This is a genomic window from Aeromonas sp. D3 (genome assembly GCF_027705025.1).
GTDB classification, from domain to species: Bacteria; Pseudomonadota; Gammaproteobacteria; order Enterobacterales; family Aeromonadaceae; genus Aeromonas; species Aeromonas salmonicida.
In genome coordinates this window covers 1-57,671 of sequence record NZ_JAPDBE010000028.1, presented here as the reverse complement: position 1 = coordinate 57,671, position 57,671 = coordinate 1, and the positions used below count along the sequence as shown (strand labels likewise).

Genomic DNA, 57,671 nt, shown 5'->3' with positions numbered 1-57,671 from the left:
TCTCTTTCATGTGCCGCCAGCTGGCATAAGTTTCCCGCGTTCAGAACCCAAGGATAAGGAGTGTCATGATGATGCATATCACGTTGATTTACGCAGGCCTGCTGGGGCTGCTGTTTCTGTTGCTCTCCTTCTGGGTGGTCAAGCGCCGTGCCCAGTTCAAGGTGATGATAGGGGAAGGGGAGGCGCCCGAGATGCGCTCCGCGATCCGGGCTCATGGCAACTTCGCCGAGTATGTGCCGCTGACCCTGCTGCTGATGGCCCTGTGTGAACTGGCGGGGGTGGGGGCGTTCTGGCTCCACGTCGGCGGTCTTTGCCTGCTGGTGGGGCGTATCCTGCACGCCATCGGTATCCAGATCCCCAAGGCCCCCAACATGCCGCGGCTGTTTGGTACCCTGTTGTTCTGGCTGGCACTGGGGATGTTTTCTGTGCTGGCACTGGTACAGGGGCTCTCGTTCGGCTGATCGCCTCGTCTCGGCCGACCCGAAAAACCACCTCCCTGCGAGGTGGTTTTTAAGATGAATCCTGGTAAACGTTTTCCTCTGCAGCCCTTGTCTATACTGACCCCATATTTTAATCAGGCGACTTTTCGGCACGGCGGATTGTGTTAAAATCCCGCCCCTCTTTCCCCCAGAGCACAGAAGATTGCCATGAAATTTCCCGGTCAGCGCAAGTCCAAACACTACTTCCCGGTCGACAGACGCGATCCTCTGATCCCGCAAAATCCCCTGCTTACCGAACTGGGCAAAGCCTATGTAGTGGGTATCGATCAGACACTGGTGGACATCGAAGCCCATGTGGATGAAGACTTCCTGAACCGTTATGGCCTGAGCAAAGGCCACTCAGTGGTGATCAGCGACGACGTGGCCGAGCGTGTTTACGAAGAGCTCAAGGCCAACAACATGGTGGTAAGCGAGTTTGCCGGTGGCACCATTGGCAACACAATGCACAACTACTCGGTGCTGGCCGACTCCCATTCCATCCTGCTCGGGGTCATGAGCCAGGACATCCGCATCGGCAGCTACGCCTACCGCTATCTGTGCAATACCTCTTCTCGCGTCAACCTCGACTACCTGCAGCCGGTCAACGGCCCGGTCGGTCGCTGCTTCACCTTCATTACCGAGGGGGGAGAGCGCAGTTTCGGCATCAATGCCGGCAAGATGGATCACCTCGATGTGGCGCACATTCCCGAAGCCATCATCAAGGAGTCCTCCGCTCTGGTAATCACCGCCTATCTGGTGCGCGGTGAAGATGGCACGCCCATGAAGGAGGCCGCCATGGCCGCCGTACGCTACGCCCGCGAGGCTGGTGTGCCCGTGGTGCTGACTCTGGGCACCCGCTTCGTGATTGAAGGCAATCCCCAGTGGTGGCGCGACTTCATCGCCGAGAACGTGACAGTGCTTGCGATGAATGAAGATGAGGCAGAGGCCCTGACCGGCATCGCCGATCCCCTCGGCGCCGCCGACAAGGCGCTGGACTGGGCCGACATGGTGCTCTGCACCGCAGGCCCCATCGGCCTCTACATGGCGAGTTACACCGAGGAAGACTACAAGCGCGAGACCACCCATACCCTGTTGCCCGGCGTCATCCCCGAGTTCAACATGTATGAGTTCAGCCGCCCCATGGCCCGTGACAAGTGCCGCAATCCGGCGCGCATCTACTCCCACATCTCCCCTTACATGGGGGGCCCGGAGAAGATCAAGAACACCAACGGGGCAGGGGATGGTGCCCTGTCTGCCGTGTTGCATGACATGGTAGCCAACGATTACCACCGGATGAATGTGCCGAACTCCGCCAAGCACCTGTCCGAGTTTCTGACCTACTCCTCCCTAGCCCAGGTGTGCAAGTACGCCAACCGGGTGAGCTATGAGGTGCTGGCCCAGAGCAGCCCCCGTCTTTCCCGTGGTCTGCCCGAGAAGGAAGACAGTCTGGAAGAGGTTTACTGGGAGCGTTGATCCCCCCGTTTTCCCGTATCGAGAAAGGCGCCCAACAGGGCGCCTTTCTGTTTTGGGGCTGGATCATGTTTCTGACGCTCATTTGGCTATGGTCATGGACATTTATCAAGCTGGCGACATACCTTGTTAACAAACTGTACCAAGGTCGGGTTCACGCTATGTTGAGGCAATGGAGTATTGGCCACCGGTTATTGCTGGTGGCGTTGATGGTGCTGGTCATAGTGGCTGCGCTCCTCGTTACCTGCTTGCGGGTTTATCATCAGGGATTGATGGCGGAGAAGAGCAATCAGACCCGCGCCCAGGTGGAGACCGCCTACAGTCTGGTCGCCGGTTTCGAGGCGAGGGCAAGACAGGGTGAGCTGGACGACGCTAGTGCCAGGACCCAGGCCCTGGCGGCCCTGCGGGGATTGCGGTATGGCCAGGACGACTATTTCTGGGTCAATGACAGTCACCCCACCATGGTGATGCATCCCATGAAACCCGAACTCGATGGCAAGGATCTCTCCGGGGTGGAAGACAAGCAGGGGCTCAAGCTGTTTGTTGCGTTTGTCGAGCGGGTCAGGCAGCAGGCTGCCGGCGGTGAGGTGGCTTACTACTGGCCCAAACCCGGCGTTGACGAGCCGGTTCGCAAGATCTCCTACGTCAAGCACTTTGCCCCCTGGGACTGGATCATCGGTACCGGTGTCTATGTGGATGATGTCGATGCCCAGTATCAGGAAGTGCTGCACCCCCTGCTGGGGATCGGTGCCGTCTTGGCCTTGCTGTTGCTGGGCGCCGTGACCCTGATTGGGCGCAGCATAGTGACACCGCTGGCTCAGTCCGTCTCGGCCCTGGGCAATATTGCAAAGGGTGAGGGGGATCTGCGTTTTCGTCTGCCAGAGAGCGGACGAGACGAGGTGAGTCTGCTGTCGGCCAATTTCAACCTCTTTGCCAACCAGATGGCCCAGTTGGTGGCTCGCACCCAGCAGATCGCCTATCAGAACCGGGAGGCGGCTCATCAACTGGAGCAGGTTGTGGTGCGAACCAGCGCCATCGTCACGGATCAGGAACAGGATACCCAGCGGGTCGCCGATGCCATGGCCCAGATGACCATCAGCAGTCGCGCCGTCGGCGTGAATGCCGAGCAGGCCGCAACGGCAGCCGACACGGCGCAGCACCTGGCTCAGCATGGCCGCCAGGTCGTAGCGCAGACCATTGCCACCATAGGGCAACTGGCCGATGAGATGGAGGAGACAGTGCAGGCGGTGGCGCGTCTTGAGCAGGACACCAAGCAGATAGGCTCAGTGCTTGACGTGATCAGGGGGATCGCCGAGCAGACCAACCTGCTGGCGCTCAATGCGGCCATTGAAGCGGCGCGGGCCGGTGAACAGGGGCGTGGATTTGCGGTGGTGGCCGATGAGGTGCGTACACTGGCGACCCGCACCCATAACTCGACCGACGAGATCCGGCAGATGATCCAGCGGTTGCAAGAGGGGGCTGGCAAGGTGGCGACCGGGATTGGGCAGTTGCAACAACTCTCGCGTTCGACGGCAGAGAAGGCCGGGGATGCCGAGGGCGCCATCGGTGACATTGATGAGGCGGTCGGCACCATCATGGCCATGAACAATCAGATAGCTGAGGCCGCCAGTGAGCAGAGTCGATCGACGGACGAGATCACGCAACGCCTCTCCGCCATCACCCAGCTAGCCAACAAGGCACTTGCTGAAAATCAGCGCACAGGGCAGGCGGCAGGTACCTTGGCTCACTCCAGCGATGAGCTGAGTGCCCTGGTGGGGCGATATCGCACTTAATGAGGGGGCTCCCGCCTTTTTAGGGATTTGACTTGAGTCTGGGGGGCTTTTGGGACACCATCTGCCCCATTCTTGGCCAGCACTGGCCGACAGCCTGTAAGAGAGAGACCCCATGAGCAAACTAACTGACAATCTTGACGCCAATTTCAAACTGTTCATCGAAGAAGTCCGCGAGTCGGGTCAGGTCTGGGGCTTGCGTTACGGTGAAGACTGGGTTGTCTGCCGCTCTGCCGAATTCGAAGATGCCGATGTGATGCCGCTCTGGTCCGCCGAAGTAGATGCCCGTCTGCACTGCGTAGACGAGTGGGCTGACTACGAGCCGGAAGTGATCGAGCTGGAAGAGTTCCTCGACATCTGGATCAACGACCTGAACGAGGATGATGTGCTGATCGGCCCGAACTGGAACGCCGATCTGGAAGGCCAGGAGCTCGAGCCCATCGAGCTGGCCAAGGCGCTGGTTGAACTGGACGCCTGAACAGTTCTGCATTGATTGATGGCCCCTAACAAGGTCACCGGCAGCAACAAAGAACCGATATCCGCAAGGATGTCGGTTTTTTTGTGGCCCAGCGCCATCATGATGGATTAAAAGGCGATTTGGCTTTGCACCTGTCAGGGGGATGGTCCATCATCACTCTTTTGCCGATCGGGAGGAGCCATGTTTGTATTTGACATAACCGGCGTTGAAGGGGAGCGTGCCGAGATCCGGGTCCAGGCGCTGGACTGGGGGCAGACAGGCCCTGTCACCTTCAGCTGTGATGACGATAAACTGGCGGTGCTGCTGCTCACCGACTGTCGCTGTGATGCGGTCGGCTTCTTCAATCTGCTGGCCGGCAGCAAGCCCCTCTATGTGGAACAGTGGCTCTCTTATTTGCAGGAGACTGGCCGTATCGCCAGGCAGAGCAGCCAGCTGGAGAGCCCGGCCCAGACCGATTACCTCGCCAGAGCCGGCTTTGAACATGAAGAGCTCAATGCGCTGCTTGGTCAAATCTATCAGGTGGCGGGTTTCAATCGCCTGCAGATCAACCGTTACCTCAAGAATCGCCACAATCCCACCACCCTGGCGACCCGCTACGATCAGAAAGAGCTGGAGCGCTATCGCCAGCTCAACGACATCATTCTGACTCTGCTGAAGTTGAAACGTCCTCAGTAAACAGCCCCAGCTGGCTGATGTCCGGTCGCAGCGGTTGCGGCCTGGCGATGAGATAGCCCTGCAATCCGTCCACATACATGCCTTGCAGCAATTGCTTCTGCCCCAGTTGCTCCACCCCTTCTGCTATCACCTGGCAACCCATACGGTGTGACACATCGACGATCATCCGCACGAACTGCTGGTTGGTCAGATCCTGCTCCAGCCCTGTGATGAGGGCGGGATCCAGCTTGATGTAATCGGGTTTGAGCTCACGAAACAGGTTGAATGACCCTATTCCCTTGCCGAAGTTGCAGATGGCGGAGCGACTGCCGTTGCGCCTGAGCAGCTCGAACACCCGTTTGGCCCCCGTCATGTTGCGCTCCAGATGCTCCTCATCCAGTTCGAACACCAGGTTGGCGCTGGTGTTGGGATCCTTGAGCAACTGCCTGTCCAGCCAGATCAGAAAGGTGCTGTTCTGCAACAGGTTGCTGGAGAGGTTGATGCCCCAGCGGCTCTGGTTGGCGCCAAATGCCCGGTACTGGCGCATGATGTGAACCACCAGCATCTGTTCCAGCTTCATCACCATGTCGAGGCGCTGGGCCATGGCAAACAGGGTGTCCGTTGGCAGCACAGTGCCGTCAGCACTGCTGAAGCGGGTATAAATCTCGTTGTAGGCCAGCATGCTGCGGTGCATGGATTGAATGGGTTGATAGGTGAAGCTTATCCGTTCCTGATCCAGCAGCTCGTTGAGCACCAGTTTCCAGTGGTGCTGACCCTGCAAGTCGACTACCTCATCATCGTCCTGCTGGATGGCCCAGCCGTTGACTGTCTCCGTCTGGGCGCGAGCGAGTGCCAAATCGGCTCGCGCCAGTATGGCTTCTATCTTCTGCCCGCTGCTCAGGCGTGTCAGCCCCGAGTAGGCGGCGCTCTCCAGCTCGTGCTGCTGTTGATAGTGGTCAAAGGCAATCTTCAGATCTCGCCCGAGCAGGGGGGGCGGTATGTTGGCCACCGGCTGCACCAGCGCGGCGAAGTCGGCCCCCGAGATACGGTAAATCTGATGGCCGGGAAAGCGGCTCACCACCCGGGTGATCAGATTGGCGATGTCCTTGATATAGGCATCCCCCGACTGAAAGCCGCGCTGGGCATTGAGTTTGCCAAGCTCGGTGGCACGGATCAGCACCAGGGTGGCGGTCTGGGTATCCTGATCCCGTTGCAGCAGGGCCGTCATGTCACGGCGAAATGCGTGGCGGTTTTGCAGCTGGGTCAGCTCATCCTGAGTCGCCAGATTGTGCAACTCGTCTATCTGGCGATGGGCATCAAGATCGGCTTCATTGAAGTGAGAAAGCAACTGCTGCAGTGCAGCCTGGGCCTCTGCCGTCTCCAGAACCGCAGGGTCACGCAGTTGCAGGGCTTTGATCCAGACGCGGTCCTGCTGGGCCCGTTCGGCATTGCGGGCGCGATAGGCCAGCATGAACAGCAGTCCGAAACCGAGCAGGGAGGTGCCAAGAATGAGTGTCAGGGTGATAGGGGTTGCCTGTGCGGCGAGCCAGATGCCTTGCAACAGCAGCAGAGGAGCACAGGTGACGGCTGCGATCAGTAACAGGTTACTCCCGAGCTTGTTCAACATCTTGTCATCCTTGATGATGTTTGTGATGCTGAAATTCTAACCAAGCTCACGACGCAAAGCATGGGATACCGCTCAACTCCTGGAAAAGGGCCAATTGAAATCGGCTAAATGTGAGTGAAACCACTTTCATAAGCCCTTAAAAAGGCGAAGATGGGTTGAAAATAGATCAAACAAGGCAGAGGTAATTATGTTGTTAGAACCCGTAAATACTGCCAAAGCACGGCAACTATTGAATCAGAGTATGGCCTTGGTGCTCGCGGGGGGACGCGGCAGTCGCTTGAAGCAGTTGACTGACAACCGCGCCAAGCCTGCCGTCCATTTCGGCGGCAAGTTCCGGATCATCGATTTCGTGCTCTCCAACTGCATCAACTCCGGCATTCGCCGGGTGGGTGTGGTGACCCAGTACAAGTCCCACAGCCTGCTGCGCCACCTGCAATCGGGCTGGTCCTTCCTGCGCTACCAGATGAACGAATTCATCGACCTGTTGCCCGCCCAGCAGCGGGTGGACGAGGTGCACTGGTATCGCGGCACCGCCGATGCCATCTATCAGAATGTCGACATCATTCGCGACTACGGTCCCAAATACATAGTGGTGCTGGCGGGGGATCACATCTACAAGATGGATTACGCCGCCATGCTGCTCGATCATGTGCGCCTCGGTGCCAAGGTGACGGTGGCCTGTATCGAGGTGCCGCGCGCCGAGGCGTCTGCCTTCGGTGTCATGGACATAGACGAGCAGCGCAAGATCCGCGCCTTCGTGGAGAAACCGGCCAATCCACCGACCATGCCCGGCTGCGAAGATCGCTCCCTGGCCTCCATGGGCATCTATATCTTCGAGGCGGAGTACCTCTATCAACTGCTTGAAGAGGACATCAACAATCTGGAGTCCAAGCATGACTTCGGCATGGACCTGATCCCGCGCATCGTGGGCGAGGGCAAGGCGTTTGCCCACCCCTTCACCATGTCCTGTGTCGGTGCCAAGGAGGGGCAGGAACCCTACTGGCGTGACGTGGGGACCCTGGATTCGTTCTGGGAGGCGAACATGGATCTCGCCTCCGTGGTGCCAGAGCTCGACATCTATGACGAGAGCTGGCCCATCTGGACCAGCCAGAACATGTCTCCCCCCGCCAAATTCGTGCAGGACAGAAACGGCCAGCACGGCATGACCATCAACTCCATGTTCGCGGGGGGATCGATTGTCAGCGGCTCTTTCGTACTCAACTCTGTGCTGTTTACCAATGTGCGGGTGCACTCCTTCTGTACCCTGGATCAGGCGGTGATTTTCCCCGGTGTCGAGATAGGTGCCGGTTGTCGTCTACGCCGGGTGGTGGTGGATAAAGGCTGCGTGTTGCCAGATGGACTGGTGGTGGGTGAGAACGCCGATGAGGATGTGCGTCGCTTCTACCGTTCAGAGCAGGGAATCGTGCTGGTGACCAAGGAGATGCTGGCCAAGCTGGCGTGAGAGAGAAGCTTGAAACTGTGTCAGACGTTGTAATGCAAAGGGAGCCGAATCGGCTCCCTTTCTTTATGGTGTGATCGCTGGATTTACTCGCGGACTTATTTTTCGCTGACAATGGCCTTGGCGGCCATCACCATGGCGGTGCCGTGCTTGCCACCGGCGGCGGTGACTTGCGGTACACCGTCTTCGTCGGTGTCGCCACCGGCCCCTTCGATGACGTTTTCACCGGAGTCGCCGATCCACTCGGCCATCTGCATGCCGCCGTTGACTGTGCCACGGAACCAGCCCACATAGCGCTGGGTCAGCTGTGCCAGCTCCAGCTCGGGGGCCTTCTCCGTGCCTTCGTTGCGCAGATTCAGCATGGCAGCACGCAGGGCACCAGAGATGGCGGCCTGGGTCCAGGGAGTGTATTCACCCTGCTTGCCCGCAAGCCAGGTGCCTGCCTTGGCATTGAAGTACGCCTTGTCGGTCGCGATGAACAGCTCGCGTGCTGCATTGCGGTACTTGGCATCCGAGGTGGCCAGGAAGGCCGCGGTCAGCCCGCGCACGGCGGCAAATTGCGCATCTACGGATTGACCCGCATCCGGCTTGCCACCCAGGGTCAGGCCGTCATACACCAGGCCGTTCTTGCCCATCAACTGGCCGAGAATGAAATCAGCCTGTTGGCGAATGAGCACCAGCGCCTGCTGGCCTTGCGCGGTTTTCAGATCCAGCTCGCCGTTGTCACCAGCGGCATAACCGACCGGCAGAGCATCCTGTGCCCGCTGGAAAATCTGCAAGGCGACCAGGGCGTAAGCGGCGTCGAAAGTGGTGACGTGCTTGCCCTGTTTGCCGGCCTGCCAGCTGTCGACCAGGGTACCGGCCTTGGGCTCGAAGTGCAGGGCGTTGAGGTTCTTGAACACCATGCCGGAGAGATTCAGCGCCAGGGAGAAGGCATCTTCCCCTGCCACCAGCTTGGCGGCATCGCTGCCCTTGTTGGCGGCAGGCGCAGCGGCGAACGGGGCACCGTCAAACACGGCGTGGAAGGCCGGGTTCTGGTTGGTGTTGGCCGAGCGTTGATCGCTGAAGGCGTAGAACTCGGAGAGCGGCCACAGCATCATCCAGGCATCGCGCAGCTGGGCTGAACCATCCACCACCTCGAGCTTGCCGATGGCGCCCACGTCATTCTTGCTGGTTTCGGTCACTTTCACCTGATGGGGGAAGTAGACGATACCCTTGGACGGATCGTATTGCGGTGTGATGTTGGCACCCAGCTGCTTGCCATCGAAGCCGAGCTGGCCCTGCATGATGGCCAGCTTGTCGATGGACTGCTCGGTCAGCATCATGCCGTTGAAGCCGTCGGCGGCAGAGACGCCGAGCTTGTGCTTGCCGTCCTGATCCATGGTGGCGGACGCGGCTTCCACCTCTTCATCGCTCTCGGCCACGTGCATGCCGCCAAGGAAATCCTGGGACCACATCACTTCCTTGAGCAGTATGCCGCCCACGGCCGCCGGGTTCAGCAGGTTGTCGGCACCGCTCCAGCGCAGGGTGGCGTAGTCACGAAAATAGGCGGGCACCTGGGTCTTGACGGTTTTCTCGGTGCCCTTGGCGGTCTTGATGGTGACCTGATCGCCATTGACCGGCGTGGTGTTTACCGCCTGGGCAAACTCCGGATTGGCGGAAGCATAGGGCAGGGAGAGGGGATACATGCCCTGTGGCACTTCATCGGCCGGGAAGCCGACAGCCTCGGCCATGGCCAGCACCCGCTTGCCGAGGTCGGCCAGGGTGCCGCCGCGGGCCAGGTTTTGCGGACCGTTCACCAGATGGGGGCCCATGCCGGACTGATAGTTCAGCGCGTACATGGCCTCTTCGGAATATTCATAGGATTCGATGCCGGCGGCGAAGTCGAACGGGGTCGGCTCATCGGCGCGGTTGGCATCCAGCACATCCAGATCCAGTCCCAGCGCTTCGGCCAGCGGCTCGCCGGAGAGCTCGAATTCGGTATAGGCCAGCATGTTGGCGGCTGTGTTGAACGTCTTGTCTTCCACCTTGACGGCAGCCTGTGCGGCGCCACTGAGCAGTGCGCAGGCGATCGCCTGTACCAGTACGGTTTTTCTCATGTCCCTTCTCACCATATGTTTGATTTTATTATGACGCTTCTCATGAATCTAAATGAGAATGGTGTGCATTATGAGATAAAGGGGGGAGCTTGAGAAGAAAAAACCGCGCCCCGGGGGTTGAAGAGAAAAAGGGCGCGGCCAGAGGGTCACAGCAGCTTGAAGGGGATGACCAATCGACCCGGCTCCACCTTGAGTGCCTCTATCTTGTCTTTGATCCTGGCTTCGTTTTTACGACTGCCATCCAGACGGTAGACGGGGGTCTGGGAGAAGAACAGGGAGAGGGACTGGTTGAAGGTGGAGAGCAGGGGAGTGAAGGCGGCGCCCACGTCGGCTGGCTCCGTCTTGACCGAGACGAGCTCCAGATCGCGCAGATAGATGGCACCCTGTTCGGCCACATAGTCGGGGCGTGCGCTGAGGGAGAAGCGGATCTTCATCTGCTGGCTGCCAAGGGGGCTGCTGACCTGCAGATCACCGGCAGCATCCAGCTCGATCCGATCGGCGCGGCTGCGGCCGATGCGGCTCTGCATCTCGTCGAGACGAACCTTGCTCGACATGATGCCGGGGATCCCCAGCTGTTTCTCGAAGGCGACCCTCTCTTTGAGGTATTGGTTGATTTCGCTTTCGCTGACGTTGTACTGGGTGAGCGAACAGGCTGCCAGCAGCAGGCTGAGGGGAAGCAGAAGCAGGTGCTTTAACATCGACAGTTCCGTGAGTTGAGATACATGACCAAAAAGATGGCGCCATCTTAGGGGGAAACGCCCCCGGCTGCCAGCATGAGCACCTAGCCCCCGTTTTTGTCGCAGCCTCATATGGGGTGTGAGCTGCGTGTTCATACGAGTAACTTCGGGTGTAATGACAAGGCAGCCCGCGGCTGGCGCGGCCCACCCAATATCCACAGATAAGTTCCCATTTTAACGATATAAAAATCCCATTGACCGGGTGATTTCAAAGCGAGTATTTTACCGCCGCACAAATACAAATTGATAATCATTATCATTTTGAATCATGTTTGAGGGTGTAACGTGGATACTCTTGTGATGGAAAATAGCGCGCCTGCCCAGGCTGCGTCCCCGCCCGATTTCTTGTTTACCTCAGGGCAGGGCACTATCAGTGCCTACGACCTGGGCCAGCCTATCACCACGCCCGCCTGTGAATGGCCCTTGCTGGAGCGACAGATAGCCCGGGCGCTGGCGGCGGCCGAGGCCGCAGGGCAAGCCAATCCGCTGCTGATCGGTGCCTTCGCCTTCGATCCGGCCGAAGCCTCCTGCCTCTATGTGCCTGGCCGCTATGAGCGGGGCGTGCGCATGGCCTCCGAGCCGATGACGTTTGCAGCCAAAGCCGCCCTGGCCAGCGCACCTGCGAGCAACCAGGTCATTTCGGTACAGAGCACACCGGCGGCGGCCGAGTTCAAAGCCTCGGTCAGCTCGGCGCTGGATGCGTTTGCACAAGGTCGCCTCTCCAAGGTGGTGCTGTCGCGCAAGCTGGTCCTTACGCTGCACAAGCCAGCCGATCCCGAGCAGGTGCTGGCCCGCCTGATGAGCCAGAACCCCCATGCCTTCCACTTCTCCCTGCCGCTCGGGCAAGATCGCCGTCTGCTTGGGGCCAGCCCAGAGCTGCTGCTGCGGGTCAGCGGGGGAGAGGTGTTCACCCACCCGCTGGCGGGCTCTGCCAAGCGCGGTAACGAGCCAGAACAGGACAAACGGGTGGCCCGGGATCTGCTGGCCTCCCACAAGGATCAGCATGAACACCGCCTGGTGATCGACGAGATCCGCCGGGTGCTGACCCCCCACTGTCGCGAGCTGGCCATTCCCGCCAATCCTACCCTGATGAGCACGGATACCCTCTGGCATCTGGGCACGCCCATCGCCGGTCAGCTGCATGCGGGGCAGGCTTCTGTGCTCTCCCTGGCTTGCCAGCTGCATCCGACCCCGGCCCTGTGCGGTTATCCCACCGAGCTGGCGCGTCAGTTCATCCGCGAGCAGGAGCCCTTCCGGCGCGCCCTGTTCAGCGGCATCGTCGGCTGGTGCGACAGTCAGGGCAATGGCGAGTGGGCCGTGGTGATCCGCTGCGGCGTGCTCGATGGCCATCAGGTGGAGTTGTTTGCCGGCGCTGGCATAGTGGCAGGCTCGGATCCCGCCATGGAGTGGGCCGAGACCGGCACCAAGCTGGGTACCATGCTCAAGGCTCTTGGTCTGGATCTGGAGGTGGCGCAATGACTCAGGCCAACCGCTTCCTGCCCTATACCCGCTGGCCCGCAGAGCTGGCCGAGCAGTACCGCGCCAAGGGCTATTGGCGCGGCGAGCCGCTGACCACCATGCTGGATCGCCAGTGCGAAGTGGCGCCGGATGCCACCGCCATCCTCTGCGGCGAACGCAGTTTCAGTTATCACGAGCTGGACGCCGCCTCGAGCCGATTGGCCGGGCGATTGGCCCGCCACGGTCTGGGGGTGGGGGATACAGCCCTGGTGCAGCTGCCCAATGTGGCCGAATTCTATCTGGTCTTCTTCGCCCTGCTCAAAGCGGGTATAGCGCCGGTCAACGCCCTTTTTAGCCACAACCGGCTGGAGCTGGCCTCTTACGCCGAGCAGATCAGGCCCAGGCTCTTTATCGGCTCGCTTGCCCATCCGCTGTTTGCAAGCGGGGAGCGCCACAGTGACCTGCTGCGAGGCATAGGCGCCGAGCTGGTGTTGCTCGATGGTGAGAGCGGGGAACTGGGACTGACCCATTGGCTGAGTGACCTGGCCAAGAGAGAGGGATTGGCCGTCCCCGCCTATGGCCCGAGTCCGGCGGACGAGGTGGCCTTCTTCCAGCTCTCCGGCGGCAGTACCGGCACCCCCAAGCTCATCCCGCGCACCCATGACGACTACTACTACAGCGTGCGCCGCAGCAATGAGATCTGTGGACTTGGCCCCCATACCCGTTATCTCTGTGCCTTGCCGGCTCCCCACAACTTCCCCTTGAGCTCCCCAGGTGCCCTCGGTGTGTTCGAGGCGGGCGGCGCCGTGGTGCTGGCGCCGGATCCAGGCCCCATGAGCTGTTTTCCGCTGGTGGCCCGCCACCAGGTCAACCTCACTTCCCTGGTGCCACCGGCCGTCTCTCTCTGGTTGCAGGCGGCCGAATCTGACCCGTCCGTCCGCAGTCAGCTCCCCAGCCTCGACTTGCTGCAGGTGGGGGGCGCCAAGCTGGCCGAGGCGGTGGCCAGAAAGATCACCCCGCTGCTCGGCTGCCGGCTGCAACAGGTGTTCGGCATGGCGGAGGGGCTGGTCAACTATACCCGGCTCTCTGACCTCGACGAGAAGATCATTCACACCCAGGGCCGCCCCATGAGCCCGGATGACGAGGTGCGCATTCTGGACGAGGCGGGCAACCCGGTCACCCCGGGCCAGCCCGGCGCCCTGCACACCCGTGGTCCCTACACCTTCCGCGGTTACTACCAGAGCCAGGCCCACAACGCCCGTGTGTTCGATGCCGATGGCTTCTACTGCTCCGGCGATCTGGTGGTGCAGGATGCCGATGGCTACCTCACTGTGGTGGGGCGGCAGAAGGATCAGATCAACCGGGGCGGCGAGAAAATCGCGGCGGAAGAGGTGGAAAACCAGCTGCTGCACCACCCGGCCATCACCCAGGCGGCCCTGGTCTCCATGCCCGACAGCGCCATGGGGGAGAAGAGCTGCGCCTTTATCGTCAGCACGGATCCCGGGTTGAAGCCGCTGGCCTTGCGCAAGTTTCTGCGTGAGCGCGGCGTGGCGGATTTCAAGCTGCCCGACCGTTTCGAAACCCTGGATGCCCTGCCCATGACGGCGGTGGGCAAGATTGACAAGCAGGGGCTGCGAGCACAAATCGCCGAGGTCATCGCCGCCGGCCAACCCCTGACAACAGCTTAAAACTAAAAAGGAATCATGACGTTATGGCTATCCCAACCCTGAACAACTACGCCATGCCCAGCCAGTGGAAGGCCAACAAGGTCAACTGGACCCTGAACCCCAAGCGCGCCGCCCTGCTGATCCACGACATGCAGGAGTACTTCACCGCGTTTTATGGTGAGGACAGCCCGCTGATCGCCGCGCTCATTGAACAGCTGGTGGCCGTGCGCAAACAGTGCAAGGCCCTCGGTATCCCTGTCTTCTACACGGCCCAGCCCAAGGATCAATCCCCCGAAGATCGCGCCCTGCTCAACGACATGTGGGGGCCGGGTCTGAACAAGAGCCCTGAGCTGCAACAGGTGGTGGCAGGGCTGCGCCCGGAGCGTGACGACACAGTGCTGGTCAAGTGGCGCTACAGCGCCTTCCAGCGCTCCGAACTCGAACAGATGCTCAAAGACTTGGGGCGCGATCAGCTCATCATAGGCGGCATCTACGGCCATATCGGCTGCATGATGACCGCCTGTGACGCCTTCATGCGCGACATTCAGCCCTTCTTCCTGGCAGACGGGATAGCGGACTTCTCCCTGGCCGATCACCAGATGGCGCTCGACTATGTTGCGACCCGCTGCGGCAAGGTGATCCCCTGCGAGGAGGTGCTGGCACTTGCCCCGGCTTCCACTTTCGCCGTCCAGACTAATCCGTTGCTGACGTATGAGGGGCTCAAGGCGCGGCTGCTGAGCCATATCGATGAAGACGAAGGAGAGTTTGACCCGGACGAGAACCTCATCGACTACGGCCTGGATTCGGTGCGCATCATGTCTCTGCTCACAGAGTGGCGTGCCGCCGGGGTAGAGCTGGGCTTCGTGGACTTGGCCAAGCTGCCGACCCTCAATGGCTGGTGGCGTTTGATCGAGGCCAAGCTGGCAGCACAGGCGCTGGAGGTGACCCCATGAGCCGCTTCCCTCTGACCATACCCCAACAGGGGCTCTGGTCCGGTCATCTACTCAATGATGACAAGGCCATGTTCAACACCGCCGAGTGTATCGCCTTCGATGGCAAGGTCGACGTGGCCGTGCTGGTGGCTGCCCTCACCCGGGCTGTGGGTGAGTGCGAGGCGCTCAAGGGCCACTTCGAAGACGATGGGGAGGCGGTCTGCTTCGTCTCGGACGAGGCGCCACTCGCCTATGACGAGGTGAACCTTGAAAGCGATGATGAGGTCGTCGCCCGCGCCTGGGCATGGGCCGATCTGCGCCGCCCGTTCAAACTGACCGAAGAGGCTCCCTGCCGCTTCGCCCTGCTGCGTGGCCCCGGTCGGGATTACCTCTACAGCTGCGTGCACCACATTGCCCTAGACGGCTTTGGCACCACCTTGCTGTTCCAGCGTATCGCCGAACTCTATGGCGAAGGGCTGGCAGGGGCTGTGCCGTCGCCATCGCCGTTTGGCCTGCTGGATGAGGTACTGGCCGAAGAGCTGGTCCGCGAGGAGAGCGGCAAGAACGCTGCCGCCCGCAGCTTCTGGCAGGAGCAACTGCAAGGCTGGCCCGAGGTGAAATCCTTTGGCGAGACCCGCGCGTCCATCGCCGCCGAATTTATTCGCGAGAGCCGCCCCCTGCCGGCGGCGCTCTGGCAATCCCTGACCGGCTTTGCCGACGAGCACAAGCTGGGTTGGCCCGATCTGCTGCTGGCCGGCCTCTCGGCCCAGCTCTCCCTTGCCAGTGGCCAGCAACAAACGTTGCTTGGCCTGATGATGATGAACCGCATCGGGTCTGCCTCCCTGACAGTGCCCTGCATGCAGATGAACATCACCCCGTTGGCGCTGGCGCTCGGTGAAGAACTGGATCTGGCGGGGGCGGCCGGCGCCGTGGCCAAGACCAAGCGCGGCGTGCGCAAGCACCAGCACTATCGCTACGAGCTGCTGCGCCGCGACCTTGGCCTGGTGGGGGGCGACAAGCGATTGTTCGGCCCCCTGGTCAATATCATGCCGTTCGATCACGCCCGCCGCTTCGGGCCGCTCAGTGCCCATATCCTCAACATCAGCGCCGGGCCGGTGGAGGATCTCACCATAGAGGTGCAGGTGGGGGCTGATGGTCAGCCCAGACTGGATCTGGACGCCAACCCCGGCTGCTACCAGCAGGCCGAGCTGGTGACCATCGCCGATACTTTGTTCTCCCTGCTGGCCCGCTGGCTCGCCGCGCCCGCCCAGACCCTGAGGTCCCTCAAGGCCGATTGGCTGGCCGGGCAGCGGCAGGGAGCCATGATCACGGCTCCGGCTCACGAAGTGATCAAGGTGCGCCCTGTGCTGGACGCGCTCTGCCACTTCGCCGCCCAGACCCCGAACAAGATTGCCCTGATACAAGGTGAGGCGAGCGTCAGCTACGAGGCGCTGCTGGCCCGCTGCGAGCAGATGGCTGCGGCCCTGCAGGCGTCCGGCGTGCAGCCGGGGGACAGGGTCGGCGTCATGCTGGCCCGCTCTCCCCAGGCCATCTTCGCCCAGCTGGCTGTGCTGCTGGCGGGCGCCGTCTACGTGCCGCTCGACCCCGAGCAGCCGCTGGAGCGCCAGGGCCATATACTGCGCCTGGGCGAGGTCAAGACCCTGATCACCCAGGCCGAGTATCGCCACAAGCTGGCCAGCCTGTTCGAGGGGCGCACTCTCTTGGCCGGGGATCTGGTGAGCGACAACCGGCTCAACCAGCCGGCCGCCGGCCGCGCCGTCGCCTACCTGATGTTCACCTCGGGCTCGACCGGCCTGCCCAAGGGGGTGGCGGTCAGCCACGGGGCGCTGGATCACTTCGCCGCTGCCGCCCGCTGCCGTTACCACCTGGATGAAGGAGCGCGGATGCTGCAATTTGCCCCCTTCAATTTCGACGCCAGCATAGAGGAGGTGTTCGCCACCCTGAGCGCCGGTGCCACCCTGGTGCTGCGCACCGACGCCCTGCTCGAATCCATGGCCGCCTTTGCGGCCGGGGTAGAGCAGATGGGGATCACCCACCTCGATCTACCTACGGCGTTCTGGAACGAGTGGGTGGTGGCGCTGACGGCGGGCCAGGCCCATATTCCCTCGGGATTGGCCACCGTCATCATAGGCGGCGAGGCGGTTTACCCCGAGCAACTGGCCCAGTGGCAGCGCCAGGGTCGCCATGACGTGCGCCTGTTCAACACCTACGGCCCCACCGAGACCACTGTGGTGGTCACCACCCAGGAGCTGCAGCAGGAAGATCCGAATCAGGCCCAGCTGCCCATCGGTCTGCCGCTGCCCGGCATGCAGGCGCTCATTCTGGGGGCAGGGGAACAGCCTGCCAGCGAGGGGGAGCTGGTGCTGCTCGGCCCACAGCTTGCCAACGGCTATGTGGGTGGCGTGCAGGGGAGCTTTGAGACCCTTAGGGTCGGTGAGCAGGAGCTGCCCGTCTATCGCACCGGCGATCGGGTGCGGCTGGCGGCCGGCCGGCTGGTCTATCTGGGCCGGCGCGACAACGAGTTCAAGATCAGCGGCTATCGCATCCAGCCCGGCGAGGTGGAGGCCCAGCTGCTGGCCCTGCCCGGGGTGGACGAGGCCTGCGTGCAGGGAGTGAGCATCGGCAGCGTACGCCGGCTGGTGGCCTTTGTGGCCGGGCCTGAGCGCGACAGCCGCGTCATCAAGGCGCAGCTCGCCAAGGTGCTGCCCGCCGCCATGATCCCCACCGACTATCGCCACTATGACCAGCTGCCCCGTACCGGCTCCAACAAGCTGGATCGCAAGGCGCTGCTGGCTCAGTACCAGTCCACGGATGAGGCACTGACCCTCGGCAGTGAAACCGAGAACCGGGTCGGCGCCATCTGGCAGCAGATCCTGGGGCTGGCTACCATGGCGCCAGCGGACAACTTCTTCGAGCTGGGGGGGCAGTCCCTGCAGACCATACAGATAGTGAACCGGCTCGGCGCCGAGTTCGGGGTGCAGGTCAAGGTCTCCGACGTGTTCGACCACCCCCGTCTGGACGACTTCTGCCGCTTCCTCGACGGCAAGCTGACCGAGGATGAAGAGAGCGTGGAGATGGTGTGGTGATGAGCAAGGAGCAACAAGCAATGGCCTTTGATTTCAGTGGCAAGCGGGTCTGGGTGACCGGGGCTGGCCGTGGCATAGGGCGCGAGGTGGCGGAGCAGTTCGTGGCCGCCGGCGCCACCGTGGTGGGGCTGGATCTGGCGTTCCCCGAGGCAGTGCCGCGCATGCAGATGGCGGCCTATTGCGCCTCCAAGGCGGCGGTCACCAGCCTGACCCAGACGGTAGGGCTGGAGCTGGCCCCCTTCGGCGTGCGGGTCAACCTAGTGTCGCCGGGCTCGACGGATACCCCCATGTTGCGCGGCATGCTGCCGGACGAGGGGGCCATGGCCCGCACCATTGCCGGGCTGCCGGATCAGTTCAAGCTCGGTATTCCCCTGCGCAAAATCGCCACCCCGGCGGAGATCGCCAATACAGTGCTCTTCCTGGCCTCGGACTTGGCCAGCCATATCACGCTGCAGGATCTGGTCGTCGACGGCGGCGCCACCCTGAGCGCCTGAGGTAAGCCATGAACAATATGATAACGCTGCTAAAACAGCTGGAACGCCAGGGTGTCAGGCTGGCCCTCAACGAGAAAGGGCAGCTGATTTCTCAGTCGAGCAAGGAGGCACTGACCCCCGCCATCGGCGCCCAAATCAAGGCGCACAAGGATGAGCTGGTGCGCTGCCTGGCGGCTCGCGCCGCCTTCGAGGCCCCCATTGTCGCTCAAGGCGTTCAGAGCGGCCCGCTCTCGTCATCCCAGAGCGGGCTCTGGTTTATCGAGCAGTATGAGGAGGCCTCCCATCTCTACAATATGCCGGTCTACTTCAGGGTCCGTGGCGAGCTGGATACCCGAGCCCTGGAATTTGCCTTCGACCACCTGTTTGCCCGCCACCCCAGCATGCGCACCCGTTTCGTCAAGGACGAAGCGGGCAGGGGGGCCCAGGAGATACTGCCCCACGCGCCCTTCAAGCTGCATATTGAGGACGTGAGTGAGCAGCCCGCAGCCGAGCGCGAAGCCTATGTGGCCAGACGAGTACGTGAGGAGATAGGGAAGCCCTTCTCGTTGACTCAAGGGGACCTCAGCCGGGTGCACCTTATCCGGTTGGGGTCTCATGAACATGTGCTGTTGATCACCCAGCACCACATCGTCTCCGACGGCTGGTCGGTCAAGAACATGTTTGCCGACTTGAAGCGTGCCTTCCTGGCCCATCAGAACCGGGAGCCCTTGAGCGTGCCCGAGTTGCCGCTCACCTATCTCGACTATGCCCACTGGTTCAATTCGCCGCGCTTTCTTGACTATCACGCCGAGTTCAAGCCGTTCTGGGTCGACCGCCTCGGTGGCAGCCCCGAGGTGCACGGCCTGCCGCTGGACAAGCCCCGCCCGGCCCATCAGGCCAGCGGTGGCGAGCTGGTCTTTTCCACCATAGACAACGCCCTGTGGGAGAGCTTCAAGCGGCTGTGCCAGCGCCACAACACCTCCAACTTCATCGGCCTGCACGCTCTGTTTGCCCTGCTGATGGTGCGCCAGAGTGGCGAGAAGGAGGTGGTGATCGGCACGCCGCTCGCATACCGCGAGCGCCACGAGATAGAGTCCCTGGTGGGCTTCTTCGTCAATACGCTCGTGCTGAGAACACAGCTGGAAGGGCGGCCCAGCTTTATCGACTACCTGCAGCAGTGCCGGGAGGAAGACCTGGCGGCCTTCGATCACCAGCTCTACCGCTTCGAGGCGCTGGCCGAGGCCATAGGCGCCGATCGCACCACCGCCATCAACCCCATCTTCCAGATCATGTTGGTCTATCAGGCCAAGGTGGATTTCAACGATCTCATCCCCGGCTGCCAGCTGGTGGAGGAAACCTCCCCCGTGCTGCCCGCCAAGACCGACATCTCGGTCAAGGTGACGGAGCTGATGGATTCCGTCAGGGTGGACTGGCTGTTTGCCACTGCCCTGTTCGAGCGAGAGACCATCCAGGCTTACGCCGATCGTCTGCTGCACCTGATGCGCGCCGTGGTGGCGGCCCCTGAGACCGACATCTGGCAACTGCCGCTGGAGGCGGGCACAGACCGGGCCGCGCTGGCCGCCGAGCTCGCCAGCCTGCGACGGGACTACCCCAGCCGCGACACCCTGCTTTGCCACATCGAGCGCCGGGCCGCGCAGTTCCCCGACTCGCTGGCAGTGAGTGACGGCGAAGGCGCCCTGATTTACGGCGAGCTGGAGGCGCGTGCCAACCGGCTGGCCCACTGGCTGCTGGCCCGAGGTGTAACGCCGGGGAGCGCCATCGGCATCCAGGCCAAACGGGATGTGGCCTTCGTGGTTGCTCTGCTCGCCTGCTGGAAGGCGGGGGCGGCCTATGTGCCGCTCGACCCCGCCTATCCCGCCGAGCGGCTGGCCCATATCCTCGGCGACGCCAGCATTGCGCTGGTGCTGGGAGGGGAGCCGGATGCCCGGCTCGCCGAGGCCATCAAGGGCACAGATGCCGGTTACCACAACCTGCATCGGCTGGCGCTGGATGGGTTACCAAGCAAGGCTCCCGCCATCCCCCGGGACGCGGCCATGCTGGCCCAGATCATCTACACCTCCGGCAGTACCGGCTTGCCCAAGGGGGTCATGGTGGAGCAGGGCAGCCTGGTCAACTTGATGGCGGATCATGCCGAGCGCATCGCCCTTGATCACGAGGGTGCCATGTTCAACTGCATGTCTCTGTCGTTCGATGCGGGTAACATGACGACCCTGCTGCCGCTCTACTGCGGCGCGGCCCTGCACTTTGGCGAGCCGGGCGAGGGGGCCATCATCGCTGCGATCAACTGTGGCGCCAGCCATATGATCCTGCCCACTGCCCTGCTCGCGAACCTGTTGCCACTGACCGATCTCGGTTCTCTGCGCGCCATCGGCTTTGGCGGCGAAGCCTGCCCGAGCAGCCTGGTGGAACGCTGGGGGGAGCGGGTAGCACTCTTTAACATGTACGGCCCGACCGAGTGCACAGTCACGGCGCTCTGCGCGCGGCTCGTGCCGGGTCAGCCGATCACCATAGGCCAGCCCATCAGCAATTTAAAAGCGCTGATCCTGGACGAAGAGGGCAACCTTTGCCCCGTGGGGGTGCCCGGTGAGCTCTGCCTGAGTGGTCTGGGTCTTGCTCGTGGCTACCTCAATCTGCCTGAGCGAACCCAAGAGGCTTTTATCGAGCTGACGCTTGATGAAGACACGGATGCCCGCATTTACCGCCTCTACCGCACCGGCGATCGGGCACTCAGGCGCCGCGACGGCAACATCCAATATCTGGGCCGGATTGACGAGCAGATCAAGCTGCGGGGCTATCGCATCGAGCCCGGCGAGATAGAGACGCAAGTAGCCGCGCTGTGCCCGGCCATCCGCCAGATCAAGGTGGTGGTGCAAGACGGCCGCCTGCTGGCGTACGCCAGCCTGCATGCGGGGGCGAGTGAGCCGGACGGCGAGGCCCTGCTACAACGGGCCGGTGAATGCCTGCCCGAATACATGGTGCCGGTGCGCCTCTGCTGGCTGCCCGAGATGCCGCTCACCCCCAACGGCAAGCTGGACCTGCGCCGCCTGCCTGCCATTGACTGGCAGCAGAGCAAGAGTGAGCCACAAAGCGAGCTGGAACAGACGGTGCTCGCCATCTGGCAGGGGGTGCTCAAGCAGCCCCTCGGGGTGGAGGATGACTTCTTCCGCTTAGGCGGCGATTCCATCCTCAGCATCCAGCTCACCACAAGGCTGCGGGATGCGGGGCTGCACTGCAGCGTCAAGGACGTGTTCGAGGCCAAGACGGTGCGCCGCCTCTGCCGCCAGCTCGGCCAGCAGCAGGCGGTCAGTCACCAGACCGAACAGGGCAACCTGGTCGGCGACTTCCCGCTGCATCCCATCCAGCACTGGTTCTTCGAGCAGGGCTTTGCCAAGCCCGGTCACTGGAACCAGGGGGTAATACTGCGCCTGCCTGCCGGGGTGGACGATGCCGCCTTGCATGGCTGGCTGACTACCCTGCGCCAGCACCACGACGCCCTGCGTCTGGCGGTGACTCCGGGCGGCCAGCGCTATCTGGCCGAGCTGGCGCTGCCGCCCTTGCCGACCCTGGATGCAGGAGCACTCGGCGGAGCTGAACTGCAGACCCGCCTGACCGAGCTGCAGGGGGGGCTGGATCCCGCCAGCGGCCACACCCTGGCCTGGGCCCGCCTGCGCAACCTGGCCATCGAGGGTGAGGCAGAGCCGGTGGAGGGGCTTTTCCTCGCCTTCCACCATCTGGTCATCGATGCCGTCTCCTGGCGCATTCTGGCCGAGGATCTCGCCCGGGTGAGCAGGGGCGAGCCCCTGCCCGCCAAGGGCAGCAGCTATCGCCAGTGGGGCGAAGGGCTGGCCGCCTACGCCCTGCGCGAAGAGGATCAGCTGGCGTTCTGGCTGGCCCAGGGGGAGGGCAACCAGCGAGGACTGCTGGAAGCACAGCACGCCGAAGATGGCCGCGCCGCCGCCAGCCTGCTGCAACTGGACAAGGAGACCACGGCCCGCTTGATTGACCCGGCCAATCAGGCCTTCTTCACCCGGGTACCCGACCTGTTGCTGGCCGCCCTGACTCGCACTTTGAGCCAGCTGGGTTATGGCGCCCGCCACTGCGTGATGCTGGAAGGACACGGCCGCGAGGCAATCGATCCTGAACTTGATGTGAGCCGCACCCTGGGCTGGTTCACCAGCACCTATCCGCTGGCGCTGGCCGATGAGCCAGAGTGGGATGCGCTGGTGTGCGCCACCAAGGAGCGGCTGCGGGCCGTACCGGACAAGGGGGTAGGCTTCAACGCCCTTCGTCTGCACCATCCTCGTGGTTGGGAGCTGCCCGAAGCCCTCATCGTCTTCAACTACCTGGGGGTCAGCCATCAGGGCGCCGCAGGTCAGCCCTGGCAGCCCCTGCCCATGGTGCCGGGGGCGCCCTCCTCACCGGACAACCTGCCGCGCGAGATCATCAGCCTGCACGGGGGCGTCTATGACGGCTGTCTCACCCTGCGCCAGGTCGGCGCCCTCAACCAGCAAGGGAGCGACGCCCTGATGGTGAGATTGGCGGCCAACCTGCGTGCCCTGGTGGATCACTGCTGTGGGGTGAGCGCCCCGCGCCACACCCCGAGCGACTTCCCGGGGCTTGGCCTCTCGCAATCGGCGCTAGACCAGGTGCTGAGCGGGCGCGAGGTGGAGACACTGCTGCCCATGACGTCCTTGCAGCAGAGCATGCTCTATCACAGGGCGCTGGCGCCTCGTGATACGGCTTATCACCTGCAGACCGAAATGGCGTATCGCCAGCCACTGGACCTGGCGGTCTACCGCCAGGCCTGGCAGGCGCAGCTCGCCCGCTGGCCGGCCCTGCGCAGCGAACTGGTGCTGGCGGATGGGGTGGCACTGCAGCGCATCCTGCGCCATGCCGAGCTGCCATTCCACTATCAGGATCTGGTGGGGGATGAGCAGGCCGAGGCGCGCATCGCGGCCTATCGCCAGCAGGATCTGGCCCGCCCGATCCCGCTCGAGCAGGCTCCCTTGCTGCGGGTCGCCTGTTTCAAACTGGCGACCGATCACCACAAGGTCATCTTCAGTGCCCACCATGGCGTGCTGGATGGCTGGAGCGGCCCAGTGCTGCTGGGTTCCCTGCATCGCTGCTATCAATCCCTGATGAACGGCCTGCTGCCGCAAGCCGAGCCGGATGGGGCCTGGCTCGAATTTGGCCGCCATATCGCGAGCCAAACCCGCGCCAGCGAGGCCTACTGGCAGGGACGCGCCGAGCTGTTGGCCCGACCCAACGATCTCTCCCGCTTGTTTGGGGTGGCGCTGGAGCCGCAGCTGACGCAGCACAGGCCTGCGGTGTGCGGCCAGACCCTGGCGCCGCACGTGTCGGCTCAATTGGAAGCCCGCGCTCGCGAGTTGGGGGTGACCACGGGCTTGCTGGCCCAGTATGCCTGGCATCGCCTGTTGGCCCGCTGCTGTGGCGACGACATCACCCTGGTGGGCAACGTGACGCCGGGCCGGGATTTCCCCATCGAGGGGATCACCCAGAGCGTCGGCCTCTATATCAACAGCCTGCCGCTCAGCCTGGATTGGCGCACCGAGGCGACCCTGGCCGAGCATATCGCCCGGCTGCAGTCGGATTTGATGGCACTCAACGAGCACGGTACCCAGTCGCTCGCCGCGCTGACGCAGGGCAGAGCGCGCCTGTTCCAGAGCCTGTTCGTGTTCGAGAACTACCCTGTGCCGGCGCTGCCGGAGGAGCCAGAACCCCATCAGCTGGTGCCGCGTTTTGGCGCCGTGGTGGAGAAGGTGGAGCTGCCGCTCTCCTTGGTGGTAAATGCCCGCGGCGGCCGGCTCAACCTGCGCTTTGAGTTCGACGGGGATCTGATCCCCATGGCGAAGGCCGAATCCGTGCTGGCCGCCTGGCTGGCCGAACTCGGCTGGCTGGCGGGGGCGCACCTTGCGCTGCCGGCCAGACCCGATGAGATGAGCCTGCCTGCCCCCGTGGCCGCGCGCGTCGCGGCGCCAGTCGCTGGGCCCTGTCCGCCTGCGGCTCGTCCGCTGATGGCCCTGTGGGAGCGCCAGTGCGGCGTGCCCGGCGTCTGGCAACAGACCCTGTGTGAACTCGGGGTAGATTCAGTGCAGCAGCTCGCCTTGCTGGCGGCTCTCAATGCCGCCTTTGCCGGTGAGCGTGCGCCGCTCACTCTGCGGGATCTCAAGGCCCATTCATCCCCCAGCCGGCTCTATCAGCACTGGCTGGTGCGGCTGCCCGAGGAGGTGCTATGACGGCCCTGACCCAAGTTGAAAAAGAGAGCGTCAAACCGCTAGCAAACCGGGAGATGGGCAGCTTGCAACGCCGTACAGCCGCCGAGCAGACCCTGGGCTCGCGTCTGGCCGATTGCCTCGCCGCCACCCCGCTGGCCCCCGCCATCGGCATGGGCGGGGTCGGTATGAGTGAGCAAGACACTGGCGAGGCCGGCCCCGGCGTCTGGCTCAACTATGGCGAGCTCAGCCTGCGGGTCGGTCAGATCGCCGCCCGCCTGCAGGGGTTGGCGGTGGGAGAGCGGGTCGGCCTCTATCTGGTGCGAGGCCCGGATCTGGTGGCCTGCCTGCTCGCCTGCCTGCGCCTCGGCCTCACCTTTGTGCCACTCGAGCCGGATTTCCCGGTGGAGCGGCTGCAGGGTATCGCCCGTCAGGCCCGGCTCTCGGCGGTGATCTGTGATGGACATGGCGATGTGCCCGCGTTTGGCTGTCCGCTGCGCTCCCTCGCCGGCATCGGTCACGCGGGGGCTGCGACCGTGCAGTGGCCCAACGTGGACGATGCGCTGGCGGCCTACATGATGTTCACCTCGGGATCCACCGGCGAGCCCAAGGGGGTGGTCATCAGCCGGCGGGCCTTGCTCTGCTTCCTCGACGGGATCCGCGAGCGGCTCGGGCTATCACCTAACAGCCATTGGCTCTTTATCACCACCCCGGCCTTTGACATCTCCTTGCTGGAGATGCTGGGCCCGCTTTGGGGCGGGGGCCGGCTGACGGTGGCCGGCGGCGAGCACAACAAGGATCCGCTGGGAATGATGGCGCTGCTCGAGGCAGATCCTTCCATCAACTGGCTGCAGGCCACCCCGGCCTGCTGGCGCATGCTGCTCAAAGCGGGCTGGCAGGGGCGCGAGCGTCTCACCGCCCTGTGTGGCGGCGAGGCGCTGGACTCGGGATTGGCCGAGCAGCTTTGCAGTCGTACCCAGCGGCTGTGGAACTGCTACGGGCCGACCGAGGCCACCGTCTGGTCGCTGGTGAGCGAGGTGCGCTGGCCGCCGGCGAAGGGGCAGATCACCATCAGCCACAGCCTGCCCGGCTACCGCCACTGGGTGCTGGACGAGGCGGGGTTGCCGGTATCTGAGGGGGAGTGCGGCGAGCTTTGCATCGAGAGCCCGGCCCTGTGTGAAGGCTACTGGCGCAAGCCGGCCTTGACGAGCACCGCCTTCCTGAGGGTCGATACCCATCGGCTCTATCGCACCGGCGATCGGGTGCGCCGACTGGGGGCGGATCGCTTCCTCTATCTGGGAAGGCGGGACGATCAGGTCAAGCTGCGCGGTTTTCGCATCGAGCTGGGGGAGGTGGAGGCGGGCCTTCGCCGTCAACCCGGTGTGCAGGAGGCGGCGGTGCGCCTGGTCGGTGAGGGGGACGAGGCCATGCTGGTGGGCTATGTGGAGGCCAAGGCCGGGGTGATCCTCAATCGCCTCGCCCTGCGCAAGGGGTTGCAGGCCACGCTGCCGCACTATATGGTGCCGGCGCGGATCCTCCTGCTCGATGCCCTGCCCAAGACTGGCAGCGGCAAGCTGGACAGAAAGGCGCTGCCACTGCCTGAATAGGGCGACCGGAAAGCGCCAAACGTCCATAAAAAAAAGCCCGCATGATGCGGGCTTCTTTTTTGCCATATGAGCGCGGGCTTATTGGGTGATGGGGGCCGCGTCCGGTTTGGCGAGCAGCTGCTCGACGTCGTCGATCACCTTGAGGGCCGCCTGGGGGCCGCCGGTGGAGGTCCACAGCGAGCCGTCCACGGCGCCAAAGCGCTTGCCCTTGATGGCGTTCAGTTGCTGGAAGGCCGGGGTCTGCTCGGCCTGCTTCATGGCATCCACCGCATCGCCGCTGGCGCTCAGGGTGCCTATCACCAGCCAGTCACCGTCCAGCAGGTTGAGGGACTCCAGACTCAGGGCCGGGGAGTGGGGGGTTTTGTCGCCGATCTGGTGGGTGGGACGGGCCAGCCCCATCTCTTCCACCACGCTGCTGGCGAAGGTGCCGCTGTGCATGTAGCTCGGGCCCTTCGGGTTCCAGCGCACTATGCTCAGGCGCTCGCCCAGATGCTTGGCAAGCTTGCTGCGGGCCTCTTGCAGGCGGGCGTCATACTGGGCGAGGAAGGCCTTGCCCTCGGCGTCCCGGTTCAGCACGTGGGCGCTGCGATTGAAGATCTCCTTCCAGGAATCACCCCAGTTGCCGGTGACCACTGTGGGGGCTATCTCTTGCAGCAGGGTCAGCAGCTCGGGTTTGGTCTGGCCGGTCAGGATGAGATCCGGCTCCAGATCGATCAGCCGCTCCAGATTGGGGTTGTCCAGGTCGCCGACCACGGCGATATCCTTGCCCGCCTTGTTCAGCAGGTAACGGGGCAATGTGCCCTGGCCACGACCGTTAACCGTGCCGACCGGCTGCAACCCCAGGGTCAGGGCCGTATCCAGATCGATTTCGCTCAGCACCACCACCCGCTTGGGTTGGGTGGGCACGACCTGGGTCTTGCCATCGGCATCGGTCACCTGACGGGTCTCGGTGCTGGCCTGGGCCTGAAAACCGACCAGGCTGGCCAGCATGAGCGCGGCGGCCAGAGGGGAGGAGATCTTCATCGTTACATCCTTCTTGGTGAAATCAGCGAAAAACCGGGCCCCAAACGGGCGGACTTATGCTATCACAAATTCAAATGATAAAAATTGTCATTTGCGTTTGTGGTGCTGAGAGGGGGTGATTTGCTACCATGACCGCTCTCGAACCAAGGGCCTTTTCGATGCCAATCGCTTCCCTGGCTGCCGGATCCCTAGGCAGCTTTATCCTGCATGCCGACTGCCTGCCGCTGCCCGGTGCGGCGCATATCGCGCTGCAGCGGGTCTGCTTCGATCCCGCCGCCTTCAAACCGGCCTGCTATGAGCAGGCCGGGATCCTGCTGCCTGCCAGCTTGCAGCGCGCGGCCCCCAAGCGGCTGGGGGAGTTTCTGGCCGGTCGGTTGGCGGCCCGTGAGGCTCTGCGCCGCGTTGGGCTGGGTGATCATGTGGTGGCCATAGGATCGGCCCGCGAGCCGCGCTGGCCTGCGGGGTTTGAGGGCAGCATCAGCCACAGCCTGTTGCAGGGGCGCGGCATGGCCCTGTGTGCGGTACGTCCGGGTCAGGCAGGGATGGGGCTGGATCTGGAAGCCTGGCTGGAGGATGGGCAGACGAGCGAGCTCTGGCCAGGCATTGTGAATGATGAGGAGTGGGGACGGCTGCAGCGCTGTCCGCTCGGTCCGGCCCAGGGGTTGACTCTGGTGTTCTCCGCCAAGGAGAGCCTGTTCAAGGCGCTCTACTCCAGGGTGGGGCGCTATTTTGACTTTCTCGATGCTCGCTGGCTGGCCATGACGGAGCAGACCCTCACCCTCGAACTAAAAAGCGCGCTGATCCCGGATCTGCCTGCCGGCTGGCACTGTACCCTGCACTGGCAACGCTTGCCGGGGGGCGTGCTGACCACACTTTTACTCTGAGAAAACCTCTGCCGCTCAACCCGCTGTCCGGTGTTATGGGCCTAAAAAAACCGTCATCAGACGGTTTTTTTGATCCTGCGCTCAGGCTTGCTGCTTCATGGCAAAAGCCTGCGGGCGGCGGCGCGGCACTATGATGGGGGCGCCATCGCCGGGGGCGTGCAGTATGTCTACGTCCGTCTGGTAGAGGCGGTCAATGAGGGGCTTGGTCACCACCTCGCGAGCCGGGCCCATGGCCTGGATCTTGCCCTCGCCAATGGCGATCAGCTCATCGCAGTAGCGGGCGGCGGTGGCGAGATCATGGATGATGATGAGCACCGTCTTGCCCTCGGCGGTGATCTGGTGGATGGCTTCCATCACTTCCGTCTGGTGGCCGATATCCAGCGCGCTGGTGGGTTCATCCAGCAATATGATGTCCGCGTCCTGGGCCAGCACCATGGCCAGCCACACCCGCTGGGCCTGGCCGCCGGAGAGGGAGCTGGCGCTCTGTTGCAAGATGTCGCCAAGTTGCATCCGCTCGCAGGCCCAGCGCACCATGCGGGCATCCTCTTCACTCCACTGATTGAACCAGCCCTGATGGGGATGGCGGCCGTACTGCACCAGCTGCTCGACCTGAATGCCGGCGGGCACCAGGGGGCGCTGGGGCAGGTAGGCCAGCTCCCGGGCCAGCGCCTTCATGCCGTAACTCTCCAGCGGTTTGCCCTTGAGCAGTATCTCACCGGATTGTGGCTGCTCCTGGCCGGCCAAAAGCTTTAGCAGGGTGGATTTGCCGCCGCCATTGGGGCCGACGATGCCGACCAGCTTGCCCTTGGGAATGGTGAAGGAGATGTCGTTGAAGACGGGCTTTTGCTGATAGCCGAAGTGGAGGCGATTTAGGGTGAGGGTCATCAGTCGGTTCTCTGTCTGTCTTTGATCAGAATAAACAGCAGCAGTATGCCGCCAAGAATACGGGTCATGATGCCGGTGGCGACCTCATGGGGGCTGGCCAGTACCCGCACCAGGGTGTCACTTGCCAGCAGCAGCAGGGCGCCACACAGGGCGGCAATCCACAGCGGCACTATGCGATCCCGGCTCATCCAGGAGGCGAGTATGGGGGCTGCCATGGCGATGAACACCACAGGACCGCCGATGGCGGTGCCAAGGGCCGCCACGACGATGGCCTGGGCCAGCACGCCGAGCTGCACCCGGTTGACGTTCACCCCCAGACTCTGTGCGGTGACAGGGCCCAGACGCAGCACGCCCAGGGCGCGGGAGAGATAAATGATCCAGGGGCAGACCAGCAGGATCAGGATCCCCACAGGCACCACTGTGCCGTAGCCCTGGCCGACGAAGTTGCCCATGTTCCACAGGTAGAGGCTGGTGAGGTGCACCAGCGACTGGGTGGACATGACGAACTGGCCGATGGCGTTCATCAGCTCGGAGACGCCGATACCGATCACCACGAACAGATAGCCCTGCTCCCCCGGCTTGTTGCACAGGGCATAGAGCACGACGGCGGCAAACAGGGCGCCAAGGGGCGCGGCCCACCAGGGCCAGCTGCCCAGAGTGAGGTAGAGGGAGAAGGCGATGATGGCCAGCGACGCCCCCTCGTTGACCCCTATCATGTCCGGGGTGGCGAGGCGGTTGCGAATGAGGGTCTGCACCAGGCAGCCGGAGAGGCCCATGGCGGCGCCTGCCACCAGCACGGCGACGATGCGCGGCAGCCGGATCTTGAAGACAGTCACCTCATCGAGCCGGCTCCCCTCACCAAGCAGGGTCTGCATGACCCCCAGCATGGTGAGCTTGCTTGAGCCCAGGGTCAGCGCCAGCAGGGAGAGCAACGCCAGTGTGAGCACCAAGCCCAGCGTGATAAGCCAGGCGCGGCGGTGCAGCAGCAGGGTGCGTTCACCCAGTCGCAGGCAAAGGGTGCCGGAGGGGAGTGAAGCATTCAGCGATGTGTTCATTGGATTGTTCATGAGGCAGGGTGACCTTATTTGACGGCCAGCAGGGAGCGGAAGCCACCGCTGCGCACCACCATGATGAGCACGGGGGCGCCGATCAGCGCTAGGATCACGCCGTTGGGCAGCTCGAACGGTTGGATCAGCCAGCGGGCCAGTATGTCGGCCCCCAGCAGGAACAGCACACCAAACAGGGCGGAGAAACGCACCTGGATGGCGAGGCGCACTGGCTCCACCAGACGGGCGCAGTAGGCGGCCAGAAAGCCGACGAAGCCGATGGGGCCGGCGATGGCGATGGCGCAGGCGGTGAACAGGGTGGCGGCCAGCAGCACACCGATCCGCACCCGGGTCGGCCGTATGCCGAGGGCCTGGGCCTGGTTGTCTCCCATCTGCATCAGGGTGAGCTGGCGGCAGAGCGCCAGGGTCAGCAGCAGACCGGCCAGGGCGAAGGGCACCACAGTGAGCACGGCGTCGAGATCCGAGGCCGCCAGAGACCCCAGGTTCCAGAAGCGGAACTGCTCCAGCACCACCTTGTTGGAGAGCAGCAGGAAGTTGGAGAGGCCGCCAAAGGTGGCAGAGAGGGCGACCCCCACCAGGATAAGCTTGAGCGGATTGGAGCGACCCACCATCAGGCCGAGGCCCAGTACTATGAGGTTGCCAAGCAGGGCACCCATACCGGACCAGAGCAGATAACCGTAGGCCGATTCAACGCCGAAATAGGTCAGCCCTATCACCAGGGCGAAGACGGCGCCGGCGTTGACGCCGAGCAGGCCTGGCTCGGCCAGCGGATTGCGGGTAGCGCTTTGCAGCATGGAGGCCGCCAGCGCGAGACAGACGCCCACCACCAGTGCACAGAGGGTGCGGGGCAGACGCAGGGTATGAATGATCATGGCGAGCTTTTCGTCGGCCATGAGGGCGGGATCGCCCAGCAGAAATCCGGCGACCTCGCGGCCACCATAGACACCGGCACCCGTGGCCAGTGACAGACAGATCAGCATGAACAGGAGAACAACTCCCAGCCAGAACAGCTGTGTTTGGTGTCTGAGCACCCGGATACTCCTTATTGTCGAGGCGGTAAAAACGGAAAAAAGGGAGCCCGCTTGGGCTCCCGAACAGGGGATTACAGCTTGTAATTCACCCCGGCATAGACGGTGCGACCTTCCAGAATGAAGTCGGCGTCGGTGGCGACCTGGTCACGCTGGGTGTTGGTCAGGTTGGTGATGCCGAGTTTGAAGTCGAGCGCCGGCGTGACTTTCCAGTTGGTGTTGAGGTCCAGGGTCTGATAGTGCTTGGACTTGAGCGCCTGGGAGTTGTGCATCGGCACCTTGATGAACTGGCTGCCCACGTATTGCCAGGCCAGGTTGGTGCTGACGATCTCGGTGGCTTGCCAATCCAGGCTGAGGTTGCCGGTGTGATCCGGGGTCTTGGCCAGATCCTCGCCCGTGCTCTTGTCTTCGGAATCCAGCAGGCTCCAGTTGCCGGTCAGCTTGACGTTGTCCAGTACATCGACCCAGCCGGTCAGCTCCAGCCCTTTCACCCGTGCCTTCTTGACGTTGAGGTAGGTCATGACGGTCGGACGGTAGCCCGGGCCCCACTGATCGCTCTGGATCAGATCTTCGATGTCGTTGTGGAAGCCGGTCACACCTGCGCCGAAACGCTCACTCTCGTAGGCGGTGCCCAGCTCATAGCTGACGGCGGTTTCCGGTTTCAGGTTCGGGTTGCCGACCACCTTGCAGGCGCCACGGCAGGCGGTGGTGGCGAAGCCTTCGCTGGACTGGGCCAGGGTCGGTGCCTTGAACGCCTTGCCGGCGCCACCCTTGATCACCCACTCGTCGGTCAGTTTGTAGAGCGCATAGGCGCGCGGGCTGAATTCGTTGCCATAGGTTTCATGGTGGTCGAGGCGGCCGGAGAGGGTCAGCGCCAGATCCCCCAGGCTGAATTCGTCCTGCAGATAGAGGGCGCTCTGGCTGGCATCCACGCTGCCGTTGGTGATGCTGCGGCTGTGCTCCAGCTCGGTCTTGCGCATCTCGGCACCCGAGGTCAGCAGGTGATCCCCCAGATAGCCGCTCAGCTGGCCATCGACCGTGTGGTTGGTCTGGGTGACATCGGCGGCGCCGCCATTGAGCTGGGAGTCATCCATCAGATCCGTCTGCTCGAAGTAGTAGCGGGCGCGGCTGTCGAAGTGCTCCCAACGGCCGTTGTGGGTTAGCCCCAGGCTCAGACGATCGAGTTTTTGCACGTTGTGCGGGGTGGCCGGTGCGGTCGGGGCACGGGGTACGTTGTTGAAGTAGCTGTCCATGTCGTTCTGGTTGTAGCCCAGATCGAAATCGATATCCTGGTTGTCACTGACCAGCCACTTCAGGCTGGAGAGCACATTGACCACTTCCCGTTTTTCCAGCGCATCGGCATCCAGGTTGTTGGACTGATCGCTGTGCCAGCGGTCACGCTGGTAGCCTTCGACCACCACGCTGCCCAGCAGCTTGTTGTCGATGAGGGCACCGGAGGCAAAGGCGCTGCCCTGGTTGGCATCGCCACCGTCACCCTTGGTGGGCATGGAGTGGGTGTAGCCGAAGGCCGCTTCGGTCTTCTCCTTGGCCTGGCGCAGGATCACGTTGACCACGCCGCCCAAGGCATCGGCACCGTACAGGGAGGATACGGGGCCACGGATCACTTCGATGCGCTCTATGGCCGCCATGGGGATGGAGCTCAAGTCGAAGTCATTGCCAAAGGAGCTGCCCAGGGTTTCGCGGGCGTTGACCCGTTTGCCGTTGATCAGCAGCAGTGTGTAGTCGCCGCCCATGCCGCGGATCTTGATCTCGCTGCGACCCGTAGGATTGGTGCCTATGATGTTGACACCCGGCACATGTTTGAGGGCATCGCCTATGTTGTTGGCGTTCATCTTGTCCAGATCGGCGCGGGTCACCACAGAGACGCTGGCCGGGGCGGACAGTTCCGTGTGCTTGGTCTGGGTGGCGGTGACCACCATGGTCTCGTTGGCTTTGGGCAACTCGGCCTGGGCTAGGCCCGGCAGGGCAAACAGACCGAGGGAAAGCAAAATCGGGTTCAAGCGAAATACGCCAGGCTGCAACTGCATAGTCAAAACTCCATGAATAAAACAGAGGTTATGGGGTCCGGCTCTGGGGCCGGTGGCTCACTGACTTCCCTGTCTGGCGGTGCCAGACGCGGGGTTATTGTTATTCCTTGTCTGCGCCAGTCCCTTGAGCAGGAGCCAGACGCCACCACAGGCCAGCAGGCTGCAGGCAATATTGATCCAGGCAAGCCCTGTAAAGCCGTGCAGGGCGCCAGTGTTGTCCGAGAAGAGATACTTGGCCGAGATCAGGCTGCCGAGACCCGCCGCCACATTGGTCACAGTGCCCTGAAAAGACATGAAGGCGGCGCGCTGATGGGGGGCCGGAATGGCTGCCGTGATGGCGAGCGTGGTGCTGGAGCGTGCCGAGCTCAGCGCCATGAAGAGGGTAAACAACAGATAGACGGGCACGCCAACGGGGGCGGCGAAGCCGAGCAGGGTGATCAGGGCCAACAACAGGCTGGTGATCAGGATGGCGGCCAGCGCCCGGCCCTGATCGATCCAGCCACCGCACAGCCGCATGGTCGCCATGCTGGCGAGGCCGCCACACAGGTAGAGGGCGGCGATCTGCTCGCGGGGGAAGGCGAGGTTGAACTGGAAGTAGTTGGCAAAATGCGGGATCAGCAGGAAATGACCGAACATCTGCAAAGAGAGAATGAGCAGGGCGCCCTGGCAGAGCGGCGATCCCAGCAGCTGGCGCAGCCCGCTACCCTGGGGAGAACGGGTGACCGGCAGGGAGGGCAGCAGCAGGGCGCACAGCAGGGCCAGCAGCAGGCCGCAAGCACCGAACAGCAGGAAGGGGCCCTGCCAGCCGAGCCACTGGGCCAGGATGAGGGCAATGGGCACTATCAGGATGGCGGCCAGCGAGAACGCCATCCCCACATAGGCGAGGCGGCGGCCCCGCTCGGCCGGGGGGACCAGGTCCAGTACGGCGGCCATCAGGATGGCGGAAAGAGGCCCGGCCACGCAGCCTGACAGTATGAACAGCATCAGCAGCTGCTGGCTGTTCTGGACCAGGGCGCAAGCCATCAGCAGCAAGAAGCGCAGGGTCAGCAGCACCAGCAGGGCGGGTTTGCGGTTGACGCGATCGAGCCAGGGAGCGGCGATAAGCCCCATCAGAGCCGCGCCCAGGGTGGCGCCGCCGCTGAAATAACCGGTTTGCTCCGGTTGCATGCCGAGGCTGATGACCAGATCCGGCCCAAGCGGCATCACCATCATCATGCTGCCCATGGAGAGCATGTTGATCAGCATCGCCAGATGGATGGCAGCAGGGGTAGTGGTGACGGCGTTTGCTGGCTTCATCAGAAGTGGGCTCGAAAAAATGAGTCCGAATTGTATCCGAGCGATTTTTACGTGACAACAAATGGTAATCATTTTTATTTGTGTTATTTGATCTATCTCCGTCCTTTCCGCTCGCAGGCTGCCAAGGGGGGCGCTCCGGCCCATGCCGCCATTGCCCCTGGGGTGCAAAGTCATTGAAAAGCGAGGCAGATGGATCATGATGGTGATAGCCAGACTGGCAGAGGCGGTGAGCCGGGCTTCCGGACAGGAGAGAGAGATGAAAAGGTGGCGTTGGAGCGGGATCTTGTTGCTGTGGGGGCTCTGGTGCCTGCCGCTGCGGGCCGAGGTCAAGGTGGTCCCGGTATTCGAGGCCGAGGCCATGGTGCAGACCCTCAAGGAGATCTACCCGGACCTCGGGGTGAGTGCCATGGGCAACCAGCTGGTGCTGAGCGGCAGTGCGGCCCAGTTGCAGGAGGCCGAAGCGACCCTGGCCAAACTCAACCAGCCGCCCCAGAGCCTGCTTGTCGAATGGCGGGTGGATGGTGCCTCAAGCGGTCAGCAGATAGAGGCTGGTATCGGTGGTGATGCGGCCAAACGACAATGGCTGCTTGAGGGCAATGCCCGGCAATACCAACGCAGCCAGAATGACAGCTGGCAGGTGCGCGGCCTGTCGGGGCGGCCCGTGTTGCTGCAGATGGGCTCCTACCAGCCGGTCACCTTCTATCAGTGGCGCGGTGGTCAGGTGGTGGGCTTGATGCCGCTCATCAACGGCCTCTATACCACCGCCACCCTGATCGGGGACAGGGTGCAGATAGCGCTCAGCAGCGAGCAGGCCAGGCTGGAGCAGGGCACCGTCACCACGGGGCAGAATGCCACCGAGGTGAGCGGTGCCCCGGGTCAGTGGCTGACGGTAGGGGAGTTATCCACCAAATCGGCCGGGCAAGGGAGCAGCCTGGGTACCCAGTTGCAGGGGGGGAGTGGTACTCAGAGAGATCGCCAGACCCTGCAGATCCGGGTCACTCGTCAATGAGTGACCCCTGCATGCTCAGTGAGGTTGATCGGCCGCGTATTCGCGGATCTGGCGGCTGCGCAGCAGATACCAGAGTGCCCAGAGGCTGCCGATCAGCACCAGGGCGGTGGGCCAGCTGAACGACCATTTCTGCAGGTTGAGGCTGTGCAGCTGCATCACCAGGCCGCTGATGGTGGAGCAGAGCAAGAGGCCGCGGCTGTGGCGTCTGAGCCAGGCGCGCACGCTGTCAGTTTGCTGATAGGTGCCGCCAAAGGCGAGCAGTGCCAGCATGGCGGGCACGTCAGTCAGCAGGCTGATGTAGAGGCTGATCTTGTCCGGATAGAAGAGGGTCAGGATCTCGCTGCCGCTCTCGCGGGTGACCCCGGCCATCAGAAACAGCCAGACCGAGCGGGTCAGCAAGAGGGCGATGGGCCAAAACCAGAGGGGAGGGCGCAACTGGCCGTGATCGTCATATCTGTGTTCGGGGTAGAGGGTCATGGTCGCCCGTTATCGCCTGGGTTGTGCAAATGATGAAGAGGATATGGGGCAGAGTGGCGCCCTTTGCAAGGCATGCCGGGTGACACGAATTAATCGGGGGGCCAGTGCCCCCCCAATCCATCGTCTCTTCTTATCGCACTTTCTGGCGGCGTTACAGCCAGCCCTTGCGCTTGAAGAAGAGGCCTGTGCCGAGGGATGACATCACCATCAGCACCAGCGACATGGGATAGCCATACTCCCAGGCCAGCTCCGGCATACGACCGAAGTTCATGCCGTAGATGCTGGCGATCAGGGTGGGCGGCAGGAAGATCACGGCGGCCACCGAGAAGATCTTGATCACCTTGTTCTGCTCCAGATTGGTGACCCCCATGGAGGCCTCCAGCTGGAAGTTGATCTTGTCGAACAGGAACTGGGTGTGGGGCAAGAGGGACTCCACGTCGTGCAGCATCTCGTCGATCCACTTGTTCTGCTCGCCCGTCATACGCTGGCGCAGGCTGCGTTTGAGAAAGCGCAGGGCGCGACGGGTATCGTGCAGGGAGAGACGGATCTGGCCGTTGGCCTCTTCCTGTGCCATCAACTCCTTGAGCATGGGATTGATCTGATCCGGCTCGAAGATTTGATCGGCGGTGTTTTCCAGGGTCTTGTAACCGTCTTCGATGAGATCCGAGAGGTACTCCACCTTGAGGTTCTGCACCTCCAGCAGTATGTCGAGGGCATCCTCCACCTCCAGCCTGTCCTGGCGCATGTAGTGGCGCAGCAGGCGCACCAGGCCGATGTCATCCTCGCGGATGCTGATCAGCAGATTGTTGCGCAGGGTAAAGGAGACGTGGACACCCTTGGTGTCACGGCCGATCCGCTGGGGAAACAGGGAGTGAATGTGCAGACCATCGGTATCCCAGTAAAAGCGGGCGGATGCTTCGATGTCGTCCAGCTCTTCCTTGTCGGGGACCTCTTCCAGAAACAGGCCGGTCAACCATTCTCGCTCCGCCGTGTCCGGCTTGTAGGCATCCAGCCAGACGGTGTTGTCAGGCAGTATGTCGTCAGGCCCGAGCGTGACTATGTCCAGTACCTTGTTATTGAGAATGTAGGCGGTGATCATCTGTCCCCCCTTAAAAAGTCGTGGGTCATCAGGGATGGTTGCACAGGTCATGCGGCCTTAGATCGCGTAGAAAGCGATCCCGTGGATAAGCGAAACGGGCCGATGGAAAACCTGAATGCGGCGAACTATACAGGGGCGGGGAGCGCTTGTCAGGGCCTATTCATCCTAGGTTCAGCCTGTTCGCTCAAAAAAACAGCGAGGTCGGATCAGCGGATCCGGCCGCGAAAGTGACTGCCTGTTCACTGCCGTATTGTGCAAAGTGCCCACTCGGGGGGACAGGCATCACCTATTGGGATAGTTGGGTCCTGACCCTCCTTGCGGTGGTGTCCAGACGGTCTGGTAGCTCTGCGATCTCAATGCTCCCACCTGTCACATATTGGGATAGTTGGGCCCGGATCCTCCCTGCGGTGGTGTCCAGATAATGTTTTGGCTCGGATCCTTGATGTCGCAGGTCTTGCAGTGAATGCAGTTGGCCGCGTTGATCTGCAAGTAAGGCTGGCTCTCGCTCTCCACTATCTCGAACACCCCGGCCGGGCAGTAGCGCTGGGCGGGCTCGGCCCAGGTGGGCAGGTTGACCGCCACCGGGATACTCGCGTCCTGCAACTTGAGGTGGCAGGGCTGATCCTCATCGTGGCTGGTATTGGCGAGATAAACAGAAGAGAGCTTGTCAAAGCTGAGTTTGCCGTCCGGTTTGGGATAGCTGATGGGCTGACAACGGCTGGCCATGCGCAGCTGACGGTAGTCAGGCTCCTTGTCCAACAGGGTGATAGAGTCCAGCAGAGGGAAGGAGGCACCCCGCTGCTCCAGCCAGTTGAAGGCGCCGCCGAGCCAGGGGCCCCAACGATGCAGGGCAGCCCCAAAGTTGCGGGCGGTTTTGAGCTCCTGTGCCAGCCAGCTCTGTTGCAGCGCATCCTGATACTCGGCCAGATCCCGGCCCCCCTCATCACCGCCGCGCAGGGTCATGGCGACGGTTTTCGCCGCCAGCATCCCCGACTTCATGGCAGTGTGGATGCCCTTGATGCGGGAAAAATCCAGGGTGCCGGCGTCGCAGCCGATCAAGAGACCGCCAGGGAAGTGCATGCGGGGCAGGGAGTGCCAGCCGCCCTTGGTGATGGCGCGGGCGCCGTAGCTGATGCGCTCGCCCCCCAGCAGAGTCTGTGCGATGAGGGGATGGTGCTTGAAGCGCTGGAACTCGTCGAACGGGCTAAGCCAGGGGTTGCTGTAGTTGAGATCTACAATCAGCCCGACCGCCACCTGATTGCCATCCATATGGTAGAGGTAGAAGCCACCCTGGCTCTTGCCGGTGCGCAGCCCGGCCAGTGGCCAGCCGCTGCCGTGCAGCACCTGGCCCGGTTTGGCCTGGCCAAGGGGGACTTGCCACAATTCCTTGAAACCGATGGCGTAATGCTGCGGCTGGGCGCTGTTTTCCAGATTGAACTCGGCGATCAACTGCTTGCCCAGATGGCCGCGAGCACCTTCGGCAAACAGGGTATAGCGACCATGGAGCGCCATGCCGGGCACGTGATCCGATTTGGGATTGCCCGCTCTGTCCAGCCCGAGATCGCCGGTGATCACACCCCGCACCCGTCCCGCTTCCATGATGAGCTCGCTTGCGGTAAAACCCGGGTATATTTCGACTCCCAGCTGCTCGGCCTGTTGACCGAGCCAGCGGCAGAGGTTGCCCAGGCTCAGAATATGGCTGCCATCGTTGTGCATGCGCGGCGGCACGGCCCAGTGGGGCAGTTGCAGGGCGCGACGCGCATTTTGCAACAGATGAACCTGATCATCGTTGACGGGGATGCCAAGGGGCGCCTGCTGCCAGCTGTCCGGCAACAGCTCCTTGAGAGCGACGGGATCGAACAGGGCGCCAGAGAGCAGATGGGCGCCGATTTCCGCTCCTTTTTCCAGCACGCAGACCGAGAGATCGGCATTGTGCTGCTTCAGGGCGATGGCTGCACTGAGTCCTGCGGGGCCGCCACCGACGATGACGACATCAAATTCCATTGCTTCGCGTTCCATCTTGCCTCTGCGCTCGACTTGGCCTAGGGTAGTGCTGGTAGTTTACGTAAACGTAAAGCAATTGTAAGCAAAAAAATGCGAGGGTTCGTCAATGGATTCACTCAAGAAAAGCGAGGGATGCGCGTCATGAAGCTGCTGGTCGCGATCAAACGGGTAGTCGACTACAACGTCAAGATCCGGGTGAAGGGAGACGGCTCCAACGTGGAGCTTGCCAATGTGAAGATGGGTATCAACCCGTTCTGTGAAATCGCGGTGGAGGAAGGTGTTCGGCTACGGGAAGCCGGTATCGCAAGCGAACTGGTGGTGGTGACCTTCGGACCTGAGGCGGCCGCCGAGCAGTTGCGCCATGCCCTGGCGCTGGGGGTGGATCGGGCCCTTCACTATGTGACCGATGAGACGCTCACTCCGCTGACGGTTGCTCGCGCCCTGCAAAAGGTGTGTGAGCAGGAGCAGCCATCACTGGTGCTGCTCGGCAAGCAGTCCATCGATTCTGACAACAACCAGGCGGGTCAGATGCTCTCGGCCCTCACCGACTGGCCGCTGGCCACCTTCGCCTCTGCCATCAAGCTGGTGGAGGGGGAGTTGCAGGTGACCCGCGAAATCGACGGCGGCCTGGAGACCCTCGGTATGCTCTTGCCTGCCGTGGTGACGGTGGACCTGCGCCTGAACGAGCCCCGCTTTGCATCGCTTCCCAACATCATGAAAGCCAAGCGCAAGCCACTCGATAGTGCCCCCTTCGCGACCCTCGGTGTCGAACCCGCCGGCCACACCCGGCTGCTCGGTGTGATGGCGCCAGCCGTGCGCAGTGCCGGCATCAAGGTCGGCTCTGTGGACGAGTTGCTGGATAAACTCAGGAACGAAGCCAAGGTGCTGCCATGAGCATCCTGGTCATGATGGAACATATTGGGTGTCGCCCCCTGGCTGGGATAAGGGCTGGCGCGGTGGAAAGAGTCGCTAACGATAAGGTGCAGCCATGAGCGTACTGGTTATTGCTGAACATCATCAGGGCAAGCTTGCCGACAATGTGGCCCAACTGGTCACGGCAGCGGGCCAGCTCGGCGGCGAGGTGCATCTGTTGCTGCTGGGCCAGGGACTGACCGAGGCGGGCGAACAGGCCGCCAGCCTGCAAGGAGTGGACAGGGTGCTGCTGGCCGAGCATCCCATGTTGGCGGAAGGGTTGAACGACGGCGTCGATCCCCTGCTGTCTGATATTGCACGGGACTATCAGCACTGCCTGATGGCGGCGAGTACCCAGGGCAAGGATATGTTGCCCAGGGTGGCGGCACGGCTCGGGATGGAGATGCTCTCCGAGGTGATCGGCATAGAGGGTGGCGATACCTTCCTGCGCCCCATCTATGCGGGCAACGCCATTGCCAGGGTAGCGAGCTCGGCGCTCATCAAGGTGCTTACCATCAGGCCGACCGCCTTTGCCAAAGCCGAGTTCGGGACTGGGCAGGCTGCGGTTGAGCGGCTGCCGGTGGCCGATGTGGTATGTCGTATCCGTTTGGTCGAGCGCCGCGCCGTGTTGTCCGTCAGGCCGGAACTCGCGGCAGCGCGGGTCGTGGTCTCCGGCGGACGGGCCCTTGGCTCCAAGGCGCAGTTTGCCCTCATAGAAGCGCTGGCCGACAAGCTGGGCGGGGCGGTGGGGGCCTCGCGCGCCGCCGTTGATGCCGGTTTTGTGGCCAACGATCTGCAGGTGGGTCAGACCGGCAAGGTGGTCGCTCCCGAGCTTTATATTGCAGTCGGCATCTCGGGGGCCATCCAGCATCTGGCGGGCATGAAGGAGTCGAAGGTGATAGTGGCCATCAACAAGGACAGCGAGGCCCCCATTTTCCAGGTGGCTGACTACGGTCTGGTGGGGGATCTGTTCACCCTGCTGCCCGAGCTCACCGCCAAACTCTGATCTTGTCTGCAATGGGGGCTTGCTGCTTTGGATGTGTGCAAAGCCCCATTTCCATGCACATTCCCCGCAAGCCCTGACCCGTTCAGGGCTTTTTCGATGGCTGCCCGACTTGACCCGGGTGACAAAAGCTTGAGCCAGCTCCCAAAAAGCCTTTGATCCCGGGGCGGCTCTTGTGTAAAACCAGACAAGTCATCGATTACTCTCATCCACTCACGGAAAGCGTCATGAGCAAACAGATTTACAACTTCTGCGCCGGCCCAGCCATGTTGCCGGTTGAAGTCATGGAGCGCGCCCAGCGCGAATTTTGTAATTTTCAGGGGCTGGGAGCCTCGGTCATGGAGCTGTCCCATCGCGGCAAGCCCTATATGGCGGTCGCCGAGAAGGCCGAAGCCGATCTGCGCGACTTGCTGGCGGTGCCGGACAACTACAAGGTGCTTTTCATGCACGGTGGTGGTCGCGGCCAGTTTTCCGCCGTGCCCATGAACCTGCTGGGCGGGGCCAACAAGAAGGCTGACTTCCTGCTGACCGGTGTCTGGTCCCAGAGTGCCGTGGATGAAGCCCGCAAGTATGGTGATATCCAGACGGTGCAAGGGGTTGCCAAGAACGAGCAGGGGATCTCCCATTTGCTGCAGAGCCCGGCGTTTCGCGCCGATGCAGCTTATGTGCACTACTGCCCGAACGAAACCATTGATGGCATAGAGATGTTCGACATCCCGGCCACCGGCGATGTGCCCCTGGTCGCCGATCTCTCCTCCACCATCCTCTCCCGTCCCATGGATGTGAGCCGTTTTGGGGTCATCTACGCCGGAGCCCAGAAGAACATAGGCCCGTCAGGGCTGGCCATCGCCATCGTACGTGATGACCTGCTGAACCAGGCGAGAGCCGACGTGCCCTCGATTTTTGACTACCAGCTCACTGCCAAGAACGACTCCATGTTCAATACCCCGCCCACCTATGCCTGGTATCTGGCCGGTCTGGTGTTCGAGTGGCTCAAAGAACAGGGTGGGCTCGAGGCGATGGCCGCGCGCAACAAGGCAAAGGCCGATTTCCTCTACGGCTACCTCGACGACTCCAGCTTCTACGGCAACAAGGTGGATGTCAGCTGTCGTTCCCGCATGAACATACCCTTCCAGCTGAAAAATGACGCCCTGGACAAGCAGTTCCTGGCCGAGTCGGAAGCCGCCGGTCTGTTGGCCCTGAAAGGGCACCGCATCGTCGGTGGCATGCGCGCCAGCCTCTATAACGCCATGCCGCTGGAAGGGGTCAAGGCCCTGGTGAGCTTTATGGATGGCTTTGCCAAGCGCCACGGCTGAGGCGTTTTTCCCCAATTGCAGGCGCCGGGGACTCCCCGGCGTCTGTTTTTTCAGTGGATCCTGATCGGCCGCGAGTCTGGCCCGCTTTTGTGCCACGCGCGGTCTTGCCGAGCAAGGCGCGGGCTGCTAACGTCCGGTCAGGTGATTTAATTGAGATAGTACAGGAAGTCTATGAATTCGTTGCGTTTGGAACCTATTTCTCGTGTGGCCGGTGAGGTCAATCTGCCCGGCTCCAAGAGCGTGTCCAACCGGGCCCTGCTGCTGGCGGCGCTGGCCCGTGGCACCACCCGGCTGACCAATCTGCTCGACAGCGATGATATTCGTCATATGCTGGCGGCGCTGACCCAGCTCGGGGTCAAGTACAAGCTTTCCGCCGACAAGACAGAGTGCACAGTGCACGGTCTGGGTCGCAGCTTTGCAGTATCGGCGCCGGTCAACCTGTTCCTCGGCAATGCCGGTACTGCCATGCGTCCCCTCTGTGCGGCCCTGTGTCTGGGATCCGGTGAATACATGCTGGGCGGTGAACCCAGGATGGAAGAGCGTCCCATCGGCCATCTGGTGGATGCCTTGCGTGAAGCGGGCGCCCATATCCAGTACCTGAAAAAAGATGGCTACCCGCCGCTGGTGGTGGATGCCAAGGGTCTCTGGGGCGGTGACGTACACGTCGATGGGTCCGTCTCCAGCCAGTTCCTGACGGCGTTTTTGATGGCGGCGCCCATGGCGGCCGGTGATACCCGTATCCACATCAAGGGTGAGCTGGTCTCCAAGCCCTACATCGATATCACGTTGCACATCATGAAACAGTTCGGTGTGGTCATCGAGCACGACAACTACAAGCTGTTCTACATCAAGGGCAACCAGAGCTATGTCAGCCCGGGTGATTTCCTGGTGGAAGGGGACGCCTCCAGCGCCTCTTACTTCCTCGCGGCAGGTGCCATCAAGGGCAAGGTGCGTGTGACCGGCATCGGCAAGCGCAGTATTCAGGGCGATATCCACTTCGCCGACGTGCTGGAGAAGATGGGTGCCCGCATCACCTGGGGTGACGACTTCATCGAGGCGGAGCAAGGCCCGCTGCACGGCGTCGATATGGACATGAACCATATTCCGGATGCGGCCATGACCATAGCGGTCGCGGCACTGTTTGCCGAGGGGCCCACCTCCATTCGCAACATCTACAACTGGCGGGTGAAGGAGACGGATCGTCTGCACGCCATGGCCACCGAGCTGCGCAAGCTGGGTGTGGAGGTGGAAGAGGGGCACGACTTCATTACCGTGACGCCGCCGGCCAGCCTCAAGCACGCGGCCATCGACACCTACAACGATCACCGCATCGCCATGTGCTTCTCGCTGGTGGCGCTGTCCGATACCGCCGTCACCATCAATGATCCGGGTTGTACTTCCAAGACCTTCCCGGACTACTTCGACAAGCTTGCCGACATCAGTCAGGCTGTTTGATCCCTTGAGGCCCGCCTTTGCGCGGGCTTTTTTTTCAGGCCTGTTTTCAGGGATCTCTTCACACAAGGCATTTGGCCTTTTCGTCCGGCTTTGAGACAGTGCGCTAGCAGCATTATCCAAACTTGCAAGACACATTCAGAAAATTCCTTGATGGATGATGTAATTTTCTATTTACACCGTCTCTGCTGCGGGCTAGATTGAAGTTTCTTTATCGCAGTCATCTAGCAGGAAGCCTTGTCATGCAGCATCAAACCGACGACGTTCGTATCAGTGAAATCAAAGAGTTATTACCCCCGGTTGCGGTGCTCGAGAAGTTTCCGGCCACCGAGACAGCTTCGTCTACCGTATTCGAATCCCGCCAGGCCATTCACCGGATCCTGGCCGGTGAAGATCAGCGCCTGCTGGTGGTGATAGGTCCCTGCTCCATCCACGATCCGGTTGCGGCACTGGAATATGGCAAGCGTCTCAAGACCTTGCGTGACGAGCTCAAGGGCCAGCTGGAAATCGTGATGCGAGTCTACTTCGAGAAGCCCCGCACCACAGTGGGCTGGAAGGGGTTGATCAACGACCCTTACCTCGACAACACCTGCAAGATCAACGACGGCCTGCGCATCGGTCGCAAGCTGCTGCTGGATCTCAATGACATGGGGCTGCCGACCGCCTCCGAATTCCTCGACATGATCACCCCGCAATACGTGGCGGATCTGATGAGCTGGGGTGCCATCGGTGCCCGTACTACCGAATCCCAGGTGCACCGTGAGCTGGCCTCCGGTCTCTCCTGCCCGGTGGGTTTCAAGAATGGCACCGACGGCACCATCAAGGTGGCCATCGATGCCATCGGTGCCGCCAGCGCGCCGCACCACTTCCTGTCGGTCACCAAGTATGGCCACTCCGCCATCGTCGCCACCCGGGGCAACCCGGATTGCCACATCATTCTGCGCGGTGGCCGCGAACCGAACTACAGCGCCGCCCATGTTGACGAGGTAGTGAAGGGGCTGGACAAGGCCGGTCTGCCGCAAAAGGTGATGATCGACTTCAGCCACGCCAACAGCAGCAAGCAGTTCAAGAACCAGATGCTGGTGGCCGAAGATGTGGCCGGTCAGCTGCGTGCCGGCAGCAAGGCTGTGTTTGGCGTCATGGTGGAGAGCCATCTGGTGGAAGGCCGCCAGGATCTGGTGGAAGGGTGCGAGCTCACCGTCGGTCAGAGCATCACGGATGCCTGCATCGGTTGGGCTGATACCGAAGTCCTGCTGCGCAATCTGGCGGATGCAGTGGCTACCCGCAACGCAGGCTGATCGGTGACCGCCCGCGGCTGGCACCGCAGGCAAACAGCAAGAAACTAAAAAGCGCGACCTCATGGTCGCGCTTTTGTTGAGTAAAGCTGTGTCTTACCAGCGGTACGTCTTGAGCAACTGATCCAGCTTCTTGCACTGTTCTACCAGTTGGATACTGGCGAGATTGGCGGCGTGGGCCTGACCCAGGGTGTCGTTGGAGGTGTTGCGAATGTCGCTCACCGAGCTGTCCACTTCGCTGCAAACCCTGTCCTGCTCCTCGGCAGATTGCGCCATCTGGGCGTTGAGGTCGTTGATGCTGGCGATGCGACCTATGATGTTCTGCATGGCGGCCAGGGTGGCTTCCGTTTTGTGAATGCTTTCATCTGCTTTGGATTTTGCATCCCCGATCACCTCAACGGCGCTCTGTGCCTCTTTTTGCAGCGCGGCAATCATCTGGGAGATCTCCTCGCTGGCGGCGCGACTGCGGTTGGACAGGGCCCGCACTTCGTCGGCGACCACCGCAAAACCGCGACCCTGTTCACCGGCGCGAGCAGCCTCGATGGCGGCATTCAGCGCCAGCAAGTTGGTCTGATCCGCTATGCCCTTGATCACCTCCAGCACACCGTCGACGGCCAGGCAGCGGCTGTCGAGCTGCTGGATCACCCGGTCGACCCGCTCAATTTCGGCTGACATTTCCCCCATGTCGGTGATGGAGTGCTGGGCGAGGCGGCTGGTGTTGGCGGCATCCTGGTTGGTGAGGGCGGAGAGTTCGGCACTGTGGCGGGCATGCTCGCGTACCTCGTGGGAGCTGGCGGCCAATTCGCTGACGGCGGCGGCGACCTGGGTCGTCATGCCCTCCTGCTGGCGGGCCGAGCCTTCGGTCTGGGTGGCGACCTGGCGGATCTGGTTTGACTCCTGATAGAGCTGCTGAGTTGCGTGCTCCACCTCCTGCAGGCTGTGGCGAAAACCTTGCACCATGTCACTGACGGCGCGGGTCATCTGGCCCAGCTCATCCTGGCTCGGATTGAGCAGGGGGAGGGAGAGATCCCGCTCCTTGGCCATGCGGGTCATGGTCAGTTGCAGGTGGCGCACAGGCCGCTTGATGTAGTGTTGCAGCACCCAGGCCAGCAGCCCGAAACCGAGCCCGAACACCACTACCAGGCTGCCGCTCAGGATCAGGTTGTTATGGCGGATCTCGCCAAAGGTGTGGCTGAGATCGTAACTGATCCGCACTGCCCCCATGACGGTGCCTTCCGGTACCTGATGGCAGGTGGTGCATTGGGTGCCGCGATACTCTTTGAAAGCCTTGAAGGGTTTGATCAGGGTGAGCTGGTTGCCCTGCTGCTCGATGATGGTCTCTCCCTGGACTATGGCTCTTTCATCCAGGCTGTCCTGCACCTTCTGATCCGGATGGCCGGGTCCGAACAGATCGCTCACGGCGGGGGCGCGGATCAGACGAGCCTCGACTATCCCTGCCTCGCTCTTGAGCTTGGTCTGCACAATTTGTCGGTTGGCCATGCCGCCAGTCATCATGAGAACGTTGAGTTGATCCATGTAGGTGTTGGCTGCGCTGTCGACTTTTTCACCGGCCAGCCTGATGGCGAGATCTCGCTGCAACCAGGCGGAGAGTTCGAAACTGAGGGCGAAGGTACAGCCGATGACCAGGGTGAGAGGGAGAAAAATTTTCCAGTTCAGTGACAGGTTTTGCATAGTTAGCTGGTCCATGCGCAGGTGGGCGATCGTCAATGGTGGGCGACTCTCCCCACGCTCGCTCGTCAGGGAGGGGGAGATGGTTCTCTATCGGCACACCCTACCTCATCTTGAGTAAATTATCTGTTAACTGAATCCATGATAGAGGTTAATAGTGGGTAGCAAAGGTGAGTTGGATGAGATTGGTTTGATCCAGCACAAACTTGGCATTAATTGATAGTGGTTATCATTTGCATTATTTCCATGCGGTAACCAGCCAGCGATGACATTACACCTGACCCCGACCATGACCGGACTCTCTACGCCGGATCCTCTCAAGTTTGCCTTCAGCGCCAAAACCTCTGCCCACGCCAGCCGGGGCGGCATTCGCCCCTTTTCCCTCGACGATGCAGGCTGGCAAGCCTGGTGGCAGCAAGGGAGCCAGGCCGATGAGCGTGCGCTTTACATCCATGTTCCGTTTTGCCGAAAGCGCTGCAGCTTCTGCAATTTCTTCGAAAATGGCGCCAATCCGGCGCGCATGAGCCGCTATATGGCCGCCTTGTGCGACAGCCTGAACCGGGCGGCGGATACTCCCTTGGCCCAAAGCAGACCCTTTTCGGCTGTCTATGTGGGAGGCGGCACGCCGACCGACATGGCACTCGAGGATCTGGCGCAATTGGCTAGGGCGATTCAACGCTTTCCACTGACCCTGGATGCCGAGGTGACCCTGGAAGGGCGCCTCAACGGCTTTGATGATGCCAAGTGGCAGACAGCGCTGGCGGGGGGCTTCAACCGCTTCTCGTTCGGGGTACAGAGTTTTGACACCCGGGTGCGCCAGCAGGCGGCCCGCTTCGATGACAGACAGACCCTGCTGGCCCGTCTCGGCGAGCTGACCCAAGATGATGCTGCCGTGATAGTGGCGGATCTCATCTTTGGCCTACCGGGTCAGGATGACGAGGTATGGCGCCAGGATATTGCGGATGTGATGGCAAGCGGGGTACACGGCGTGGATCTCTATCAGCTCATCCCCATGGCGGGTACCAACCTCGAGCGGGCCGAGGCGAGCGGCAAACTGGGCTGGGCGGCCGATGGTCAGCAACGGGCCGCCATGTATGCCTACGGCGCCCAGACGCTGGAGCAGGGCGGCTGGCAGCGGCTCTCCTGCAGCCACTGGCGGCGCAATGAGGCCGAGCAGAGCCGCTACAACCAGATGGCCAAGCGCGGTGCCGAGATCCTCCCCTTCGGGGCGGGGGCCGGAGGCAGTGTGCATGGCCATGGCCTCATGTATGGCCGGGATCTGGCCCTCTGGCACGAGGCGCTGGCAGACGGTGTGCGAGCGCCTGGCATGATGATGGGGCAGAACCCCAATGCTCCCATGGACGGCCTGCTGCGCGGTGCCCTCGACAGCGGCAGGTTGACGCTGGATGGCCTGCCCGCGCCGCTGAGGGCCCATCTGCTGCCGCTCTTTCAGGCTTGGCAGTTGCACGGGCTGGTAGCGCTGACGGAGGACACGCTTGTGTTGACCCTAGCGGGGCGTTTCTGGAACGTCAATCTGCAGGCGGGCTTGTTCGCGTTCTTGCAGCTCAACCCGCTGGGCGGTGTGCAGAGCGCCGTTCATTCGACAGAAGCCGTGCGTCACTCGCTGGTGTAACAGGCTGGCGTCAACAAGAGGGGGGAGATAAAACAGGGGCACTTTTCAGTGCCCCTGTTTTAGTCATAGGTTGTGCACTTCTTCTACCCGTACCTGCAAGTGCCCTTCCGCTAGCGTGGTGACCAGAGTTTGCCCGGCGTTCACCTGAGCCGCGCGGTTGATCACGTCGCCGCTCTGGGTGCGGGTGATGGAGTAACCGCGCCCCAGGGTGGCGAGCGGGCTTACGCCGTCGAGGCGGGCAGTCAGCATGGCGAGGCGATGGCTGGCCTGATCCTGGCGCTTGGCGATCAATGCATGCAGCCGCTCTTGCGCCAGTTGGTGGCGGCGCTTGCCAGCGGCCAGCAGCCGCTCCGGGCTTTTGGCCTGAAGGCGAAGTTCGAGGTTGGCGAGGCGCCGCTCCCCCTGATGCAGCCGCTGGTTCAGCAGTTGCTGCAAGCGGGCGGAGAGCTCGTCGAGACGTTGGGATTGCTGCTCCAGTCGGCGTTTGGGATCCTGATGGTCGAGCCGCTTTTGCAGCAGCACAAAGCCGTGGCGGGCGGCGGTTTGGTGGCGATTCATCGCCTGCACCAGTCGCTGCCAGAGGTGGGCGAGGCGCTGGGCGCGAGCGCTTTGATCCGGTGCCACCAGTTCGGCGGCAGCCGATGGTGTGGGGGCGCGAAGATCAGCGGCAAAGTCGCTGATGGTGACATCCACCTCATGGCCCACAGCGCTGATCACCGGAATGGCAGAGTTGGCGATGGCGCGCGCTACCCCCTCTTCGTTGAAGCACCAGAGATCTTCCAATGAGCCGCCGCCGCGACCGACGATCAGCACATCCACCTCGGCGCGGCGGTTGGCCAGGCCAATGGCCGCCACTATCTGGCCGATGGCCGCGCTGCCCTGCACCTGGGTCGGGTAGATGAAGATGGGCAGATCCGGGGCCCGGCGTTTGAGTACTGTCAGCATGTCGTGCAGGGCGGCGCCGGTGGCGGAGGTAACCAGCCCCACGGCGCGCGGTTCGCGGGGCAGCGGCCGTTTGCGGCCCTCGTCAAACAATCCTTCTGCCCCTAGCCGGCGCTTGAGCTCTTCAAAGCGCAGGGCCAGCACGCCATCGCCGGCGGGCTGCATCGATTCGATGATCAGCTGATAGTCGCCGCGGGGCTCATAGAGGGAGACTCTGGCCTGCACCAGCACCTGCATGCCATCCTGCGGGCGAAATGCCACCCGGCGGTTGTTGCCCTTGAACATGGCGCAGCGCACCTGGGCGCCCAGATCTTTTAGCGAGAAGTACCAGTGGCCCGAGCTTGGCATCGCCAGATTGGAGAGCTCCCCTGTCAGCCACACCAGCCCCAGATCCTGCTCCAGGATCATGCGCACGGCGCTATTGAGGCGGGTGACGGTAAAGACCTGCTGCTCGCGGCCGTTCGCCGCACTGGATGGGGTATATCGGTTCAATGGCGCACCTCTGGTCTGCTCCGGCTGCGCCGGGATAAAACAATGGCCGCTATCTTAACCCGAAACGGGGGGCGTGAGCGAAGGATGGCAATGGTGACATGTCTTTGCAAAGAGAGGGGTCATCTGCCAGGAGCAAGCGGCAGAAGAGCAAGATTGGAAACGCTCCCTGCCATGGGAACGAGTAGCATGTTTTCCGGCAAGATTGCCTGCGACCGCAGCAGCTGTACATCTTGCGGTATCGTCTCGATGCCACTGATATCTGCGACACCACCGGCTGTGGCTGCGTGTGATCAACAACTCTGTTTGGAGTTCCTCATGAATTGCTCGACCCCGTTAAGTTTGATGACCCGCTTGCTGCACTGGTCGGTCGCCTTGCTGATGATTGGCTTGACCCTGCTGGGTTATTTGATGGTGAAATTTGAAATATGGGATCTCTACGCCCTGGATAAATCTTTGGGAGTCATTGCACTGGTATTGATCCTGCCACGCGCCATTATCCGTCTTGGCAAAGGGTGGCCTACTCCAGTTCGCCAATATCCTGCTTACGAGGCATTGGCTGCCAAGGCGATCCATTGGGGATTGCTTGTTTCGACCCTGCTTATTCCGGTTTCAGGTCTCTGCTATTCCGGCGCGGCCGGGCGTGGCGTTGCCCTGTTTGGCGGGTTTATTATCCCGATGAATCCAGATATCAATGATCCTGCCAATGTCATTCCATACAGTGAATCCATTCGGGATATTGCTCATGCCGTCCATGTCTATTTGCCCTATATCATGCTGGCCCTGTTGCTGGTGCATATTGTCGGGGCGTTAAAACATCACCTGCTGGATAAAGACCTTACCTTGCTGCGAATGCTTGGCCGGAAATAACCGGTTCGATGGGGGTTGGGTCGCGGGAAATATCAGGTGGTCGGGTGTGCAGCGGCAAAGAGGAGGGCAAGGGTTGTTGTTACTGGCTTGGTGTTGTTGAGATGGGGGGGGTGGCAAAGACCCGCGGCTCACGGCCTGTCGCCGTACTGGATGGGGTATATAGGTTCAATGGCATATCTGTTGTCTGCCCTGGCTGCGCCGGGATAAGACGATGGCCGCTGCCTTAACCCGGCGCGCGGCAGGAGCCGCTATCTGGCCCCTGCTTCTGACATGACCCTCCTCTGTCCCCTTACTTGCCGTCAGGCTGACTGACAAAGGCAATCTTGTGCAATCCATGCTGGGACGCCTGCGCCATCACTTTTGCGATGATGCCGTACTCGACCCGCTTGTCGATGCGCAGCTGGATCTCGGGCAGCTCCCCCTCGGCCTTGCCGGCAGTCTCCATCTGGGCGAGCAGGGCGGCCTCATCGACCTCCTTGTCGTTCCAGTAGATCTTGCCGGTGCCATCGATGGCGAGGGTGATGTCCTCCTTCTCCGGCTGATTGAGCTGGCTGCTGGCTTCGGGCAGCTCGAGCTTGACCGCATTGGTGAGCAGGGGGGCCGTGATCATGAAGACGATGAGCAGCACCAGCATGACGTCGATCATGGGGATCATGTTGATCTCGGAGAGGGGCTGATCGTCCCCGTCGTCCGACAATTTGCCAAATGCCATTATCTGCGCCCCTTGCCGGTTTCCCGCTCGGCCAGCTGGGTCACGTTGGAGGCGCTCTGTTCAAAGCCCGTCACCAGCAGGGCAAACAGGTCGTAGGCAAAGGCCTCGAGCGCGGCCAGCTTGAGGCGATTGCGCCGCACAAAGAAGTTGTAGACAAGCACAGCCGGCAGGGCGACGGCGAGGCCAAACCCCGTCATGATAAGGGCCTCGCCCACGGGACCTGCCACCTTGTCCAGGCTGCTCTGGCCTGCCGCACCTATGGCCAACAGTGCATGATAGATACCCCCGACGGTACCGAACAGCCCGATAAAGGGGGCTGCCGAACCTACCGAGGCGAGGAAGGCAAGGCCCCGTTCCAGCCGTACCCGCTCATGGGTAATGGCCTGGCGCAGTGCTCGCAGCAAAAACTCATCCGGTGAACCCAGCTTGAGCGACACTGTCCGCTCCCCGGCCCGGTTCAGTTGCGCCATCGTCGCCAGCGCCGTGCTGGTCACACGCCCATAGGCCTCCTGCGGCGGGAGATGGGCCAGCTGGCGCTCCATATCCTGCACGCTTTCGTGCTGCCAGAAGCGGGTCACGAATTGTGCGTTGAGGCGGCGCTCACGCTGACCCAGCACTATTTTCAGCAGGGTGTAATAACAGGTGCCGAGGGACATCAATACCAGCAAAATGAATGGCAGCAGCCCCACGCCGGTATTTTGACTGAGCAGATGGGCGACGCCCATCCCGTTGTTTGCAATTTCCGGATCCATAGTTAAGCCCTTAATTGAAAGAGAATGGTGACCTTTGTCCAGGCCTCGACGGCCGCATTGTTCTGTTTGGCGGGAATAAACGTCCAGCGACTGACGGTCCGGCGTGCCGTCATATCCAGCCGCCGATAACCGCTGCTTTTATCTACTTCTACCGAGGAGGCGGTGCCATCGGCTGCCACCCGCACCTTCAGGATGACGCGTCCTTCCTCACCCCTTCTTCTGGATTCATAGGGATAAGGTGGCTCAGGGTTGTTCAACCGCGGATCACGAGCGATGGGTGCGCTGCTGCCAGCCCCATTGCCGCTCTGCCGGGACTTGATCGGGGTGGCGGCACTGTCGCCTTGTCGGGTATCGGCCGATATCGGCGTGGCAGGGGCTGCTCTCTCCGCGACCGGTTCTGCCTTGGCAATTGGAGTGGCCTTGGGGGTTGGCGGTCTGGGTACTCTGGGTGCCGGTTTGGGAATGGGCTTGCTGGCCGGTTTTTGAACTGCCCGCTTTTGGGCGGGTATCGGTTTTTTTACGACAGCTTGAGCTGGGATTGCTGCCGCTGCCGCTGCCGCTTTGGCCGGTGCGTCATTGACGCTGGCATCGCCGACCCAACGGGCAGACAGGGTCAGCGGCAGGGGGGGAGTGATGGCTGCAGGGCGGTTTTCATATATCAGCCACAAAACAGTCAGGTGCAAGACGACAGTGATGGCAAGGCAACACAGGCGGACCGAACCAGGGTTGTCAGTGGTCAGCGCTGGCCTCGGATTACAAGCCTCCATCACTTCTCTATCCCCCGGATATTGATACTCAAAAGTGTGCGTTAAGCCATGAAAGCAGGCTCCAATGGCGGCAGCATGCCCCATACTCAGCATCTCAAACAATAACTATTATCAATCGCGTTTTAATCATGTGGTGCACGTTTCAGCGTCGTTCAGGGGGCCTGTTCAGAGCGAATGCTGGAATGAAAAGACGCGAGAGGGGTCAGGTGAAATTATAAAATTAATTAAACCCCTCTATTTTTAGTTCGATTCTTCATGAGCAAGTCAAGGCGCTTAAATATTCTGGTGAGGATGTTTAGATTTGTTTATTTGATGGCTTTTTGAACATCAAAAATAGCGTTTATTTTATCTTATCAAAGGCAAGCAGTGAGGGTCCGGCGATAGATAGCGACAGGTGATGGTCATTATTTTAAATGGATATTGAGTAATATATTCACATCCGTATTCAGGTATGGACGACGAGGATCTTGTGTTGTCGGCTCATGCTCCGGTTTGCGAGGGGAGGGATGCCGTTGAGGGACTGGAGTGGGGAAGGGGGCGCAGCCGTTGGCAAGAAAAAGTCGTCGGGCGCTTTTTGCATAAAACAGCAGTCGGGCAACTCTTCTGCCCCCAAAGTGCCCTTTTAGGACTGATAATCTTGGTTTTTTGGCCCCTTGGCACGTCAAACACGGGCTACGCCATAAAAAATTCAAAAAACTTCTTTACCAGTGACCAATCGGTGAGTAAACTTCGTCGGCAATATTTTACACCCCCACTTCCTCAACGGTGAGATATTGCCATGCTCAGGATTGCCAAAGAAGCGTTAACCTTCGACGATGTACTGTTGGTTCCCGCCCACTCCGATGTTCTTCCCAATACTGCCGATCTGCGTACCCAGCTGACATCCTCTATCAGCTTGAATATCCCCATGATTTCCGCTGCCATGGACACAGTGACCGAAGCCCGTCTGGCTATCGCACTGGCCCAGGAAGGGGGCATTGGCTTTATCCACAAGAACATGTCCATCGAGCAGCAGGCTGCAGAAGTGCGCAAGGTCAAGAAGTACGAGAGCGGCGTGGTCACTGACCCCGTCACAGTACGCCCTGACATGACCATTGCCCAGGTCAAGGAGCTGAGCCACAAGAACGGCTTCGCCGGCTACCCGGTCGTGACCGAGGGCAACCTGCTGGTCGGTATCATCACCGGCCGCGACGTGCGCTTCGTGATCGATCTCTCCCAGACAGTCGAACAGATCATGACCCAGAAAGATCGTCTGGTGACAGTGCGTGAAGGGGCTCCTCGTGAAGAGGTGGTTGCCCTGATGCAAAAGCACCGTATCGAGAAAGTGCTGGTGGTCAACGCCGATTTCAAACTCAAGGGCATGATCACCGTCAAAGACTTCCAGAAAGCCGAACGCAAGCCGAACGCCTGTAAAGACGAGCGCGGTCGCCTGCGGGTCGGTGCTGCCGTCGGTGCCGGTGCCGGCAACGAAGAGCGTGTCGCCGCCCTGGTGGAAGCCGGTGTGGACGTGCTGCTGATTGACTCCTCCCATGGCCACTCCCAGGGTGTGCTGGATCGCATCAAGGCGACCCGCGATGCCTATCCTGAGCTGCAAATCATAGGTGGCAACGTGGCAACCGCCGCTGGCGCCCTGGCGCTGGTCGCCGCTGGCGTCAATGCGGTCAAGGTGGGTATCGGCCCGGGCTCCATCTGTACTACCCGCATCGTGACTGGTGTCGGTGTGCCCCAAATTACCGCCATCTCCGACGCCGTTGACGCGCTGGAAGGCACTGGCGTGCCCGTGATTGCCGATGGCGGCATCCGCTTCTCCGGCGACGTGGCCAAGGCTATCGCCGCTGGCGCCAGCTGCGTCATGGTGGGCTCCATGTTCGCCGGTACCGAAGAGGCGCCGGGCGAAATTGAGCTCTATCAGGGCCGCTCCTTCAAGTCCTACCGTGGCATGGGGTCTCTGGGCGCCATGTCCAAGGGCTCCAGCGACCGTTACTTCCAGACCGACAACGCCGCTGACAAGCTGGTGCCGGAAGGGATCGAAGGGCGCGTACCCTACAAGGGCCGCCTCAAAGAGATCATTCACCAGCAGATGGGCGGCCTGCGCTCCTCCATGGGCTTGACCGGCTGCGCCACCATCGACGACATGCGCACCAAGGCCGAGTTCGTGCGCATCTCCGGCGCCGGGATGAAAGAGTCCCACGTCCACGATGTGACCATTACCAAAGAAGCCCCCAACTATCGGATGGGCTGATAAAACGGGGCTGCGGCCCCGTTTCTCCACCAGTTTTTATCCCCGAGCCTTTTGTTACAACATCAGCCTGATGCAGGAATAAAATGACTAAAGACATTCACCAGCACCGTATCCTGATCCTGGATTTCGGTTCCCAGTACACCCAGCTTATCGCCCGCCGTGTCCGTGAAATCGGCGTCTACTGCGAACTGTGGGCCTGGGACGTGACCGAAGAGCAGATCCGCGAATTCAATCCGAGCGGCATCATCCTCTCTGGCGGCCCCGAGTCCGTGACCGAGGCTGGCAGCCCCCGTGCCCCCGAGTATGTGTTCAACGCCGGTGTGCCTGTGTTCGGTATCTGCTACGGCATGCAGACCATGGCCGAACAGCTGGGTGGCAAGGTGCAATCCTCCACCGAACGTGAATTCGGTTATGCCCAGGTTGAAGTGCTGGGCCAGACCAATGCCCTGCTGCGCAGCATCGAAGATGCCATCGCCCCCAACGGCAATGCGCTGCTGGACGTCTGGATGAGCCACGGCGACAAGGTCACCGCCATCCCGGCCGACTTCACCACCATAGCCCAGACTGCCACCTGCCCCCATGCCGCCATGGCGTGCGAGGCCAAGCACTTCTACGGCGTGCAGTTCCACCCGGAAGTGACCCACACCCGTCAGGGTGCCCGCATGCTGGAGCACTTCGTCAAGGACATCTGCGGCTGCGAATGCCTGTGGACCCCGGCCACCATCATCGACGACGCCGTTGCCCGCATTCGCGAGCAGGTGGGTGACGATGAAGTGATCCTGGGCCTCTCAGGCGGTGTCGACTCCTCCGTGGTCGCCATGCTGGTACACCGTGCCATCGGCGATCGCCTGACCTGCGTCTTCGTTGACAACGGTCTGCTGCGCCTGAACGAGGGTGAGCAGGTGATGGAGATGTTTGGCGATCATTTTGGTCTCAACATCATCAAGGTCGAAGCCGAAGAGCGCTTCCTCTCCGCCCTGGCAGGTGAAGCTGAGCCGGAAGCCAAGCGCAAGATCATCGGCCGCGTCTTCGTCGAAGTGTTCGACGACGAAGCCAAGAAGCTGAAAAATGCCCGCTGGCTGGCACAAGGCACCATCTATCCGGATGTGATCGAATCGGCCGCCAGCAAGACCGGCAAGGCCCACGTCATCAAGTCCCACCACAACGTCGGCGGCCTGCCGGCCGAGATGAAGATGGGTCTGGTCGAGCCGCTGCGCGAGCTGTTCAAAGACGAAGTGCGCCGTGTCGGTCTGGAGCTGGGTCTGCCCTACGACATGCTCTACCGTCACCCCTTCCCGGGCCCGGGTCTGGGCGTGCGCGTCCTTGGCGAAGTGAAGAAAGAGTACTGCGATATCTTGCGCCGCGCCGACGCCGTCTTTATCGAAGAGCTGCGCAAAGCAGACCTCTACAACCAGGTCAGCCAGGCGTTCGCCGTCTTCTTGCCGGTGCGCTCCGTCGGCGTCATGGGCGATGGCCGCAAGTACGACTGGGTGATTGCCCTGCGCGCCGTCGAAACCATCGACTTCATGACTGCCCACTGGGCTCATCTGCCCTACGACTTCCTGGGTCACGTGTCGAATCGCATCATCAACGAGATCAATGGCATCTCCCGCGTGGTGTACGACGTCTCCGGCAAGCCGCCCGCAACTATTGAATGGGAATAAGCGGCTCGCGCCCTTCTGCCCTTCGAGCATAAAAATGCAAAAAAGACGCCCTTGCGGCGTCTTTTCTTTTTCCAATCGTTTGCGCCTCAATTTTCTGCTCATTAGCCGCTTTTGGACCTCTTCGCCCCTGTCAGATATGACAGAGGCGCTTTGCGGATCCGGTACTAGGCTCTGCCATGCCAATTGAGACCGGTGCTGTGAGGCAGCGATCGTGGCAAAGGGGAGGGCCAACAGGCGCGTTGACCAGCGCAAGATGGCCCATCGTCATACCATTGAACTTTCTCGGTATGTCACCCCAGTGGAGACCAGCAACCACTTGAATCAACGGGGCGGAACCCGAACAGCCATACGAGTAGGGACAAGAGATCACGGAGGGTTTGTTATGTCAGAACAAGCAGTGTTGGTGGGTGGATGGACCGCATATCACAAGCTGACCGCCGAGGATCAGGCGGTATTTGACCAGGCGCTGAAAGGATTTGTCGGGGTGCAGTACGTACCCTTTGAAGTCTGCACCCAGGTGGTGGCCGGCACCAACTACCGCTTCAAGTGCAAGAGCACAGTGCCGCTTGCCAAACCGATCCATGGCGAAGCCGTGGTGCAGATCTTCAAATCACTGGACGGGGATGCCCATATCACCTCCATTACCCCGATCTGAGTGGGTTGCGGGTAAGGCGGGGAGGGGGAGCTCTCCTAATCGATTTGACCCACATCTAAGTGATAAGTAAAGACGCCTTAGGGGATAATCCCCTCAGAGATCCCCTCATTTTTAGAGACTCAAATAATTCCAAGTGTGCGGGTATATAAGCGGTGTTGCTTCAGGTA

At 61.8% G+C, this 57,671-nt stretch carries 42 protein-coding genes; 25 read left to right on the top strand and 17 right to left on the bottom strand.

What is annotated here, in order from left to right; all coding sequences use genetic code 11:
- Positions 1 to 68: 68 nt before the first annotated feature.
- The 5 genes from OKC28_RS15735 to OKC28_RS15715 all read left to right on the top strand — a co-directional run bounded on the left by OKC28_RS15735 (position 69) and on the right by OKC28_RS15715 (position 4,892).
- A complete protein-coding gene (locus OKC28_RS15735; RefSeq protein ID WP_270690231.1) occupies positions 69 to 461 on the top strand; it encodes an MAPEG family protein in 393 nt (130 codons plus the stop codon).
- Between the two features lie 186 nt (positions 462 to 647).
- Entirely contained in the window at positions 648 to 1,952 is a 1,305-nt protein-coding gene (locus tag OKC28_RS15730) for an inosine/guanosine kinase (protein WP_058394055.1), read from the top strand.
- 158 nt (positions 1,953 to 2,110) lie between these two features.
- Positions 2,111 to 3,742 carry a methyl-accepting chemotaxis protein gene (locus tag OKC28_RS15725; protein ID WP_270690222.1) on the top strand — a complete coding sequence of 544 codons (1,632 nt, stop codon included), beginning with the start codon at positions 2,111 to 2,113 and terminating at the stop codon, positions 3,740 to 3,742.
- A gap of 112 nt (positions 3,743 to 3,854) precedes the next feature.
- On the top strand, positions 3,855 to 4,217 hold the full coding sequence (locus OKC28_RS15720; protein WP_005315249.1) for a DUF2750 domain-containing protein: 363 nt from the start codon (positions 3,855 to 3,857) through the stop codon (positions 4,215 to 4,217).
- A 180-nt stretch (positions 4,218 to 4,397) separates the two neighbouring features.
- Positions 4,398 to 4,892 (top strand): hypothetical protein, encoded by a 495-nt coding sequence (locus OKC28_RS15715; RefSeq protein ID WP_113721541.1) that lies wholly within the window; start codon positions 4,398 to 4,400, stop codon positions 4,890 to 4,892.
- Here OKC28_RS15715 and OKC28_RS15710 read toward each other — a convergent pair.
- Positions 4,855 to 6,498: an EAL domain-containing protein gene (locus tag OKC28_RS15710; protein WP_270690219.1), complete on the bottom strand. Its 1,644-nt coding sequence runs from the start codon at positions 6,496 to 6,498 to the stop codon at positions 4,855 to 4,857. The two genes, OKC28_RS15715 and OKC28_RS15710, sit on opposite strands and share 38 nt — an antisense overlap.
- A gap of 187 nt (positions 6,499 to 6,685) precedes the next feature.
- Here OKC28_RS15710 and glgC point away from each other — a divergent pair, with 187 nt between their 5' ends.
- Positions 6,686 to 7,960, top strand: coding sequence for a glucose-1-phosphate adenylyltransferase (glgC, locus tag OKC28_RS15705; RefSeq protein ID WP_270690217.1), 1,275 nt, complete (start codon positions 6,686 to 6,688; stop codon positions 7,958 to 7,960).
- A 95-nt stretch (positions 7,961 to 8,055) separates the two neighbouring features.
- On the opposite strand, the gene OKC28_RS15700 is transcribed toward glgC, so the two are convergent.
- Together OKC28_RS15700 and OKC28_RS15695 are read right to left on the bottom strand one after the other, a co-directional pair.
- Positions 8,056 to 10,056: a hypothetical protein gene (locus OKC28_RS15700; RefSeq protein ID WP_270690215.1), complete on the bottom strand. Its 2,001-nt coding sequence runs from the start codon at positions 10,054 to 10,056 to the stop codon at positions 8,056 to 8,058.
- Between the two features lie 146 nt (positions 10,057 to 10,202).
- Entirely contained in the window at positions 10,203 to 10,754 is a 552-nt protein-coding gene (locus tag OKC28_RS15695) for a lipoprotein (RefSeq protein ID WP_270690212.1), read from the bottom strand.
- A gap of 324 nt (positions 10,755 to 11,078) precedes the next feature.
- On the opposite strand from OKC28_RS15695, the gene OKC28_RS15690 reads away from it, so the two are divergent.
- The 7 genes from OKC28_RS15690 to amoH are packed head-to-tail and all read left to right on the top strand — an operon-like array spanning position 11,079 to position 26,291.
- A complete protein-coding gene (locus OKC28_RS15690; RefSeq protein ID WP_034523722.1) occupies positions 11,079 to 12,272 on the top strand; it encodes an isochorismate synthase in 1,194 nt (397 codons plus the stop codon).
- On the top strand, positions 12,269 to 13,939 hold the full coding sequence (locus OKC28_RS15685; protein WP_021139161.1) for a (2,3-dihydroxybenzoyl)adenylate synthase: 1,671 nt from the start codon (positions 12,269 to 12,271) through the stop codon (positions 13,937 to 13,939). Before OKC28_RS15690 ends, OKC28_RS15685 begins: the two co-directional genes overlap by 4 nt.
- A 23-nt stretch (positions 13,940 to 13,962) precedes the next feature.
- Positions 13,963 to 14,871, top strand: coding sequence for an isochorismatase family protein (locus OKC28_RS15680; RefSeq protein WP_021139160.1), 909 nt, complete (start codon positions 13,963 to 13,965; stop codon positions 14,869 to 14,871).
- Positions 14,868 to 17,957, top strand: coding sequence for an amonabactin biosynthesis non-ribosomal peptide synthetase AmoF (gene amoF / locus OKC28_RS15675; RefSeq protein WP_270690206.1), 3,090 nt, complete (start codon positions 14,868 to 14,870; stop codon positions 17,955 to 17,957). The genes OKC28_RS15680 and amoF overlap by 4 nt, the downstream gene beginning before the upstream one ends.
- Positions 17,958 to 17,977: 20 nt before the next feature.
- Positions 17,978 to 18,451, top strand: coding sequence for an SDR family oxidoreductase (locus tag OKC28_RS15670; RefSeq protein WP_270690204.1), 474 nt, complete (start codon positions 17,978 to 17,980; stop codon positions 18,449 to 18,451).
- 8 nt (positions 18,452 to 18,459) lie between these two features.
- The gene (gene amoG / locus OKC28_RS15665; protein ID WP_270690202.1) at positions 18,460 to 24,708 is read left to right on the top strand and encodes an amonabactin biosynthesis non-ribosomal peptide synthetase AmoG; all 6,249 of its coding nucleotides are present in this window, start codon (positions 18,460 to 18,462) and stop codon (positions 24,706 to 24,708) included.
- Positions 24,705 to 26,291 (top strand): amonabactin biosynthesis glycine adenylation protein AmoH, encoded by a 1,587-nt coding sequence (gene amoH, locus OKC28_RS15660; RefSeq protein WP_270690199.1) that lies wholly within the window; start codon positions 24,705 to 24,707, stop codon positions 26,289 to 26,291. Before amoG ends, amoH begins: the two co-directional genes overlap by 4 nt.
- Before the next feature lie 78 nt (positions 26,292 to 26,369).
- Here amoH and OKC28_RS15655 read toward each other — a convergent pair whose 3' ends face one another.
- On the bottom strand, positions 26,370 to 27,314 hold the full coding sequence (locus OKC28_RS15655; RefSeq protein WP_270690198.1) for an amonabactin ABC transporter substrate-binding protein: 945 nt from the start codon (positions 27,312 to 27,314) through the stop codon (positions 26,370 to 26,372).
- Between the two features lie 158 nt (positions 27,315 to 27,472).
- Here OKC28_RS15655 and amoD point away from each other — a divergent pair, with 158 nt between their 5' ends.
- Positions 27,473 to 28,198, top strand: coding sequence for an amonabactin biosynthesis phosphopantetheinyl transferase AmoD (amoD, locus tag OKC28_RS15650; RefSeq protein ID WP_270690196.1), 726 nt, complete (start codon positions 27,473 to 27,475; stop codon positions 28,196 to 28,198).
- 81 nt (positions 28,199 to 28,279) lie between these two features.
- On the opposite strand, the gene OKC28_RS15645 is transcribed toward amoD, so the two are convergent.
- The 5 genes from OKC28_RS15645 to OKC28_RS15625 all read right to left on the bottom strand — a co-directional run bounded on the left by OKC28_RS15645 (position 28,280) and on the right by OKC28_RS15625 (position 34,522).
- Positions 28,280 to 29,083: an amonabactin ABC transporter ATP-binding protein gene (locus OKC28_RS15645; RefSeq protein ID WP_270690193.1), complete on the bottom strand. Its 804-nt coding sequence runs from the start codon at positions 29,081 to 29,083 to the stop codon at positions 28,280 to 28,282.
- Positions 29,083 to 30,150, bottom strand: a complete 1,068-nt coding sequence (locus tag OKC28_RS15640; RefSeq protein WP_270690191.1) for an amonabactin ABC transporter permease subunit 1 — start codon at positions 30,148 to 30,150, stop codon at positions 29,083 to 29,085. Before OKC28_RS15640 ends, OKC28_RS15645 begins: the two co-directional genes overlap by 1 nt.
- 14 nt (positions 30,151 to 30,164) lie before the next feature.
- Complete coding sequence (locus OKC28_RS15635; protein WP_005315288.1) at positions 30,165 to 31,181, bottom strand: amonabactin ABC transporter permease subunit 2; 1,017 nt, start codon at positions 31,179 to 31,181, stop codon at positions 30,165 to 30,167.
- 71 nt (positions 31,182 to 31,252) lie between these two features.
- Entirely contained in the window at positions 31,253 to 33,226 is a 1,974-nt protein-coding gene (locus tag OKC28_RS15630) for a siderophore amonabactin TonB-dependent receptor (protein ID WP_270690189.1), read from the bottom strand.
- A gap of 57 nt (positions 33,227 to 33,283) precedes the next feature.
- Complete coding sequence (locus OKC28_RS15625; RefSeq protein WP_270690187.1) at positions 33,284 to 34,522, bottom strand: siderophore amonabactin export MFS transporter; 1,239 nt, start codon at positions 34,520 to 34,522, stop codon at positions 33,284 to 33,286.
- A 256-nt stretch (positions 34,523 to 34,778) separates the two neighbouring features.
- Here OKC28_RS15625 and OKC28_RS15620 point away from each other — a divergent pair, with 256 nt between their 5' ends.
- The gene (locus tag OKC28_RS15620; RefSeq protein WP_270690185.1) at positions 34,779 to 35,531 is read left to right on the top strand and encodes a hypothetical protein; all 753 of its coding nucleotides are present in this window, start codon (positions 34,779 to 34,781) and stop codon (positions 35,529 to 35,531) included.
- A gap of 15 nt (positions 35,532 to 35,546) precedes the next feature.
- Here OKC28_RS15620 and OKC28_RS15615 read toward each other — a convergent pair whose 3' ends face one another.
- The 3 genes from OKC28_RS15615 to OKC28_RS15605 form a co-directional block, all read right to left on the bottom strand.
- Positions 35,547 to 36,008 (bottom strand): DUF2919 domain-containing protein, encoded by a 462-nt coding sequence (locus OKC28_RS15615; protein ID WP_021139146.1) that lies wholly within the window; start codon positions 36,006 to 36,008, stop codon positions 35,547 to 35,549.
- Between the two features lie 151 nt (positions 36,009 to 36,159).
- Positions 36,160 to 37,107, bottom strand: a complete 948-nt coding sequence (gene corA / locus OKC28_RS15610) for a magnesium/cobalt transporter CorA (RefSeq protein WP_005315297.1) — start codon at positions 37,105 to 37,107, stop codon at positions 36,160 to 36,162.
- Between the two features lie 369 nt (positions 37,108 to 37,476).
- The gene (locus OKC28_RS15605; RefSeq protein WP_021139145.1) at positions 37,477 to 39,126 is read right to left on the bottom strand and encodes an electron transfer flavoprotein-ubiquinone oxidoreductase; all 1,650 of its coding nucleotides are present in this window, start codon (positions 39,124 to 39,126) and stop codon (positions 37,477 to 37,479) included.
- 126 nt (positions 39,127 to 39,252) lie between these two features.
- On the opposite strand from OKC28_RS15605, the gene OKC28_RS15600 reads away from it, so the two are divergent.
- The 5 genes from OKC28_RS15600 to aroG all read left to right on the top strand — a co-directional run bounded on the left by OKC28_RS15600 (position 39,253) and on the right by aroG (position 45,092).
- Positions 39,253 to 40,005: an electron transfer flavoprotein subunit beta/FixA family protein gene (locus OKC28_RS15600; protein WP_021139144.1), complete on the top strand. Its 753-nt coding sequence runs from the start codon at positions 39,253 to 39,255 to the stop codon at positions 40,003 to 40,005.
- A 94-nt stretch (positions 40,006 to 40,099) separates the two neighbouring features.
- The gene (locus tag OKC28_RS15595; protein WP_021139143.1) at positions 40,100 to 41,029 is read left to right on the top strand and encodes an electron transfer flavoprotein subunit alpha/FixB family protein; all 930 of its coding nucleotides are present in this window, start codon (positions 40,100 to 40,102) and stop codon (positions 41,027 to 41,029) included.
- A gap of 224 nt (positions 41,030 to 41,253) precedes the next feature.
- Complete coding sequence (gene serC / locus OKC28_RS15590; RefSeq protein ID WP_005315304.1) at positions 41,254 to 42,342, top strand: 3-phosphoserine/phosphohydroxythreonine transaminase; 1,089 nt, start codon at positions 41,254 to 41,256, stop codon at positions 42,340 to 42,342.
- Between the two features lie 171 nt (positions 42,343 to 42,513).
- Entirely contained in the window at positions 42,514 to 43,797 is a 1,284-nt protein-coding gene (gene aroA, locus OKC28_RS15585) for a 3-phosphoshikimate 1-carboxyvinyltransferase (protein ID WP_270690176.1), read from the top strand.
- A gap of 239 nt (positions 43,798 to 44,036) precedes the next feature.
- Positions 44,037 to 45,092, top strand: coding sequence for a 3-deoxy-7-phosphoheptulonate synthase AroG (aroG, locus tag OKC28_RS15580; RefSeq protein ID WP_265461789.1), 1,056 nt, complete (start codon positions 44,037 to 44,039; stop codon positions 45,090 to 45,092).
- Positions 45,093 to 45,185: 93 nt separating this feature from the next.
- On the opposite strand, the gene OKC28_RS15575 is transcribed toward aroG, so the two are convergent.
- The gene (locus OKC28_RS15575; protein WP_058394031.1) at positions 45,186 to 46,781 is read right to left on the bottom strand and encodes a methyl-accepting chemotaxis protein; all 1,596 of its coding nucleotides are present in this window, start codon (positions 46,779 to 46,781) and stop codon (positions 45,186 to 45,188) included.
- Between the two features lie 262 nt (positions 46,782 to 47,043).
- Here OKC28_RS15575 and hutW point away from each other — a divergent pair, with 262 nt between their 5' ends.
- Complete coding sequence (hutW, locus tag OKC28_RS15570) at positions 47,044 to 48,411, top strand: heme anaerobic degradation radical SAM methyltransferase ChuW/HutW (protein WP_270690172.1); 1,368 nt, start codon at positions 47,044 to 47,046, stop codon at positions 48,409 to 48,411.
- 63 nt (positions 48,412 to 48,474) lie between these two features.
- Here the strand turns inward: hutW and xseA are convergent, their stop codons facing one another.
- Positions 48,475 to 49,845 (bottom strand): exodeoxyribonuclease VII large subunit, encoded by a 1,371-nt coding sequence (xseA, locus tag OKC28_RS15565; protein WP_270690169.1) that lies wholly within the window; start codon positions 49,843 to 49,845, stop codon positions 48,475 to 48,477.
- A gap of 315 nt (positions 49,846 to 50,160) precedes the next feature.
- Here xseA and OKC28_RS15560 point away from each other — a divergent pair, with 315 nt between their 5' ends.
- Positions 50,161 to 50,712, top strand: coding sequence for a cytochrome b (locus tag OKC28_RS15560; protein ID WP_270690167.1), 552 nt, complete (start codon positions 50,161 to 50,163; stop codon positions 50,710 to 50,712).
- Between the two features lie 289 nt (positions 50,713 to 51,001).
- Here OKC28_RS15560 and OKC28_RS15555 read toward each other — a convergent pair whose 3' ends face one another.
- From OKC28_RS15555 to OKC28_RS15545, 3 genes are read right to left on the bottom strand one after another with little or no spacing between them, the layout of a single operon-like run.
- The gene (locus tag OKC28_RS15555; protein ID WP_219598913.1) at positions 51,002 to 51,424 is read right to left on the bottom strand and encodes an ExbD/TolR family protein; all 423 of its coding nucleotides are present in this window, start codon (positions 51,422 to 51,424) and stop codon (positions 51,002 to 51,004) included.
- Entirely contained in the window at positions 51,424 to 52,176 is a 753-nt protein-coding gene (locus OKC28_RS15550) for a MotA/TolQ/ExbB proton channel family protein (protein ID WP_270690165.1), read from the bottom strand. Before OKC28_RS15550 ends, OKC28_RS15555 begins: the two co-directional genes overlap by 1 nt.
- 2 nt (positions 52,177 to 52,178) lie before the next feature.
- The gene (locus OKC28_RS15545) at positions 52,179 to 52,943 is read right to left on the bottom strand and encodes an energy transducer TonB (protein ID WP_270690229.1); all 765 of its coding nucleotides are present in this window, start codon (positions 52,941 to 52,943) and stop codon (positions 52,179 to 52,181) included.
- A 778-nt stretch (positions 52,944 to 53,721) separates the two neighbouring features.
- Here OKC28_RS15545 and guaB point away from each other — a divergent pair.
- The 3 genes from guaB (at position 53,722) to OKC28_RS15530 (ending at position 57,504) form a co-directional block, all read left to right on the top strand.
- A complete protein-coding gene (gene guaB / locus OKC28_RS15540) occupies positions 53,722 to 55,185 on the top strand; it encodes an IMP dehydrogenase (RefSeq protein WP_017412971.1) in 1,464 nt (487 codons plus the stop codon).
- A gap of 83 nt (positions 55,186 to 55,268) precedes the next feature.
- A complete protein-coding gene (gene guaA, locus OKC28_RS15535) occupies positions 55,269 to 56,849 on the top strand; it encodes a glutamine-hydrolyzing GMP synthase (RefSeq protein WP_270690162.1) in 1,581 nt (526 codons plus the stop codon).
- Positions 56,850 to 57,231: 382 nt separating this feature from the next.
- Positions 57,232 to 57,504: a hypothetical protein gene (locus tag OKC28_RS15530; RefSeq protein WP_021141118.1), complete on the top strand. Its 273-nt coding sequence runs from the start codon at positions 57,232 to 57,234 to the stop codon at positions 57,502 to 57,504.
- The last annotated feature ends 167 nt before the right edge of the window (positions 57,505 to 57,671 follow it).

Coding starts and splice junctions, on each gene's coding strand:
- OKC28_RS15700 (WP_270690215.1), bottom strand. CDS start 10,056: ATGAGAAAAACCGTACTGGTACAGGCGATCGCCTGCGCACTGCTCAGT.
- OKC28_RS15730 (WP_058394055.1), top strand. CDS start 648: ATGAAATTTCCCGGTCAGCGCAAGTCCAAACACTACTTCCCGGTCGAC.
- amoG (WP_270690202.1), top strand. CDS start 18,460: ATGAACAATATGATAACGCTGCTAAAACAGCTGGAACGCCAGGGTGTC.
- OKC28_RS15550 (WP_270690165.1), bottom strand. CDS start 52,176: ATGGATCCGGAAATTGCAAACAACGGGATGGGCGTCGCCCATCTGCTC.
- OKC28_RS15695 (WP_270690212.1), bottom strand. CDS start 10,754: ATGTTAAAGCACCTGCTTCTGCTTCCCCTCAGCCTGCTGCTGGCAGCC.
- OKC28_RS15600 (WP_021139144.1), top strand. CDS start 39,253: ATGAAGCTGCTGGTCGCGATCAAACGGGTAGTCGACTACAACGTCAAG.
- OKC28_RS15735 (WP_270690231.1), top strand. CDS start 69: ATGATGCATATCACGTTGATTTACGCAGGCCTGCTGGGGCTGCTGTTT.
- hutW (WP_270690172.1), top strand. CDS start 47,044: ATGACATTACACCTGACCCCGACCATGACCGGACTCTCTACGCCGGAT.
- aroG (WP_265461789.1), top strand. CDS start 44,037: ATGCAGCATCAAACCGACGACGTTCGTATCAGTGAAATCAAAGAGTTA.
- OKC28_RS15625 (WP_270690187.1), bottom strand. CDS start 34,522: ATGAAGCCAGCAAACGCCGTCACCACTACCCCTGCTGCCATCCATCTG.
- OKC28_RS15680 (WP_021139160.1), top strand. CDS start 13,963: ATGGCTATCCCAACCCTGAACAACTACGCCATGCCCAGCCAGTGGAAG.
- OKC28_RS15655 (WP_270690198.1), bottom strand. CDS start 27,314: ATGAAGATCTCCTCCCCTCTGGCCGCCGCGCTCATGCTGGCCAGCCTG.
- OKC28_RS15555 (WP_219598913.1), bottom strand. CDS start 51,424: ATGGCATTTGGCAAATTGTCGGACGACGGGGACGATCAGCCCCTCTCC.
- OKC28_RS15620 (WP_270690185.1), top strand. CDS start 34,779: ATGAAAAGGTGGCGTTGGAGCGGGATCTTGTTGCTGTGGGGGCTCTGG.
- corA (WP_005315297.1), bottom strand. CDS start 37,107: ATGATCACCGCCTACATTCTCAATAACAAGGTACTGGACATAGTCACG.
- OKC28_RS15575 (WP_058394031.1), bottom strand. CDS start 46,781: ATGCAAAACCTGTCACTGAACTGGAAAATTTTTCTCCCTCTCACCCTG.
- OKC28_RS15630 (WP_270690189.1), bottom strand. CDS start 33,226: ATGCAGTTGCAGCCTGGCGTATTTCGCTTGAACCCGATTTTGCTTTCC.
- OKC28_RS15545 (WP_270690229.1), bottom strand. CDS start 52,943: ATGGAGGCTTGTAATCCGAGGCCAGCGCTGACCACTGACAACCCTGGT.
- guaB (WP_017412971.1), top strand. CDS start 53,722: ATGCTCAGGATTGCCAAAGAAGCGTTAACCTTCGACGATGTACTGTTG.
- guaA (WP_270690162.1), top strand. CDS start 55,269: ATGACTAAAGACATTCACCAGCACCGTATCCTGATCCTGGATTTCGGT.
- OKC28_RS15615 (WP_021139146.1), bottom strand. CDS start 36,008: ATGACCCTCTACCCCGAACACAGATATGACGATCACGGCCAGTTGCGC.
- OKC28_RS15645 (WP_270690193.1), bottom strand. CDS start 29,083: ATGACCCTCACCCTAAATCGCCTCCACTTCGGCTATCAGCAAAAGCCC.
- OKC28_RS15560 (WP_270690167.1), top strand. CDS start 50,161: ATGAATTGCTCGACCCCGTTAAGTTTGATGACCCGCTTGCTGCACTGG.
- OKC28_RS15670 (WP_270690204.1), top strand. CDS start 17,978: ATGGCCTTTGATTTCAGTGGCAAGCGGGTCTGGGTGACCGGGGCTGGC.
- aroA (WP_270690176.1), top strand. CDS start 42,514: ATGAATTCGTTGCGTTTGGAACCTATTTCTCGTGTGGCCGGTGAGGTC.
- OKC28_RS15720 (WP_005315249.1), top strand. CDS start 3,855: ATGAGCAAACTAACTGACAATCTTGACGCCAATTTCAAACTGTTCATC.
- OKC28_RS15685 (WP_021139161.1), top strand. CDS start 12,269: ATGACTCAGGCCAACCGCTTCCTGCCCTATACCCGCTGGCCCGCAGAG.
- amoH (WP_270690199.1), top strand. CDS start 24,705: ATGACGGCCCTGACCCAAGTTGAAAAAGAGAGCGTCAAACCGCTAGCA.
- amoD (WP_270690196.1), top strand. CDS start 27,473: ATGCCAATCGCTTCCCTGGCTGCCGGATCCCTAGGCAGCTTTATCCTG.
- OKC28_RS15605 (WP_021139145.1), bottom strand. CDS start 39,126: ATGGAACGCGAAGCAATGGAATTTGATGTCGTCATCGTCGGTGGCGGC.
- amoF (WP_270690206.1), top strand. CDS start 14,868: ATGAGCCGCTTCCCTCTGACCATACCCCAACAGGGGCTCTGGTCCGGT.
- OKC28_RS15715 (WP_113721541.1), top strand. CDS start 4,398: ATGTTTGTATTTGACATAACCGGCGTTGAAGGGGAGCGTGCCGAGATC.
- OKC28_RS15595 (WP_021139143.1), top strand. CDS start 40,100: ATGAGCGTACTGGTTATTGCTGAACATCATCAGGGCAAGCTTGCCGAC.
- OKC28_RS15725 (WP_270690222.1), top strand. CDS start 2,111: ATGTTGAGGCAATGGAGTATTGGCCACCGGTTATTGCTGGTGGCGTTG.
- glgC (WP_270690217.1), top strand. CDS start 6,686: ATGTTGTTAGAACCCGTAAATACTGCCAAAGCACGGCAACTATTGAAT.
- serC (WP_005315304.1), top strand. CDS start 41,254: ATGAGCAAACAGATTTACAACTTCTGCGCCGGCCCAGCCATGTTGCCG.
- OKC28_RS15640 (WP_270690191.1), bottom strand. CDS start 30,150: ATGAACAATCCAATGAACACATCGCTGAATGCTTCACTCCCCTCCGGC.
- OKC28_RS15710 (WP_270690219.1), bottom strand. CDS start 6,498: ATGTTGAACAAGCTCGGGAGTAACCTGTTACTGATCGCAGCCGTCACC.
- OKC28_RS15530 (WP_021141118.1), top strand. CDS start 57,232: ATGTCAGAACAAGCAGTGTTGGTGGGTGGATGGACCGCATATCACAAG.